A 57,671-nucleotide genomic window follows, 5' to 3' on the forward strand; every position below is an offset into this window, starting at 1 on the left:
CACCCCCACCGTCACCAGCGCCCCCACCGCGGGCGCACCGCCCAGCCACATCACGCCGACCACGCCCCAGCCGTCCGCGGCCCGCCCGCCGGCCAGCGCACCCAGCGCGATGGCCCCGTTGAACACCGCCACGAACAGGGCGGACGCCGCCTCCCGCGCGGCCGGCGCGGCCGCCATCAGCCAGCTCTGGGTACTGACCGAGACGCCCCCGTAGGCCAGCCCCCATACCGCGACCAGGGCCGCCGCGCCCGGCACCCCCGCGCCACGCCCCAGCAGCGGCAGCAGCAACACCGCCCCCGCGAGCACCCCGCAGAGCACCAGCAACGCCGCCCGCGGCGAGCGCGCCGCCCCGGCACCGGCCGCGAAGTTCCCGGCCAGGCCCGCGACGCCGAAGGCCAGCAGCAGCGTGCTGATCTGCCCCGCCCCCGCGCCGGCCACCTCCTCGAGCACCGGCCGCACATACGTGTACGCCGCGAAGTGCCCCGTGACCAGGAACGCCACCACCAGGAGCCCGGTCCGTACAGGCGCGTCGCCCAGCAGTCCCAGCACGCCCTTCAGCCGCACCACGGTGGCCTCCGGCAGCGGCGGCAGCAGTACGGCCAGCGCGATGGCCACCGCCCCGCAGACCGCGGCCATCGCCACGAACGGCGTGCGCCAGCCGCCCAGTTCACCCACGAGGGCACCGGCCGGCACCCCCAGCACCGAGGCCGCCGCCACCCCACTGAAGACCAGCGAAGTCGCCGCCGCCACCCTCCGCGCGGGCACCAGCCGTACCGCCAGCCCCGCCGCGATCGCCCACACCCCGCCCATCCCCAGCCCCACCAGCACCCGCGCCGCCAGCAGCACCCCGACATTCGGCGCATACGCCGCGAGGAGATTCGCCACCGCGAGCGCGCCCGTCAGAACGGCCAGCACCACCCGCCGGTCCCGCCTCCCCACCAGCAGCGTCACCAACGGCGCCGCCACCGCGGCGACCAGCCCGGTGACCGTCAGCGTCAGCCCCGCCGTCCCGTCCGAGACCCGCAGTTCCCGGCCGATCGGCGTCAACAGCCCCACCGGCAGCATCTCCGACGTCACCACCGTGAACGTCGCGGCCGCCAGCGCCCCCACCGCCGGCCAGCCCCCGCCCGTCCTCCGCCCCAACTCTCCTGTTCTCGCCGCCGCTTCGGCCGTCCGTGCCGCCGTGCCACCCTCGATGTCCGTCATGCCCCCAGCCAACGCCCGCGCCCCCGGGGGAACAACGGCCAACTCCTCACCCTTCTATGAGCAGGACTCATCGATCCACCACCGACGCCCCCGAAGGACACCCATGAGCGGCCCGCCCGCCACGACCGCCGGCCACCGCGCCCCCGGCCTCGAACTCCGCGAGCTGGAGTGCTTTCTCGTGCTCTCCGAGGAGCTGCACTTCGGCCGTACCGGTGAGCGTCTGTACGTCTCGCAGAGCCGCGTCAGCCAGCTCCTGCGCGCCCTCGAATCCCGGATCGGCGCCCGGCTCGTGGACCGCACCAGCCGCCGCGTCCGCCTCACCCCGCTCGGTGAGCAGTTCCGTACGTCCCTGCGCCCCGCCTACGAGGCACTGCGCGCCACCGTGGACAGCGCCCGCAGCGCCGCCCGCGGCATCGAGGGCCGCCTGACGATCGGCTTCCAGGGCACCGCGGACGACCGGATCATGCAGGCCATCGACCTCTTCCACCGTCGCCACCCGGGGTGCGCCACGGAGATCGTCGAGATCCCGCTCTGCGATCCCTTCGGCGCGCTGCGCAGCGGAGCGGTCGATGTCGCGGTCACGCTGCTGCCGGTGGCCGAGCCCGGTCTCGCCCTCGGCCCGGTCTTCTCCGCCCAGCAGCAGACCCTCGCCGTCTCCGTACGGCACCCGCTGGCGTCCCGCGCGGAGATCGACGCCGAGGAGCTCGCCACCGTCGCGCTGATCTCCCCGGACGCTCCCGCGCCCGCGTACTGGCGCGCGGCCCATGCCCCGGCCACCACCCCCCGGGGCCGCCCGATACCCGCCGGCCCCGGCGTCAGCACCCTTCAGGAGGGCCTGACCCTCGCCGCGGCCGGCCGCGGCGGCATGCTGCTGTGCCGGCCCACCGCCGACTACCACGGCCGCCGCGACCTCGCCTTCGTCCCCGTCACCGGCCTGCCGGACTCGGTCCTGGGCCTGGTCCACCACACCGCACGGGAGACGGCCCGGGTGCACGCCTTCCGTACCGCCGTGACGGAGGCCACGAAGGCGGTCGGCACCGCGGCGCGGGCGGCGGATGCCGCACATGTGACGTAGACCTCAAGTGGTCCCGGCCGAGCGGGCCGTCCCGCGCGGACGCCCCGCGCCCGTGACATACACAACAGCGTGACGAACCCAACGAAAGACCCCCGGTCTCCGGATTTCTCCGGAGACCGGGGGTCTCATCTGTGCGCGAGGGGGGAGTTGAACCCCCACGCCCTTTCGGGCACTGGAACCTGAATCCAGCGCGTCTGCCTATTCCGCCACCCGCGCATGGGTGCTGCCGGTTGATTCTCTCACCTGATCCGGGCCGTTTCGTCCGGGTCTTGTGCGAGCGCCTGCCGACATCCAGAACATTAGCACGCTGACGGGGGTGCCTTCACACGCCTTTTCGCCGGTCCCCGCCCCGCGGCAGCCCCGGGCGGCACCCCTCCGTGCCTCGGTCATTCGCCGAGCACTGCCCAAAGGGTTCACACTCGCGGTAGCCGCCACAGGAGCAGGGCCGCCCGGCCCGCCTTCGTGCCGGCCGCCCAGGTCCGGCACCGCGCGATGCCCGACTCCGGCCCCGCCCGGCGGGAGAGGTCGGCGGTTGCGGGACACTGTCTGCGGGGCACATCTACGATCGCAGTGCACGAGCAGTGGGCAAGGAGCAAGCAAGCACCGGGCAACCCTGTGAGGGGCGACACTCGTCCTCAAGGCGGGAAAGGGGAACCAGCCGATTTCCCTACGCGTGGATACGATCAGTAAGCAGTATCAGGACGACTCGATCAGGACGACCCCGTCGAAGACTGAGGAAGGAGGTGCCCCGTGGGAGTACTGAAGCGTTTCGAGCAGCGTCTCGAAGGTCTCGTCAACGGCACCTTCGCCAAGGTGTTCAAGTCCGAGGTGCAGCCCGTTGAGATCGCCGGCGCGCTACAGCGCGAGTGCGACAACAACGCCACCATCTGGAACCGCGACCGCACGGTCGTCCCCAACGACTTCATCGTCGAGCTGAGCACGCCCGACTACGAGCGGCTCAGCCCCTACAGCGGGCAGCTCGGCGACGAGCTCTCCAGCATGGTCCGCGACTACGCGAAGCAGCAGCGCTACACCTTCATGGGCTCCATCAAGGTCCATCTGGAGAAGGCCGACGATCTCGACACCGGCCTGTACCGCGTCCGCAGCCGCACGCTCGCTTCCAGCTCGTCCCAGGACGCCCCGGCGGCGGCCGACCGGAGCGCCGCGGCGCCCCGCGGCAGCCGTCCCGGCGGCGGCCACGTGAGCCCGCCCCCCATGCCTTCGTCCCCGCCTCCCGGCGGCGCGCAGCCCGTACCCCGTACGGCACCGCCCGGTGCAGGACCGCAGCCCGCCGCGCAGACCAGGCGCTGGATCGAGATCAACGGCAACCGCCACCAGATCTCGCGCCCGACGCTCGTGCTGGGCCGCAGCACCGACGCTGACGTACGGATCGACGACCCGGGTGTCTCCCGGCGTCATTGTGAGATCCGGGTCGGAACGCCCCCCACGATCCAGGATCTGGGTTCCACGAACGGCATCGTGGTAGACGGGCAGCACACCACTCGCGCTACTCTCCGCGACGGCTCGCGGATTGTCGTGGGCAGTACCACCATCGTTTACCGGCAAGCCGAAGGGTGAAGCGGGGGCAATGTCAGAGCTGACCCTCACGGTCATGCGGTTGGGTTTCCTCGCCGTACTGTGGCTGTTCGTCATCGTGGCCGTTCAGGTCATCCGCAGCGATCTGTTCGGCACGCGTGTCACACAACGCGGTGCCGCCCGGCGCGGCGGACAAGAAGCGCGTCCGCAGCGTCAGGCTGCGCCACCGCAGCAACAGCAGCAGCGCCGCCAGGAAGGCGGCCGCGGCAACAATCGTCAGCGGCGCGGAGCACCCACCAAGCTGGTGGTCTCCGAGGGCTCGCTGACCGGCACCACCGTCGCCCTCCAGGGCCAGACCATCTCTCTGGGCCGTGCGCACGACTCCACGATCGTGCTGGACGATGACTACGCGTCCAGCAGGCATGCCAGGATCTACCCGGACCGTGACGGCCAGTGGATCGTCGAGGATCTCGGTTCCACCAACGGCACGTATCTGGACCGGACCCGGCTGACGACCCCGACACCGATTCCGCTGGGTGCCCCGATCCGCATCGGCAAGACCGTCATCGAGCTGCGGAAGTAGTACGACAATGAGCGAGCGGAGCGAGCGAGCCGCGACGGTCCACTCGGCGGACCCGGGCGTGCTCCCGACCGGAGGGTGGGCAGTGTGGCTCGACGAGACCGGCTGTACCCCGAGCCGACGGGTGAGGTGCACATGAGCTTGTCACTGCGCTTCGCCGCCGGATCGCACAAGGGCATGATCCGCGAGGGCAACGAGGACTCCGGCTATGCCGGACCACGACTGCTCGCCATCGCCGACGGCATGGGCGGCCAGGCCGCCGGTGAGGTCGCCTCCTCCGAGGTGATCTCCACACTCGTCCAGCTCGACGACGACGTCCCCGGCTCCGACCTCCTCACCTCGCTGGGCACGGCCGTCACACGCGCCAACGACCAGCTGCGGGTGATGGTCGAGGAGGACCCCCAGCTGGAGGGCATGGGCACGACCCTGACCGCCCTGCTGTGGACCGGACAGCGGCTCGGCCTCGTCCACGTCGGCGACTCGCGTGCGTACCTGCTGCGGGACGGCGTGCTGACGCAGATCACCCAGGACCACACGTGGGTGCAGCGGCTGGTCGACGAGGGCCGGATCACCGAAGAGGAAGCCACCACCCATCCGCAGCGGTCGCTGCTGATGCGGGCGCTGGGCAGCGGCGATCATGTCGAGCCCGATCTGTCGATCCGTGAGGTGCGGGCCGGCGACCGGTATCTGATCTGCTCGGACGGACTGTCCGGGGTCGTCAGCCACCAGACGCTGGAAGAGACCCTCGCCAGCTACCTCGGGCCGCACGAGACGGTGCAGGAGCTGATCCAGCTCGCCCTGCGCGGTGGCGGACCCGACAACATCACCTGCATCGTCGCCGACGTCCTGGACGTGGACGGCAACGAAACGATGGCGGGACAGCTCAACGACACCCCGGTCATCGTCGGCGCCGTCGCGGAGAACCAGAACCAGCTCAGCGACCCCAGCACGATGCAGACTCCCGCCGCCCGGGCCGCCGAACTCGGCCGGGCGGGCGGGCCGCCGTCCGGTCCCGGTGGTGCCTTCGGGCCGCCCGGCAGCGGGGACCAGGACGTCGTCGGGCCGCCGCAGGGTTCGTTCGGCGCGTTCATCGACGAGGACTTCGTCAAGCCCCGCCGGCGCGGAAGGTGGATCAAGCGGTCGCTGTTCATCGCGCTGGCGCTGGCCGTCGTAGGCGGCGGGTGCTACGCGGGCTACAACTGGACGCAGACCCAGTACTTCGTCGGTGCCAAGGACAACCACATCGCGCTCTACCGGGGCATCAGCCAGGACCTCGCGTGGATAAAGCTCAACGGCGTGGACGAGGATCACCCCGAGATCGAACTCAAGTACCTGCCGCCGTACCAGCGCAACCAGGTCAAGGAGACGATCGCGGTCGACAGCCGCACGCAGGCGGGCGAAAAAGTCACCGAGTTGAGTCAACAGGCCAATGCCTGCCGTACTAAGGAGCAGCGGGAGGCCGCCGAGCGCGAGGCGGCGCGCCACCCGGGCAAGGGACAGGCGGGCACGCCGGCCAAGCCCGGTTCGCCGTCCAAGCCCGGTTCTCCGTCCGGTTCGCCGAGCGCCAGTTCCGGTTCCGGCGGCAAGGCGGGCAACGCGAGCGGTGCCGGCACGGCCGGCACGCTGGCGGCGACCGTGACTCCGAAACCCACACCGACCACCAGCCAGGCCCCCTCCGAGGAGCAGCAGAAGCTGGAAAGAAATTGCAGCACCCAGCAGTGAGGTCGTAGGGGGCCGTAGATCTTATGAGCAGCACCACCAACACCACCACCATCGGCACCATCGGAGCCCCGAGCCGCCGCAACACCGAACTGGCGATGCTCATCTTCGCGGTGCTGATCCCGGTGTTCGCGTACGTCAACGTCGGTCTGGCGAAGGACGGTTCGGTTCCGGCCGGCGTACTGGGCTACAGCCTGGGCCTCGGCCTGCTGGCCGGCGTCGCGCATCTCGTCGTCCGCAAGTGGGCGCCGTACGCCGACCCGCTGATGCTGCCCATCGGCACCCTGCTCAACGGTCTGGGTCTGATCTTCATCTGGCGGCTGGACCAGGAGCCCTCGCTCGGCAAGGCGATGGCGCCCAACCAGTTGATGTGGTCGACCCTCGGCGTCGCCTTCTTCCTCGCCATCCTGATCTTCCTCAAGGACCACCGCGTCCTCCAGCGCTACACCTACATCTCGATGGTGGTCGCGCTGGTGCTGCTGGTCGCGCCGGTGTTCTTCCCCGGTGTGAACGGCGCAAAGATCTGGATCACGATCCCGGGTCTCGGCTCGCTTCAGCCCGGTGAGTTCGCGAAGATCATCATCGCGATCTTCTTCGCCGGCTATCTGATGGTGAAGCGGGACGCGCTGGCGCTGGCCAGCCGCCGCTTCATGGGGCTCTACCTCCCGCGCGGCCGTGACCTCGGTCCGATCCTCGTCATCTGGGCGCTGAGCCTGATGATCCTGGTCTTCGAGACCGACCTGGGTACCTCGCTGCTGTTCTTCGGCCTGTTCGTCGTGATGCTGTACGTCGCGACCGAGCGGACCAGCTGGATCGTGTTCGGTCTGCTGCTCAGCGCCGGCGGCGCGGTCGCGGTGGCGACGTTCGAGTCGCACGTCCAGACGCGTGTCCACAACTGGCTCAACCCGCTGGAGCTGCTCAACGGCGGTGTCACCGAAACCGCCCAGGCGATGTACTCCTTCGGCTCCGGCGGCATCCTCGGCTCCGGTCTGGGGCAGGGCTACTCCCGGCTCATCCTCGGCATCGCGCCGAAGAGCGACTACATTCTCGCCACGGTGGGCGAGGAAGTCGGGCTCGCCGGGCTGATGGCGATCCTGCTGCTGTACGGCCTGCTGATCGAGCGCGGTATCCGTACGGCGCTGGCCGCCCGCGACCCGTTCGGCAAGCTGCTGGCGATCGGCCTGTCCGGCGCCTTTGCGCTCCAGGTCTTCGTCGTCGCCGGCGGTGTGACGGGCCTGATCCCGCTGACGGGTATGACGATGCCGTTCCTCGCCCAGGGTGGCTCGTCCGTGATCGCCAACTGGGCACTGGTCGCCATCCTGCTCCGGATCAGCGACACCGCGCGCCGCCCGGCGCCGGCTCCTGCCCCGTCCACCGACGCCGAGATGACCCAGGTGGTCCGCCCGTGAACAAGCCCCTGCGCCGGGTCGCGATCTTCTGCGGCCTGCTCGTCCTCGCTCTGCTGGTCCGCGTCAACTGGGTGCAGTTCGTCCAGGGTGACGCCCTCAAGAACGACCCGCACAACCGCCGGGTCGCCATCGAGCGCTACAGCACTCCGCGCGGCAACATCATCGTGGACGGCAAGGCCATCACCGGCTCCACGACCACCGACAGCGGCGACTTCAAGTACAAGCGCACGTACAAGAACGGCAAGATGTGGGCGCCGGTCACCGGCTACGCCTCGCAGGCCTTCGACGCCAACCAGCTCGAGAAGCTCAACGACGGCATCCTCAGCGGCACCGACGACAGGCTCTTCTTCAGCCGCACGGTCGACATGTTCACCGGCAGCAAGCAGAAGGGCGGCAACGTGGTGACCACCCTCGACGCCAAGGCCCAGAAGGCCGCCTTCGACGGCCTCGGCACGCAGAAGGGCGCGGTCGCCGCGATCAACCCGGAGACCGGCGCGATCCTGGCCCTGGCCAGCACCCCGTCGTACGACCCGTCCACCTTCGCCGGGATGAGCAACAAGGACGCCGAGGCGTACAGCGCGCTGCAGAAGAAGGCCGACCCCGATGAGCCGATGCTCAACCGGGCGCTGCGCCAGACCTACCCGCCCGGCTCCACGTTCAAGGTCGTCACGGCCTCGGCGGCGCTGGAGAACGGGCTCTACGACGGCGTCGACTCCAAGACCCGGTCGCCGCTGCCCTACACACTCCCCGACACCTCGGGTATCGAGCTGAAGAACGAGGGCAACATCCCCTGCGAGAACGCCACGTTGCGTGAGGCGCTGCGGGTGTCCTGCAACACGGTGTTCGGCAAGATCAGCGCGGACCTCGGCAACAAGAAGATGAAGGCCGAGGCCGAGAAGTTCGGCTTCAACGACCCGGGGATCAACACTCCGGTCCGCGCCTCGGAGAGCATCTTCCCCAAGGACAACCGGCCGCAGAACGCGATGGCGGGCATCGGGCAGGCCTCCAACCGCGCCACACCGCTCCAGATGGCCATGGTCGCCTCGGCGGTCGCCAACGGCGGCAAGCTGATGAAGCCGTACATGGTCGACAAGCTGGTGGCGCCGAACCTCAACGTCGTGCAGCAGCACACGCCGCAGGAGATGGACCAGCCGCTCAGCCCGGAGAACGCCCAGAAGGTCCAGAGCATCATGGAGACCGTGGTCAAGGAGGGCACGGGAACCAACGCCCAGATCCCCGGCGTCACCGTCGGCGGCAAGACCGGTACCGCGCAGCACGGCGAGAACAACAAGGACAACCCGTACGCCTGGTTCATCTCCTACGCGAAGACCGACAAGGGCACCCCCGTCGCGGTCGCCGTCGTCATTGAGGGATCCGACACGCTTCGCGACGACATCGCCGGCGGAAAGCTTGCCGCTCCGGTCGCAAAGCGCGTCATGCAGGCGGTACTCGAAGGCGAGAAGTGACTCGGGTCATGCCAATACCGGTCACGTATCAGGTTGCGGCTCCGGCCCGGTCCGGTACGGCGTGCCGGGTACGGTATGCCCGGACAGCACACCGCCGGACCACACACCGGTGCGGTCGGGACTGACGGAGAGGGCTGGAGAAGCTTATGGAAGAGCCGCGTCGCCTCGGCGGCCGGTACGAGCTGGGCTCGGTGCTCGGCCGCGGTGGCATGGCCGAGGTGTACCTCGCGCATGACACCCGCCTGGGCCGCACCGTAGCTGTGAAGACGCTGCGGGTGGACCTCGCCCGTGACCCGTCCTTCCAGGCCCGGTTCCGCCGTGAGGCCCAGTCGGCCGCCTCGCTGAACCATCCGTCGATCGTCGCGGTCTACGACACCGGCGAGGACTACGTCGACGGTGTCTCGATCCCGTACATCGTCATGGAGTACGTCGACGGCTCCACGCTGCGTGAGCTTCTGCACTCCGGAAGAAAGCTGCTGCCCGAGCGGTCGCTGGAGATGACCACCGGTGTCCTCCAGGCGCTGGAGTACTCCCACCGGGCCGGCATCGTCCACCGCGACATCAAGCCGGCCAACGTCATGCTGACGCGCACCGGCCAGGTCAAGGTCATGGACTTCGGCATCGCCCGCGCGATGGGCGACGCCGGTATGACGATGACGCAGACCGCGGCGGTCATCGGCACCGCGCAGTACCTCTCGCCCGAGCAGGCCAAGGGTGAGCAGGTCGACGCCCGCTCCGACCTGTACTCCACCGGCTGTCTGCTCTACGAGCTGCTCACCGTGCGGCCGCCGTTCGTCGGTGACTCACCGGTCGCGGTGGCCTATCAGCATGTCCGCGAGGAGCCGCAGAAGCCGAGCAACTTCGACCCCGAGATCACGCCGGAGATGGACGCCATCGTCCTCAAGGCGCTGGTCAAGGACCCGGACTACCGCTATCAGTCGGCCGACGAGATGCGGGCCGACATCGAGGCGGCGCTGGACGGCCAGCCGGTCGCGGCGACCTCCGCCATGGGCGCGGCGGGCTACGACCAGGACCAGCCGACCACCATGCTGCGGCCGCAGGACCCGGCCGGCCAGACCTCCATGCTCCCGCCGATGAACCCGGACGACGGGGGCTACGGCTACGACGATCGCGGCGACCGGCGCCGTGGTGGCGGCCAGAAGAAGAGCAACACCTCGACGATCCTGCTGGTGCTGGCCGCCGTCCTCGTCCTGGTCGGTGCGATCTTCATCGGCAAGGCGATGTTCAGCGGCAACAACAAGGGCGGCGGCACCACTCCGGTGCCCAACCTCGTCGGCAAGACCCTCAAGGAAGCCAAGGCCTACGGGCGGAACGGCACCTTCAAGGTCGCCGAGGGCGGCCGCAAGTCCTGCGACAACGTCAAGAAGGGCCAGGTCACCTCCCAGGAGCCGGCAGCCGGCAGAGAGATCGACAAGAACGAGACGGTGACCGTCACGCTGTGCTCGGGTGCCACCAAGGTCACGGTTCCGGACGTCAAGGGCCTCACGTTCCAGAAGGCGGCCGACGAGCTCGGCCGCAAGGGCTTCGACAAGGTCAAGCAGACCCAGAAGGTCTCCGACCGCACGCCGGGCACCGTGATCGACCAGGACCCCCCGGGCCAGAGCGAGGCGACCAAGAACACCGAGATCACGCTGACCATCGCCCAGGAGTCCCCCAAGCGGAACGTCCCGGACGTCAAGGGCCAGGACTTCGCGGCCGCCGAGAAGCAGCTGACCGACAACGGCTTCAAGGTCAGCAAGAGCGAGCAGGAAGTCCCCGACCCGAACCAGGTCGGCAAGGTGCTCGACCAGAGCCCCGTTGGCAACACCCAAGCCAAGATCGGCTCCACGGTGACTCTCACGGTCGGCAAGGCAGGGGCTCAGACACCGGTCCCGGGTGTGGTCGGCCAGACCCTGAAGGACGCGAAGCAGGCGCTCCAGCAGGCCGGGTTCACCAACATCCAGCTCGCCGGCGGCAGTTCGCAGGACGACAACGCCCGCGTGATCACCCAGGATCCACCGGCGAACACACCGTCGGACCCCAAGTCCACCACCGTGACGCTGACGACCGTTGATGGTGGCGGCAACGGGGGCAATGGCAACGGCGGCTTCATCGGCGGACCGTTCGGAGGCGACGGCTAGCGGTCCCCGTACGGAAGCGACGCGGAGCCCCGGCAGCCTTCAAGGCGGCCGGGGCTCTCGCCTTACCGTGCCCCTCGTGCGCCGAACGACCGCCGTGGCATCTCGCCGCTTCGGGGTTCCTTTCACCGGCAGCGGTCACCCCGCCATTACGCGGTGTGTTCAGTGCGACGGTCCACACCCCCGGCCGCCCCCGCCCGGCGCGCCAGAGCCCCTCAGGTCCTGGCCCTGAGGGGCTCTGGCGCGCGCCGGACCTGCGCTAGCGGAGTTCCTTCGGCGGCGTGCGGTCCGCGTCGACCTTCTCGGTGCGCTCCAGCTCGCCCCAGACGACGTAGCGGTAGTTCGAGGTGAAGACCGGGGTGCAGGTCGTCAGGGTGATGTAGCGGCCCGCCTTGTGCTTGCCGGATTCCTTCGGGATGTCGTCGAGGACGTCCACGTTGTACTTCGAGGTCTCGGGCAGCGTCGCGAAGACCTTGTAGACGTACCAGGTGTCCTTGGTCTCGAAGACGATCGGGTCGCCGTCCTTGAGCTTGTCGATGTGGTGGAATTTCGCGCCGTGGCCGTCACGGTGCGCGGCGAGGGTGAAGTTGCCCTTCTTGTCCTTGGGCAGCGCCGACTTGACCGGCTTGGTGTAGTAACCGGCCACCCCCTCGTTGAGGATCTCGGAGTCGGTGCCCTTCTCGACCAGTACCTCGCCGTTGTTCATCACCGGTACGTGCAGGAAGCCGATGCCGTCCTTGGTGTCCAGCTTCCCCGGCCCCTTGGGCCCGCTGTCCGCCCAGTGCTGACGCACCTGGTCGCCCTGCTTGTGCGCTTCGCGGTCGGCGAGGACGTTGGTCCACCAGAGCGAGTAGGCGACGAACAGGCCCAGGATCAGCCCGGCGGTGATCAGCAGCTCGCCGATGACGCTGATGACGGCGGCGATGGTCCTGCGCACACGGCGCGGCTTGGCTGGCGGCGCGGCCCGGTCGCACTCCTCGTCGGTTCCGGTTGCGGTCACCGCGTTGCACCCCTCTTATGTTGGCTCAGCCGGCGAGCGCATCCGGTTTGCCCTTGCTCCGCGGCCGCTCGTCGACCATTTTGCCCCAGACGATCATCCGGAAGGTACTGGTGAACTCCGGAGTACATGTCGTCAGGGTGATGTAGCGGCCGGGCCCGGTGAATCCCGAACCGGGCGGCACGGGGCCGATCACGCTGGTGTTGCTCGGAGACGTCTGCGGGAGGATGCTCTCCATCTCGTACGTGTAGTACGCGCTCTTGGTCTCAACAACGATCTTGTCGCCCTTGGTGAGGCGGTTGACGTAGCGGAACGGCTCACCGTGAGTGTTGCGATGGGCCGCCACCGCGAAGTTGCCCTTCTTGTCCCAGGGCATCGCCGTCTTGATCCCGCTGTTCTTGTCGTAGTGCCCGACCATGCCGTGGTCCAGCACTCTGTGCTTGTCGATCCCCTCGGCTATCGGCGCCTTCACATCCAGCTTGGGGATATACATGATCCCGAAGCGCTCACCGTCCGCGAGATTCTTCTTCTCGCCGCCGCCCTTGTCCCACTCGTGCTGAAGGGTGTTGGCGGCGCCGCCCGCCTCCTGCTCGGCCATCACATTCGTCCACCACAGCTGATAGGTGACGAACAGCAGCATCAGCACGCCGAGGGTGATGAACACTTCGCCCAGCGCGCGGCTGGCAATCAGGCTGGGGCTGTCCTTGGCGGCTCGCGCGGCCTGCCGGGCCTCCAGCCGGGACATGGGGGCGGACGCCGCTTCAGATGCGGTCGCAGCAGCCTCTGCGGTGGCGACCGCGCCACTGTGGCGACCGCGCCTGCCGCCCCGTTTGGCGGCCTCCTGAGCGGCCTTCCGCCGGGCCGCTCTCCCTCCGGAGGCCGGGTTCGCCGCATCCGACGTCTCGGTTTCACGTGAAACCGAGTCCTCGGTTTCACGTGAAACGGTCTCGCCGCCGGGCTCCTCGGCCTGACGCAGCGCCATGGTCTCGTTGTCGTCCAGCCACGGCGTGGGGACAGCTGCCGCGGCCGGAGCGGGACGCACGGACGGCGCGGGGGCAGGCGGTACCGGTGCCTCCGGCGCGGCATAGGTCTGGGGTATCGGCTCGGTCGACGCGGGGCGGGAGTCATGGCCCGAGCCATATCCCTGGCCGTAGGCGGCCGTCTCGGCGCCGTACGACGGGCGGTCCGGCCGGGACGGGCGTTCCGGCTCCAGATGCGGGCGGAACCACGGAGAGCCCTGTCCCCCGCCCTCCTGAGCCGCCTTGCCCCGCCGTCGCCCCCGGCCCGGCTGCCCGTACGGACCGGGCGCGGGCGCCGGTGACGCCTGACCCGGCAGCGGATCGTTCAACGGGTCGTCGAGCTGCTCCACTGCCGCCTCGAACGCATCGGGGTGCCCGTGCGGATCCTGTCCGTGCGGCTCCTGCGGCGCGTACGACTGCTGCGGGTCGTTCGGCTCGTAGGATCTCCCTTCGCGCTCGGGGCGTAGGTCGGTCACGTGCCGGCCTTGCCGACCACCGGGGCCAGCCCCGTAGAGCGCTCCACCGCCCCCTTGTCGCCGCACTCGACGAGCCAGTTGGCGAGCATCAGGTGCCCCCACTCCGTCAGGACCGATTCGGGGTGGAACTGCACGCCCTCGACCGGAAGTTCGCGGTGCCGCAGGCCCATGGCGATCCGTCCGCCGGGGGCATCCTCGGACACCGTCCAGGCGGTGACGACCAGCTCGTCGGGGACGGTGGCCGTTTCGACGGACAGGGAGTGATAGCGGGTGGCGGTGAAGGGGGACGGCAGACCGGAGAAGACGCCGGCGCCTTCGTGGGTGACGAACGAGGTCTTGCCGTGCAGCAGCTCCGGCGCACGGTCCACCACACCGCCGTACGCGACCGCCATCGACTGCATGCCCAGGCACACTCCGAAGACCGGGACGCCGGTCTCCGCGCAGTGCCGGACCATGTCGACGCAGACGCCGGCCTGCTCGGGAGTGCCGGGACCGGGCGACAGCAGCACTCCGTCGAAGCCGTCCTGAGCGTGCCGCGGCGCGACCTCGTCGTTGCGCAGCACCTCACATTCGGCACCCAGCTGGTAGAGGTACTGGACGAGGTTGAAGACGAAGCTGTCGTAGTTGTCGACGACGAGAATCCGTGCGGTCATCGGACGGCTGCCATCCCTTGGTCGACAGTGACGTCATTGAAGGGGAGCAAGGGCTCCGCCCACGGAAAGACGTACTGGAAGAGTACGAAGACGACCGCCAGCGCGAGCACCAGTGAAATCAGCGCCTTCACCCACGTGTTGCCCGGCAGATGCCGCCAGATCCAGCCGTACATGCTGTCGCTGTCCCCTTGCCGATGCCGATGACGATGTCGATTGCGACACCAGAGTAAGGGGCGAGGGCGGGCACAGGTGGGTCAGCCGGTCAAAGCCGATGGCCTTCCCTGCGCCGCGGGTTGGGTGGAATCCAGGTGTGCCCAGGCGATCAGCCGGTGGCTGTGGCCCCATTCCGGCTCGCAGGTGGTCAGCGTGAGATAGCGTCCGGGGCCGTTGAAGCCGGATTTCCGCGGTACGGGGTCGATCACCCCGATGTCGGTGGGCAGCGTCGTATAGGGCCGGTTGTCGATGCGGTAGGTGAACCAGGTCGTCCCGTCGGTCAGCACCACGGCGTCGCCGGGGCGCAGCCGCGGGAAGTCCTTGAAAGGGTCGCCGTAGGTGCGGCGGTGGCCGGCGACGGAGAAGTTGCCGGTCTGGCCCAGGCGCGCGGTGCGGTCGTAGTGGCCGAGGCCGCGCTTGAGGACATCGGTCGCGGTGCCTTCGAGCACGGGCTTGGCCCAGTCGGCGCCCAGGCGCGGGATGTACATGACGGCGAAGGAAGCGCCCGGTGTGTAGCGGCGGGGCGGCTCGGCCGGTGCGGACGTGCTGCCGGGGGCCGGCTTCCGGTCGGGGGGCTGCTTGCCGCCGGGGCCGGTGACGGAGCCCGTGGACCACTGGTCCTGGAGCTTGCCGATCTCGCCGTCCATGGCGTTGTCGGCCCGTACGCCGGTCCAGAAGAGGACATAGACCACGAACAGCACGATCAGTGCGCCGACGGTGACGCAGATTTCGCTGAGCGTCCGCACGATCCACCGCACCGTTCTCCGGCCCCGCAGCGTCATCCTGCCCCGCCCCTCCCGCCGCCCCGCGGCGTGCGGGCTACGGCTTCACAGGCTGTGCGTAGTGGAGATCCACTGTGCCGGAGTAGCCGGGAAGAGTCACCGCTTCGTGCTGGTCGACTTTCCAGCCCAGGCCGTAGGCGTTCACGTACTGGAGGTAGTTCTGGATGGCGGGGGAGGCTGTCAGCGCGTTGGTGAGGGCCTCGCGGTCGCCGACGGCGGTGACCTTGTACGGCGGGGAGTAGACCCGGCCCTGGAGGATCAGGGTGTTGCCGACACAGCGCACCGCGCTGGTGGAGATCAGCCGCTGGTCCATGACCTTGATGCCCTTGGCGCCGCCCTGCCACAGGGCGTTCACCACGGCCTGTAGGTCCTGCTGGTGGATGACCAGGTCGTTGGGCTGCGGCTCGGGCACGCCGGGGATTTTGGCGGCGGCGTTCGGCGGGGCGTCGGTGAGGGTGACCGTCACGCCCTGGCCCTTCACCGGCTTGGTGCCCGCACTCTTCTCCAGCCCCTTGACCTTGGCTTCCTCGGCCTTGGAGTGGCCGTTGTCGCGCCGCGCTAGGGCGTCGACATCCTGCCGCAGGGTGGCGTTGCGGTCGTCCTGGGAGCCGTTTTTGTGGCTGCGTTCCTGGATGAGGTCGGACAGCCGCAGCATCGAGTCGTCCGAGCGCAGATTCGTGCCCCGCGCGGTGTCGAAGCTCAGCCAGAACAGCAGTCCGGCGAGCGCGAACACAATGAGGGTGAGAAACCGCACGGGCCGCAGACGGGGACGAGTGGGGCGGTCGGGGGAGTCAGCGGAATTGCTCAACGTACCCTTACTCCTTACGGCGCCGCGGAAGCACTACGCTAACGGACGCCCGGGAAAAGGAATCCGCTCCCCACCGCGTCCGTGCCCCGGCACACATCTCGTACCTCCCCGCGGATGGGGGAACCGCCCGCTCGCGCTGGTCGGGGGCGGGGGAGCAGCGCATCGACAGGAGAGTTCCTCGTGCCGAAGTCACGGATCCGCAAGAAGGACGACTTCACGCCGCCGCCGGCGAAGACCACCAACCTGAAGATGAGCTCAGGCCGCGGGTGGGTGGCGCCGCTGATGCTGGCGATGTTCCTGATCGGGTTGGTGTGGATCGTGATGTTCTACGTGTCCGAGGGCGATCTGCCGATCGCGGCCATGGGCAACTGGAACATCGTGTGCGGCTTCGGCTTCATCGCGGTGGGCTTCGGCGTATCCACCCAGTGGAAGTAGCGCAAGCCCTGCCCAAGGCCATCCACACGGTTATCCACAGCCGGGGAAAACTTCAGAAGATCTGTGGATAACCTTCCGGCGGTTGACGCCGGTGTGATCGGCGGCACCCCCGCCCGGCCTGCGTCTGCCCGCATCCTTACTGGGGAAACGCAGGTCAGGGCGGTCCGCCACGGGCGTCCCGCACAGCATGCACAAGATCGGCCACGTACTGTGGACAACTTGACGCGACGGGCTCCTCAGCTCACCAGCCCAACGGTCCGTACCCACACCACCGCGCCGACCGCGAGCAGCGCGACCACACACGTCGCGGCCTGCACCAGGGTCCGGCGGTCACGCGGCGCGTGCACCATCCCGAACGCCACCGCGGCACCCACGACCAGGCCGCCGACATGGGCCTGCCAGGCGATGTTCGGCCACAGGAACGTGAAGACCAGGTTGAGGCCGAGCAGGATCAGCACGGGCTTCATGTCGTAATTCAGCCGCCGCAGCAGTATCGCCGTGGCGCCGAGCAGCCCGAAGATCGCGCCGGAGGCCCCCAGCGAGGGCTGGTTCTGCGCGGCGAGAAGATACGACAGCGCGCTGCCGCCCAGGCCGGAGAGCATATAGAGCGCGATGAACCGCAGCCGGCCGAGCGCCGCTTCCAGGGGCGGCCCCAGCCACCACAGCGACAGCATGTTGAAGGCGATGTGCGCGATCTGCTGGTGCAGGAACATCGCGGTCAGCAGGCGGTACCACTCGCCCTCGGCGACGCCGACGAGCTCGCCGCGGCCCGGGTCGAAGGCCAGCCCGAGCAGATCGAGCCGGTTGACCAGCTCGTCGCCGGTCGCCAGCACGGCGACGAAGACGGCGAGGTTCAGGCCCAGCAGGATCTTGGTGACCAGCCGCGGATCGGCCGCGATCGTGCCGCCCGCGATCGTGCGCGGCGCCGTCGCCTGCGGCGCATGGCCGGTGCCGCTGCCGCCGCGTACACAGTCCGGGCACTGGAAGCCGACCGAGGCGCTGACCATGCACTCGGGGCATATCGGCTTGTCACAGCGGGTACAGCAGATGCCGGTCGGGCGATCCGGGTGGCGGTAGCAGCCCGGCAGGCCGTTATTTCCCTGCGCGTCCTGCGGCTTCTGTGGGCTGCCTGGCACCTGGTCCATCCGTCCCCTCGTCCTCTTCTCCGTCCGGGCGCTTCCACGCTCCACCCGCCCGCCCGGCCCTGGACGAGCCTCGCGCCCCGCCTGATGTACGACCGGGCGGGGCGCAATGGTTCCCCGGACCTGGCCGGGGCGCAAGAGGCGGCTCAGCGGGTCTCGACGACCACCGACTCGATGACGACGTCCTGGACGGGACGGTCGGTGCGCGGGTTGGTCTGGGTGCCGGCGATGGCGTCGACGACCTTCTTGCTCGCCTCGTTGCTGACCTCACCGAAGATGGTGTGCTTGCCGGTCAGCCACGCGGTCGACCCGACGGTGACGAAGAACTGCGAGCCGTTCGTGCCCGGACCGGCGTTGGCCATGGCCAGCAGGTACGGCTTGTTGAAGGCCAGGTCGGGGTGGAACTCGTCCCCGAACTCGTAACCGGGGCCGCCGGTGCCGTTGCCCAGCGGGTCGCCGCCCTGGATCATGAAACCGCTGATCACCCGGTGGAAGACGGTGCCGTCGTACAGCCGGTCCGTGGACTTCTTGCCGGTCGCCGGGTGGGTCCACTCCCGCTCACCCTTGGCGAGCTCGACGAAGTTCTTGACCGTCTTGGGTGCATGGTTCGGCAGGAGCCGAATCTCGATGTCGCCCTGATTCGTCTTCAGGGTGGCGTAGAGCTGCTCAGCCACGATCTACCTTCCATAAGTCTTCGCTGACGGTTCCCGATCCTCGCACGGACCGGCCCTCCAGTTGTCCGACCACGGCCCCGCACAGACCTTCGCGCCGTTTTCACCCTCGCCCGGCCACGACCGCCCCCACGAGCCGCACACGGCCTCGTGCATGTCGGCCGGTCCCCGCTTCCTGACATCTTTCGTGCTGATTTCCTGCGCCCGGAGCGGCGAATCGTGGCATTGTCGTCAAGAAGGCTCCGGAAGGTCCGCAATGACCCGGATGCCCGCTCGCACATGCCGTACGGCGCATGAGCGGGCATGATCTTCAAACGGGTGGACAGGCGACACAGCAGACATGGGGGACCAGCCCCCCAAGCCCCGGACACGCCACCGAGGAGGAGGATCCCGTGACCCGCAAGGACAGCGTGCGCGCCGCGACCGGTACGGCCAAGGACAGCGTGCGGCACGCCGCGGAGGTGGTAGCTCCTTATGCCGGTACGGCCAAGGACGCCGCCGTGCATTTCGCTCACGAGGCCCGGACGCGAGCGGCTCCCAAGGTGGCCGAGGCCGCCCACCAGGCACGTGCGCAGTACGACACCCATCTGCACCCCCGTATCGAGCACGCCCGTGGCACGCTGCCGCCCAAGGTGGACGCGGCCGCGACCCGGGCGGCCTGCCGGACCCGTAAGGCGGCCCGCCAGGCGGCCGACTACACGGCACCGCGGCTGGAGCACGCCGTGACTCACGCACGTGCCGCGGCCGAACCCGTACGCGAGGAAGCGCTGGCCCGCGGTACCGCCGCGCTCGCCGCACTCCGCGGCCAGGTGACGGCCGCCGAGATCGCCAAGCTCCAGAAGAAGCACAGCCGGCGGGCCAAGTGCGGGAAGCTCGCCAAACGCCTCGCCGTGCTGGGCATCCTGGCCGGCGGTGCGGTCGCCGCCTGGAAGTGGTGGGACAAGCAGGCCAACCCGGACTGGCTGGTCGAGCCGCCGGCCCCCACCGAGGTCAGCGACCGCGGACGGCTGAGCGCGGTCGACGGCAGCGAGGGCGCCTCGCTCGACCCCGACATCCAGGCCAAGCAGGCCGAGGCGGAGGCCGACGAACGCGGCGGCGGCACCACCGCCTGACCGCGGACCGCCGCACCATCACCGGGCCGTGTCCCCACCCCGTACGAGGGGCGGCGGGCACGGCCCGGTCGCGTAGGACCGGCGCAGCTGCCACGGCGAGCGGGCCAACACCTCGTCAGGAAACACAAAAGCCCTCCTGACCAGCGACGACGCCGATCGGAAGGGCTTTGGGAGTGGAGCCTAGGGGAGTCGAACCCCTGACATCTGCCATGCAAAGACAGCGCTCTACCAACTGAGCTAAGGCCCCTTCGCCGACCAGGGTACCCGGTGTCCGGCCGCTTTCCCGACCGGGTATCGCCGCACACCGTCGCTCTCCGTAGGATGCTTCGCGAGATTCGCGGCAGCGAAGCGACCGGGGAGACAGGGGAGACGGTATGGACGCAGCACAGCAGGAAGCCACCGCACGGGCCCGGGAACTTCAGCGCAGTTGGTACGGAGAGCCTCTGGGTGCGCTGTTCCGCCGTCTCATCGACGATCTCGGTCTCAACCAGGCCCGGCTCGCCGCTGTGCTCGGTCTGTCGGCCCCGATGCTGTCGCAGCTGATGAGTGGCCAGCGCGCGAAGATAGGCAACCCGGCCGTGGTGCAGCGGGTGCAGGCGCTGCAAGATCTGGCCGGCCAGGTCGCCGACGGCAGCGTGAGCGCCGGCGAGGCCACCGACCGCATGGAGGAGATCAAGAAGACGGCGGGGGGATCGGTGCTCAACAACACCGCACAGCAGACGTCGTCGACGGGGGCGACCACGGTGCGGCGCGTGGTGCGGGAGATCCAGTCGCTGCTGCGGTCGGTCTCCGACGCCGGGGACATCATCGATGCGGCGAACACCCTCGCCCCCGCTCACCCCGAACTGGCAGAGTTCCTCCGGGTCTACGGTGCCGGTCGCACCGCGGACGCGGTCGCCCACTACGAGGCGCACCAGAGTTAGCCACAGGGGACGTTGCGAGTTCAGAAGGCGGACGGGGCGCAATGGGTGAGATCTTCGCCGGTCGGTATGAACTGATCGACCCGATCGGACGGGGTGGGGTGGGCGCTGTCTGGCGCGCCTGGGACGCCCGGCGCCGCCGCTACGTTGCCGCCAAGGTGCTGCAACAGAGCGACGCGCACACACTGCTGCGCTTCGTCCGTGAACAGGCCCTGCGGATCGACCATCCGCATGTGCTGGCCCCGGCGAGCTGGGCCGCGGACGACGACAAGGTGCTGTTCACCATGGATCTGGTGAACGGCGGCTCGCTGGCGCATCTGATCGGGGATTACGGCCCGCTGCCGCCGCGGTTCGTGTGCCTCCTCCTGGACCAGCTGCTGGCCGGGCTGACCGCGGTGCATGCGGAGGGCGTGGTGCACCGGGACATCAAGCCGGCGAACATCCTGCTGGAGGCCACCGGTACCGGCCGGCCGCATCTGCGGCTGTCGGACTTCGGCATCGCGATGCGCAAGGGTGAGCCGCGGCTGACCGAGACCAACCTCGTGGTGGGCACGCCCGGTTACTTCGCACCGGAGCAGCTGCTGGGTGCCGAACCGGACTTCCCCGCGGACCTGTTCGCGGTCGGCCTGGTCGCGCTCTATCTGATCACCGGCACCAAACCGGACGCCGACGGCCTGATCCAGCACTTCTCCCGGCACGGCATCCCGAACGCGCCCGAGGGGGTGCCGGAGCCGCTGTGGCAGGTGCTGGCGTCCTTGGTGCACCCCGACCCGGAAGCCCGGTTCAGGACGGCCACGGGGGCGCGTAAGGCCGTCATCGCGACGGTGGAGTTGCTGCCGGACGCGACGATCGAGGAAGAGATCGTCGAAGTCTTCGACCACATAGGCCCGCTGCCGGCCGGCTTCGGGCCCGACGGCCCGCTGCGTACCAAGGATGCCGACGGTCCCGCGACGGCCGGTGCCACCGCAGGCACGGCGGCCACCGGGCACCTCTCCATGTCGGACACCGGCAGCTTCCAGCTCGCGCCCCCGGAGCCGAGCATCGCCTCGGGGCCGGGCACCTCGTCGGGGCCGGGCACCTCGGCGACGGCCCCGCCGATGCCGGTGCCGGACAGTTCGGCTGCCGGCCAGGCCGGTTCGCTCACGGGATACGGCGATACGCCCACGGGTCACGGCGGTTCGCCCACCGGACACGGCACCCCGGGCGGACCCGACACCACGTCCGGCCGGCGCCCGATGCCTCCCCCGCCTCCGGCGCCCTCGTACGAGCCCACGGCCGCCGTCCACCCGGAGTCCGCAACCCGTCCCTATACGGCGGGCCCGCTCCCGGTCCCCGGACCGGCCCTGGGCGGCACCCCTGCCGTCGCCCAGGCCGCGGCGCGGCCCGTCCCGTACAGGAAGCCGGGACCGCCCGCGAAGGTCGCCATCCCGGTGCTGATCGTGGCGTTGCTGTGCATCGCGGTCGGGATCTGGGCACTGGTGACCGCCTGAGAGGGCGCCTGAGGGCGCGCCATGGGGCGCACCACCAGACGGGCCCACCCGAACCCTCGGACGCCCGCTACCAGCCCTGTGGCCGCTCGAACTGCCCGTTGGGCTGAGCCTGTTGGGCCGTCTGTGTCGACTGTCCCGGCAGGGTGGGCTGACCGCCCGGTCCGCCCACCGCGGCCGGCCCGGCCGGCGCACCCGCCGCAACGGCCGGGGACCGCCGCGCCATCAGCGTCCACGCTCCCAGCCCCGCCAGCAGCACCACCCCCGTGCCGATGCCGGCGTAGGCCACCGTCAGCAGGGTGCCGCTCTTCGCCGCCTCCTGCGCGGTCCGGCCCTCGTGCGCCGTCTCCCGGTCCTCGGGTGTGACGGAGAAGGTGTCGGTCGGCGCGGCGTAGCCGGGCCCCTCCTCGGCGGCGCCACGGACATCCACCCGGAGAGTGAGCTCCGCGCCCTTGGGGAAGTACTTGGCGGCATCGGGGTGCAGGCTGACCTCGAGGTAGTACCAGCCCGCGAACCGCATCGCCCCGACCGAGTCGGTCGCGTTGAAGCGGTTACCGTAGTCGACGGGCGCGGTGAACTGCTTCGCCGCGGCCGGCTTCCCCGTGTACGGGACGAAGCTGACGTGGCCGACCGCACCGCGCGCCGGATTGTAGACACCCAGCCCGAGCACCCTGGTGACGAACCCGGACGCTCCGGAGGACGCGTTCGGCAGCTCCGCGCTCAGGTTGAGCCGCTGTCCCCAGTCCACCGGTACGCGGTAGAACCGGGTCTCGCCCGGCGTGATCCGGTCCTTCCACACCCCGGTGTCGACCGACCCCGCGTCGTTGAAACCGGTGCCGCCCTTGGCGCTGCGCTTGGTGGCGTCCGTGCGTGGGGCCGGCGTGGTGGTGCTCCAGCTGCCCTGGCCCGGCGGCGCGGGGGTGTTGCCCTTGAGCGGGGGCTCGTCGAGGTAGTTCAGTTCGAGCGGCCAGGCGTCGGGGCCGGAGGTCGCCGAACCCTCGCGAGTGATCACCAGGTAGTACGGGCCGGCCTTCTGGCACTCCGTCCGGTCCGCGCCGATGCGACGGGTGGCGTAGTCGGCCAGCGGATACGCCATGCCGCCGCCATTGAAGGACGGGCTGGCTCCCGTGCCGCAGGTCGTACCGTCGCTGTCCTGGACGCTGATGGTCAGCTTGTCGCCGTAGTCCTCGACCTTGGTGCCGGGCTTGGGCGCCGCGACGGCCGAGAAGTACGCGCTGGTCCTGTCGTCCAGGGTGACGGCGTAGTACTTCTGCTCGCCGCGCTTGATGGAGTCGGTGTGCAGTCCGGGTTTGAGCTGCGGCGCATCCGCGGCACTGGAGGTGCCCTTGGCCGCCGTGGCGCCGTCCCCCGTCCGGTAGCCGGGTATGGACTCTGCCGAGGCCACGCCCACCGTCCCCGGCAGAATCGCCACCACGGCGAGCGCCGCCAGTACGGCCATGCCCCTGTTCGTCGTGCGCCCCGTCACCACGAGCCACCCCTCATCGGATCGGAATTCCCGGCGCCGGCCTGCGGCTTCCTGCGAGCCCGCCCGTAGGCCACCGCGAGACCGGCCAGCAGCAGTACGCCCACTCCACCGATGGCGACGGCCACCACACGTCCTGTGGACCATCCTCCACCGCCGCCGGGCGTGCCGTCCGCCGAGCGCCCGGAATCGCCGGGGGAGACCTCGGCCCGGACCGCGGACGCCCCGGCCTGCGGGCCGCTCTTCTCCTGGCCCAGCACCGCGATCCGCAGCACCACACCGATCTGCGGGTGCTGCGCGATCTCGGCGGCCTTGGCCCCCAGCGTCACCGCGAGGTAGAAGTCGCCGTTGCGGTGCACGGGGACGACGTCGGGGTGCGTCTCGTAGCGATTGGTCCAGGCGACCGGGACCGTCCCCATGCTGAGCGACGCCGGCCGCCCGCTGTAGGACACCTGGGGACTGAACTGGCCGGTACCGCTGCCGACCGGCGCGCGGAACGGTGTGTAGACCTGGGTGCCGCCGTAGGACGTATGCGCGCTGTAGCCCTTGACCGTCGGCTCGTTGGCGAACTCCACGTCGTAGCGCAGTTGCTGGCCCCAGCCGACCGGCACCTTGTACCAAAGGGTCTGCGCCGGCAGGACCTTGTCCCGCCAGACGCCCTGGTGCAGCGTACGGGCGTCATTGAAGCCGGTGCCGCCGGTGACGTCCTGGGGGGCGGTGGTGGGCAGCGAGGCGTCCTTGCCGCCCGCGCCGTACTCCGGCTCCGACTGTGCGGGCGTGACGCCCTTCTTCAGCGGATGTTCCACGTGAAACGTCAGCTCCACCGGCCACCGGGCGGCGTCCGTCCCCTTGGCGGCCTTGCGCTCGACGACCAGCCAGTACCGCCCGGCCTTGTCACATCCGCCGTTGCCACCCTGCGTGGGGATACGGCTGACGCCCGAGGTCAGCGGTGTCGCACCCTCGTGCTGCCCGAACCTCTCGGAGGTGGAATCACAGGAGCCGGCGGTGCCGTACGCGATCCGGGTGCGCAGCATGTCGAGGGAGTCGACGGCCGCGCCGGGCTGGGGCACCACGGTCGCCGAGAAGTCGGCCGTCGAGACGGCATCCAGGCCGGCGGCGTAGTACCGCTCTTCGTTGGGCCCGATGGTGTCCAGGTACTGCCCGGGGACGATGCCGGGTGCACCGCTGGGGGTCGTCGTCCCGCGGATCTGCTTGCCCTTGAAGCGGTAGCCGTCCGCGGAGAGTTGGCCGGCCCGCTGAAGCTGGCGGGCGAGCGCCCTGGCGTCCGGGGCGTCGTAGTACCGCCCCTTGCCGGCCTTCGCGATGCACTCCAGCTGTGCGCGGGCCTCGCCCGCCACCTGGAAGCCGATGGCATCGATGTGCAGATCGACGCCGGACGCGGCGAGTTGGGCGGCCACCTTGCAGGGCGGCGGTGCCTGGCAGTTGTCCTCGCCATCGGAGATCAGCAGGATCGTGCGCTTGCCGGTCGCTCCGCCGACGGGCCGGGGAAGGTCACCGGCCGCCTTGCGCAGGGAGAGCCCGATGGGGGTGTCGCCCTTGGGCCGGACGCCCGCGACGGCCCGCTTGAGGCCCGCCCGGTCGAGGGCGGCGACCGGCTGGGCGAGCCGGGTGTCGTCACAGCCCTTGGCCTTGTCGGCACCGTAGACCCGCAGGCCGGTGGGGTAGCCGTCGGGCAGGGCGTCGGCGACCGTGCCGACGGCCTTACGGGCGGAAGCGATCCGGGTGCTGCCGGAGCCGTCGTCCCCGGCCATCGAGCCGGACGAGTCGAGCACCATCACCATCCCGGTGCCCTCGGCGGCCTGGGCCCCGGCCGGTGTGGTCGCGGTGGCCTGAAGTGGCCCGACGGTCAGGGCCAGAAACAGCCCCCCGAGCAACGCCACCACCCCTCTGCACGGTCGTTGTGCCATGTCCTGGTCCCCCCTGTGCCCTGCCGGTCACCTCAGAATTTGCTACCGCAATCTACTGATGTGCTATAGCAAACTCAAGAGGGCTGCCGTCACGGTCCTGCAACGAGATCCAGCCACCCTGACACGACCTGCGGCACCCCGGAACCGGACCGCCCCGCCCGCCCCCGGACGCACGAAACCCCGATCACCCAGGGGCAATCGGGGTCCGTGCGAACGAACTGTGGGGGGTATCAGACACCCGAACCTGCGGGCACGGAGTCGGTCGCCTCCGTCCACAGATCCTGCTCGGCGCGATCCGCCTGGATCTGGCGGTACACGAGGAGCCCGCCGATGGCGGCCAGTGCGACCAGGAGAAGCTTCTTCACCGCGCGACCTCGTCTTTCGTTGACGTAGGGGACCTATGTCGGCCGATGATACACACCGGCCGATACCGATCGGTTACCTAGCTCGCAGTCGGCAACACCTCGTCCGAGGCGGGGCCCGCGAGCCAACTTCCGCCTCCGAACAACGAATCGGCCCGGCCGGGGAGTTCCCCGGCCGGGCCGATGGTGCGGTGCGGCTACCAGGACTTGAACCTGGGGCCTCTTCCTTATCAGGGAAGCGCTCTAACCGTCTGAGCTATAGCCGCGCGTTCGCTGCACCGAAAGATTAGCGCACTTCAGAGGCGTTCCCAAAATCGGTTCCGGGGGCCTCCCGAACGCCCTCCCGTGAGGGGGTCACTCGTCCTCGGCGAGGGTGAGCTCCACACCTCCGACGAAGCCCGCCGAAAGGTTGTAGATGAAGGCGCCGAGCGTGGCCAGCGCGGTCGCCAGCACCACGTCGATCACCGCGATGATCGAGGTGAACAGCAGTACCCGCGGCAGCGAGAGGAACGACTGGAGATCGAAGCCGGCACCGTCACTGGAGCCGGTGGCCTCGCTGATCGTCCCGCCGACCGTGGAGAAGACGCCCATCGCGTTCATGACCATCCACAGCACTGCCGCGGCCACGACCGTGCAGATGCCCAGGGCGATGGAGAGCAGAAAGCTGACCTTCATGACCGACCACGGATCGGCACGTGCCACCCGCAGCCGGGCCTTGCGGGTCCGCGGGGCCGTACTGGCGCCCGTACGCGGCCGGCGCACCGCCTGCCCGCCGCTCTGCCCACCGCCGGCGGGATACGCCTGAGGCGGCTGATACGGCTGCTGAGAGCCGCTCTCGGCCTCCCCCTGGGGCTGTTGCCGGGGCTGCGGCTGCGGCTGACGGGTATCGGTCACGGGTCCCCCCTGGTGCGAGCCCTCGTCTCGGGGGCCGGTGTCAGAAACAGCGGAGCCACGGGCGCTGTCATCCGTCACGGTTGCGGGTCCGGACGGGGAATCCTTCCCGGCTCCCGGTCCACCCGCTGTAGCGCCCGTGGCTCCACTCACGACCTACTCCTCGTGCTACTCCGCCGCGGGCTGCTCGCCCTCGGTCTCCGTGGGCACGGTCCCCTCGGCCGCTTCGGTCTCGTCGGGCGTCTCGCCCCCGTCGACCTCTTCGGCTTCACGACCGGCCTCGGCGTTCCATGCGATGCCGACGACGGCATCACGCTTGCCCAGGTTGATCAGTTGGACGCCCATGGTGTCACGGCCGGTCTCCCGCACCTCGTTGACCCGCGTACGGATCACGCCACCGCCGAGCGTCACCGCGAGGATCTCGTCGGTCTCCTCGACGACCAGCGCGCCGACCAGCGAACCCCGGTCCTCCACGATCTTGGCGGCCTTGATGCCCAGACCGCCGCGGCCCTGGACGCGGTACTCGTCGACCGCGGTGCGCTTGGCGTAGCCGCCGTCCGTGGCGGTGAAGACGTAGGTGTCGGCGCGAACCACGTTCATCGAGAGCAGCTCATCGCCCTCGCGGAAGCTCATGCCCTTCACACCGGAGGTGGCCCGGCCCATCGGGCGCAGCGCCTCGTCGGTCGCCGTGAAGCGGATCGACTGGGCCTTCTTGCTGATCAGCAGCAGGTCGTCGGTCTCCGACACCAGCTCGGCGCCGATCAGCTCGTCGTCCGTGCCGTCCTCCTGCTCGCGCAGGTTGATCGCGATGACACCACCGGAGCGCGGCGAGTCGTAGTCCTTGAGCGGCGTCTTCTTCACCAGGCCGGCCTTGGTGGCGAGCACCAGGTACGGCATGGCCTCGTAGTCGCGGATCGCCAGGATCTGCGCGATCTGCTCGTCCGGCTGGAAGGCGAGGAGATTGGCCACATGCTGACCCCGCGCGTCCCGCCCCGCGTCGGGGAGTTCGTACGCCTTGGCGCGGTAGACCCGGCCCTTGTTCGTGAAGAACAGCAGCCAGTGGTGGGTCGTGGAGACGAAGAAGTGGTCGACGATGTCGTCTTCCTTGAGCTTCGTGCCCCGTACGCCCTTGCCGCCGCGCTTCTGCGAGCGGTAGTCGTCGGTCTTCGTCCGCTTCACATAGCCGCCACGGGAGATCGTGACGACGATGTCCTCCTCGGCGATCAGGTCCTCGATGGACATGTCGCCCTCGAAGGGCACCAGCTTGCTGCGCCGGTCGTCGCCGAACTTCTCGACGATCGCGGCGAGTTCCTCGCTGATGATCTGGCGCTGCCGCTCCGGGGAGGCCAGGATCGCGTTGTACTCGCTGATCTTGCGCTGAAGCTCGTCGTGCTCGGCCGTGATCTTCTGGCGCTCCAGGGCGGCCAGCCGGCGCAGCTGCATCTCCAGGATCGCGTTCGCCTGGATCTCGTCGATCGTCAGCAGGCCCATCAGGCCCTCGCGCGCCACGTCGACCGTCTCACTGCGCCGGATCAGCGCGATGACCTCGTCGATGGCGTCCAGCGCCTTGAGCAGACCGCGCAGGATGTGCGCCCGCTCCTCGGCCTTGCGCAGCCGGAACTTCGTCCGGCGGACGATGACCTCGATCTGGTGCGTCACCCAGTTGCGGATGAACGCGTCCAGGGAGAGCGTGCGCGGCACACCGTCGACCAGCGCCAGCATGTTCGCGCCGAAGTTGGTCTGGAGATCGGTGTGCTTGTAGAGGTTGTTGAGGACGACCTTGGCGACCGCGTCCCGCTTGAGGACGATCACCAGGCGCTGGCCCGTACGCGAGGAGGTCTCGTCGCGGACGTCGGCGATGCCGCCGATCTTGCCGTCCTTGACCAGGTCAGCAATCTTCTGTGCGAGGTTGTCCGGGTTGGTCTGGTACGGCAGCTCCGTGACCACCAGGCACTGGCGGTTCTGGATCTCCTCGACGGCGACCACGGCACGCATCGTGATGGAGCCACGGCCGGTGCGGTACGCCTCCTCGATGCCCCGGCGGCCCACGACCAGCGCGCCGGTGGGGAAGTCGGGGCCCTTGATGCGCTCGATGAGCGCCTCCAGCAGCTCCTCGTTGGAGGCCTCGGGGTGCTCCAGCGCCCACTGGGCACCGGCCGCGACCTCGCGCAGGTTGTGCGGCGGGATGTTCGTCGCCATACCGACCGCGATACCGGCCGAGCCGTTGATCAGCAGGTTCGGGAAGCGCGCCGGCAGGACCGTCGGCTCCTGGTTACGGCCGTCGTAGTTGTCCTGGAAGTCGACGGTCTCCTCGTCGATGTCCCGCAGCATCTCCATGGAGAGCTGCTTCATCTTGCACTCGGTGTACCGCATGGCCGCGGCCGGGTCGTTGCCCGGGGAGCCGAAGTTGCCGTTGGAGTCCACCAGCGGCATCCGCATCGACCACGGCTGCGCCAGACGCACCAGGGCGTCGTAGATCGAGGAGTCGCCGTGCGGGTGGTACGTACCCATGACGTCGCCGACGACGCGGGCACACTTGTAGAAGCCCTTCTCGGGGCGGTAGCCGCCGTCGTACATCGCGTACAGCACGCGGCGGTGCACCGGCTTGAGGCCGTCCCGCACATCGGGCAGCGCACGCGAGACGATGACGGACATCGCGTAGTCGAGGTAGGAGCGCTGCATCTCCGTCTCGAGCCCGACGGGCTCGACACGCATCCCCACGCCTTCGATGGCGGCGGGCGCGCCCTCGGCGGTCACGCCGTCCGGGGTCACAGGGGGGTTCTCGTCGGCCATGGTGGTTCAAAGTCCTTTCGAGCTGCGGCTGGTGTACGGGCCGACAGGGCTCAGATGTCGAGGAAGCGGACGTCCTTGGCGTTGCGCTGGATGAACGAGCGGCGCGCCTCGACGTCCTCGCCCATCAGCACGGAGAACAGGTCGTCCGCACGGGCCGCGTCGTCCAGCGAGACCTGACCGAGGACCCGGTGGTCGGTGTCCATGGTCGTGATGCGCAGCTCCTCGGCGTTCATCTCACCGAGACCCTTGAACCGCTGGATCGAGTCCTCGCGGATCCGCTTGCCGTTCTGCTTGCCGATCTCGATCAGCGCGTCCCGCTCCGGGTCGGAGTAGGCGTACTCGAAGTCGTCCCGGCCCCACTTGATCTTGTACAGCGGCGGGCGGGAGAGGTAGACGTGCCCGGCCTCGACCAGCGGTCGCATGAAGCGGAAGAGGAAGGTGAGCAGCAGGGTGTTGATGTGCTGACCGTCGACGTCGGCGTCCGCCATCAGAATGATCTTGTGATAGCGGAGCTTCTCGATGTCGAAGTCCTCGTGCACGCCCGTGCCGAACGCAGAGATCAGCGCCTGGACCTCGTTGTTCTGGAGGATCTTGTCGAGCCTGGCCTTCTCGACGTTGAGGATCTTGCCTCGGATCGGGAGGATCGCCTGGTACTCCGGGTTCCGGCCGGACTTGGCCGAGCCGCCGGCGGAGTCACCCTCGACGATGAAGATCTCGCACTTGGTCGGGTCGTTGGACTGGCAGTCGCTCAGCTTGCCCGGCAGCGACGCCGTCTCCAGCAGGCCCTTGCGGCGGGTCAGATCGCGCGCCTTGCGGGCCGCCACGCGCGCGGTCGCGGCCTGGATGCCCTTGCGGATGATGTCCGCGGCCTCGTTGGGGTTGCGGTCCAGCCAGTCCGTGAGGTGCTCGTAGACCACCTTCTGGACGAAGGTCTTCACCTCGGTGTTGCCCAGCTTGGTCTTGGTCTGGCCCTCGAACTGCGGCTCGGCGAGCTTGACCGAGATGATCGCCGTCAGACCCTCGCGGATGTCCTCACCCGTGAGGTTGTCGTCCTTCTCGCGCAGCAGCTTCTTGTCGCGCGCATAGCGGTTGATCAGGCCCGTCAGCGCGGCGCGGAAGCCCTCTTCGTGGGTACCGCCCTCGTGGGTGTGGATGATGTTCGCGAAGCTGTAGACACCCTCGCTGTACTGGGTGTTCCACTGCATCGCGAACTCGACCGAGAGCTGGCGCTCCTTGTCCTCGGCCTCCACCGCGATCACCGTCGGGTGCACCAGCTCGCCCTTGCGCGAGTTGAGGTACGTCACGAAGTCGACGATGCCGCCCTCGTAGTGGTACCGCACCGAGAGCGGCTTGCCCTCCTCGTCCACATGGTCCGGGCGCTCGTCGGTCAGCGCGATCGTCAGACCCTTGTTGAGGAACGCCATCTCCTGGAAGCGCCGCGACAGCGTCTCGAAGCTGTACGTGGTGGTCTCGAAGATGTCGGGGTCGGCCCAGAACGTCACGGTCGTGCCGGAGTCGTCCGTCGCCTCGTGCTGGGCGAGCGGCGCGGTCGGCACACCGAGCTTGTACTCCTGCGTCCAGCGGTAGCCGTCCGTGCGGACCTCGACCGCCACCCGCTGCGACAGCGCGTTCACGACGGAGACACCCACGCCGTGCAGACCACCGGAGACCGCGTAGCCGCCGCCGCCGAACTTGCCGCCGGCGTGCAGCACCGTCATCACGACCTCGACGGCCGGCTTGTTCTCCGACGACACGATGCCGACCGGGATACCGCGGCCGTTGTCGACGACGCGGACGCCGCCGTCCGCCAGGAGCGTCACCGTGATGGTGTCCGCGTGGCCCGCCAGCGCCTCGTCGACGGAGTTGTCGACGACCTCTTGCACGAGGTGGTGCAGACCACGCTCGCCCGTCGAGCCGATGTACATGCCAGGGCGCTTGCGGACCGCGTCCAGGCCTTCGAGGACGGTGATCGCACTGGCGTCATACGACTTCTCCACCGCGGAGTCGCCCATGGCGCCGGCAGGAACCCCCTCTTCAGTAGAAGCCGTGTTGTTCTCGTTGAGGTCGCCGGAGTCGGCCACGAAGCGCCCTTTCTGGCACAGCACGAGCCCTTCCGCGCCTGTGGGATTCACCCCTGGGAAGACAGGCGGGAGCGGCTGCGTCGTTCGACATGTTCCGCGAGTGGGCGGGATTGGCACCAGTCTACCGGTAGCGCTGACACTCATGGGGGTTTGCAGGCACCTGAGTCGTCATGTGCCGCCCTGAACTGCCGTCCGCCGACTCCCCATATTCGAGAAGGGGCCTCAGGGCGCTCAAGCGGGCACTCAGCGCTTCCGGCTGTCAACCGGCGGCTACCGTGAGCGGGGTCTCACCCGCCTCACCCGTAGAGGGGGTGCGCGGGGCTCAGCCGTAGGTGTCGCCGGGGCCCTTGCTTCCCGGTGCCCGCAGCGATCCGTACCGGCGTGCGGGGCCTCCCGGACCGAGCACCTTGAGCATCTTCACGGTGCCGTGGCCCAGGTCCTCGTTGAGGCGGGCCACCAGCGTCGGGGCCAGCAGCCGCAGCTGCGTCGCCCAGGCCGTCGAATCGCACTGGACGGTCAGCACCCGTGCGTCCTCGTCGTACTTCTGCGGCTCACAGTGCTGGGCCACCTCGGGCCCGACCAGCTGCGGCCAGCGCCCCATCACCCCGCCGACCGCGGCCGGGGTCTCCCAGCCGCGCTCCGTGATCAGCCGGTTGATCGCCGCTCCGAGCGGCAGCGGATCGCGGCCGTCGGCCCGTGCGCCCGAGCGCAACCCGCCGCGCCTCGCCTGCTTCTTCTGCTGGGCTGCCGCGCCCCGCGCCCGCGCCTGCTCCTTCGCGGCCACGAGCGCCTGCCGGGCCAGATCCACGCCGGAGAGCTCCGGAGGCTTGGGCCGGTCGGGCTGCTCCTCGCTCACGGATTCACCTTCTCCGCGGCGCCGTCGGACACCGCATAGCGCGCCCCGGCCAGGACGCCCGGCACATCGTCGTCCACCGCGGCGGTCACCAGCACCTGCTCGCCCGGAGCCACCAGCTCCGCCAGCCGCTCGCGGCGCCGGGCGTCCAGCTCGGCGAAGACGTCGTCGAGCACGAGCACCGGCTCGTTGCCCTCGGCGCGCAGCAGGTCGTACGAGGCCAGCCGCAGCGCCAGCGCATAGGACCAGGACTCGCCATGGCTGGCGTAGCCCTTCGCCGGGAGCTGCCCCAGCTTGAGCACCAGATCGTCGCGGTGCGGGCCGACCAGCGTCACCCCGCGCTCGATCTCTCCCTTACGGGCCTCGCCGAGCGCCGCCAGCAGCACGCCGTACAGCTCCTCGCGGGTCGTGGCGTCGGCCATCGCCTCGCCCGCCGAACCGCGGTACTCCAGCGCCAGCGGCCCGCCGCCCGGCGCCAGCTGCTCGTAGGCCTTGTCCGCGAGCGGCTGAAGCGTGGCGATCAGATCGAGCCGCTGGGCCAGCAGCTCGGCACCCGCGCGGGCCAGATGCTGGTCCCAGACGTCCAGCGTCGACAGATCCATCTGCCGCCCGCCGTGCCTGCGCGCCAACGCGGCGGTTTTCAACAGGGTGTTGCGCTGCTTGAGGACGCGGTCGTAGTCCGAGCGCACCCCGGCCATCCGCGGCGAACGTGCGGTGATCAGCTCGTCCAGGAACCGCCGGCGCTCCCCCGGATCGCCCTTGACCAGTGCCAGATCCTCCGGCGCGAACAGCACCGTCCGGACGATCCCCAGCACATCCCGCGGCCTGACCTGGGAGGAGCGGTTGATCCTGGCACGGTTGGCCTTGCCCGGATTGAGCTCCAGCTCGACCAGCTGCTGCCGCTCGCCCTGGACGACCGCGGCCCGGATGATCGCCCGCTCGGTGCCCATCCGCACCAGCGGGGCGTCCGAGGAGACCCGGTGGCTGCCGAGCGTGGCGAGATAGCCGACCGCCTCGACGAGATTGGTCTTGCCCTGGCCGTTGGGGCCCACGAAAGCCGTGACGCCCGGATCGAGCGGAACCTCGACCCGGGCGTACGAGCGGAAGTCGGCGAGAGACAGATGCGATACGTGCATTGCTGGGCGCCGACCTCTCCGGCTGCTGTGTGCTGGTGCTGCCTGTTGCTTGTGGTTGCTGTGGTGCTGCTGGCTACTTCTTGCCCTCGACCGCGTGGCCACCGAACTGGTTGCGCAGCGCGGCGATCATCTTCATCTGCGGGGAGTCGTCCTGACGGGAGGCGAAGCGCGCGAAGAGCGAGGCCGTGATCGCGGGCAGCGGCACGGCGTTGTCGATCGCGGCCTCGACCGTCCAGCGGCCCTCACCGGAGTCTGCGGCGTAGCCGCGCAGCGCGTCGAGGTGCTCGTCGTCGTCGAGGGCGTTGACGGCCAGGTCGAGCAGCCAGGAACGGATGACCGTGCCCTCCTGCCAGGAGCGGAAGACCTCGCGCACGTCGGTGACGGAGTCGACCTTCTCCAGCAGCTCCCAGCCCTCGGCATAGGCCTGCATCATCGCGTACTCGATGCCGTTGTGGACCATCTTCGCGAAGTGGCCGGCGCCGACCTTGCCGGCGTGCACCGAGCCGAACTTCCCCTCGGGCTTGAGGGCGTCGAAGACCGGCTGCACCTTGGCGACATCGTCCTTGTCGCCGCCGTACATCAGCGCATAGCCGTTCTCCAGGCCCCAGACGCCTCCGGAGACACCGCAGTCGACGAAGCCGATGCCCTTGGCCTTCAGCTCCTCGGCGTGCTTCTCGTCGTCGGTCCAGCGGGAGTTGCCGCCGTCCACGACGATGTCGCCCGGCGAGAGCAGCTCGGCCAGTTCGTCGATCGTGGACTGGGTGGCGGCACCGGCCGGCACCATGACCCAGACCACCCGCGGACCCTTGAGCTTGTCCACCAGCCCCTGGAGGCTGTTGACATCCGCCACGTCGGGGTTGCGGTCGTATCCGATGACGGTGTGGCCGGCGCGGCGAATGCGCTCGCGCATATTGCCGCCCATCTTGCCGAGACCGACGAGACCGAGCTCCATCAGAGACCCTCTTTGCACGTAGTCGTTGCTGTTCGTACCCGAGTCCGAGCCTACGCCCGCAGGTCCGTGCACACCTGTGGGCTCAGCCGCTCATCAGGGGCTCTTCAGCCGGTCGCCGCAAGGCCCGCGGCCAGGGCGCCGGCCGGTGTCTGCCGGGCAGCGCTCCCTTGGCCGTACGGCCGTCAGCCCGAGAGCCGCACGGGCATGATCAGGTACTTGTACGCGTCGTCGGCCTCGGCGTCCTTGGCCGGCCGGCCGCTCAGCAGCGCGGGCTTGGTCGAGGTCGTGAAGGACAGCTGCGCCACCGGGGAGTCGATGGCCGACAGGCCCTCCAGGAGGAAGCCGGGGTTGAAGGCGATCGAGATGTCGTCGCCGTCCAGGTCGGCGTCGACCCTCTCCACAGCCTGTGCGTCGTCGCTGGAGCCGGCCTCCAGGATCAGCACACCCTGCTCGAAGCTCAGCCGGACCGGAGTGTTCCGCTCAGCCACCAGTGCCACACGCTTGACGGCCTCGACGAACGGGGCGGTCTCGATCACGGCGACCGAATTGAACTCGGTCGGGAAGAGCGTGCGGTACTTCGGCAGGTCGCCTTCCAGCAGACGTGTCGTCGTCCGCCGCCCGGCGCCCTCGAAGCCGATCAGGCCCTCGCCCTGGCCGGAGCCGGACAGCGCGAGCGTGACGGTGTCGCCGCTGCTCAGGGACTTGGCGGTGTCCAGCAGCGTCTTGGCGGGCACCAGCGCGACCGCGGAGGCGTCCGGGCTCTCCGGCTTCCACAGGAACTCGCGCACCGCGAAGCGGTAACGGTCGGTGGAGGCCAGGGTGACGGTGTCGCCCTCGATCTCGATCCGGACGCCGGTGAGCACCGGGAGGGTGTCGTCACGGCCGGCGGCGATGGCGACCTGGGCGGCAGCGGCGGCGAAGACCTCACCGGGGACGGTGCCGGTGGCGGTGGGCATCGTCGGCAGGGACGGGTACTCCTCCACAGGAAGGGTGTGGAGGGTGAAGCGCGAGGAGCCGCAGACGACGGTGACCCGTACACCGTCGGTGGAAATCTCCACCGGGCGGTTGGGGAGCGCACGGCAGATGTCGGCGAGCAGCCGGCCGGAGACGAGGACGGTGCCTTCCTCTTCGACCTCGGCGTCCACCGAAACCCGCGCGGAGACCTCGTAGTCGAAGCCGGAGAGGCTCAGCGTGCCGTCCTCCGTCTTCAGCAGCAGGCCCGCGAGGACGGGCACCGGCGGACGGGCCGGGAGGCTCTTGGCCGCCCAGGCCACTGCCTCCGCGAGTACATCGCGCTCCACCCGGATCTTCACCGGAAACCGCCTCCTGCTGTTGCTGGCTCTTCGCCCTGCTGGCCTTCGTCGTCGGCTGGGTTGCCGGAGACCAGTCTGACGCACGCCACCGACAGTCGGTGCGGCTCGGGGTCAAGTCGGCTCGACCGATGGCGGACGCTCGGCGGCCAACTTGTGCACAGGCCCCGTTTCCGAACGAGTTCCCCGGTAGATATCCGTGGTCGTAGTAGTAGGGGCTGTGGAAACCGTGGACAACTGCTTTTGCGCAGGTCAACCCGGATTTTTTGTCCACTGCCCCTGTGGGTGGCGGTCGTGGATAAGCCGGTGGTTCTGTGGACCGCCAGAAGTTCTGCACACCCGATGCACAGGGGACAGGTACTTCTCCCCAGTGCCGTCCCCAGCTTTACCCACGTTCCCCACAGCCCAATCAATCACCTTGGTGTGACCGCTTTCACTCGGCCCGGTGAGAGCGGGTGTTGCGTTGCCGAACAGTGGACAGCGGTGTGGAGAAGCCGGGGATTGCTGGGGACAACAGCGGCTTGCCTGTGGGCGGGCGGTGGACAAGCCGCGACCCCTCCTGTGGACGAATCTTCTGTCCACACCCTGTGGAGGAAGGTTGGCCACAAATCCACACGCGGTTGACCTCCTCCGATGCCCCGTCAGAACACCGGCCTGTGGATCCCACAGGGATAACTTTCCCCTCCCCAGGATGTGGACGGAAGATTCTTGCCCAATCTGTGGAGAGAAGCCGTGACCGGCCGCGGAATCGAACACGGGCGGCGCGCTCCACAGGTTTGGGACGGCGTCGGGGCGGATCGGACCGGGGCGTAGAGGGCGCGGGAGAGCCTCGGAACGGGCGCGGGAGACGTACGTGGATGCGTGCAGAGGCGCCCCGGGAGGGCTTGAGGGGCGGTGCGGGAGGAGACGGGGAGGCATGAGGAACGTGTGGGAGGCACGGGAGGCACGGGAGGCCCAAGGGGCGAGGGCGCTTCCCCCGACGACCGCTCCCCGTACGACGAAGGGCGCTCCGGGAGCGGATCCGGAGCGCCCTGGGACGTCCTGCGGTGGCGACGGGCCGACGGAGGCCGGCCTCAGCCGTTCTTGATGCGGTTGGTCAGCTCGGTGACCTGGTTGTAGATCGAGCGTCGCTCGGCCATCAGCGCGCGGATCTTGCGGTCGGCGTGCATCACGGTCGTATGGTCCCGGCCGCCGAACTGCGCGCCGATCTTCGGCAGCGAGAGATCGGTCAGCTCGCGGCACAGATACATGGCGATCTGGCGGGCGGTCACCAGCACCCGGCTGCGCGACGAGCCGCACAGGTCGTCGATGGTCAGCCCGAAGTAGTCGGCGGTGGAGGCCATGATCGCGGTCGCGGTGATTTCCGGCGCGGCATCCTCACCACCGGGGATCAGGTCCTTCAGCACGATCTCGGTCAGCCCGAGGTCCACCGGCTGCCGGTTGAGCGAGGCGAACGCGGTGACCCGGATCAGCGCGCCCTCCAGCTCACGGATGTTGCGCGAGATCCGGGACGCGATGAACTCCAGCACCTCCGGCGGCGCGTTCAGCTGCTCCTGCACCGCCTTCTTGCGCAGGATCGCGATCCGGGTCTCCAGCTCGGGCGGCTGGACGTCGGTGATCAGGCCCCACTCGAAGCGGTTGCGCAGCCGGTCCTCCAGGGTGACCAGCTGCTTGGGCGGCCGGTCACTGGAGAGCACGATCTGCTTGTTCGCGTTGTGCAGCGTATTGAAGGTGTGGAAGAACTCCTCCTGCGTCGACTCCTTGCTCGCCAGGAACTGGATGTCGTCGACCAGCAGGATGTCCATGTCGCGGTAGCGCTTGCGGAACGCGTCCGCCTTGCCGTCGCGGATGGAGTTGATGAACTCGTTGGTGAACTCCTCCGAGCTCACGTACCGCACCCGGGTGCCCGGATACAGGCTCCGCGCATAGTGCCCGATCGCATGCAGCAGATGGGTCTTGCCCAGCCCCGATTCCCCGTAGATGAACAGCGGGTTGTACGCCTTGGCCGGGGCCTCGGCGACGGCGACCGCGGCAGCGTGCGCAAAGCGGTTCGAGGCACCGATGACGAAGGTGTCGAAGAGGTACTTCGGGTTCAGCCGCGCGGTCGGCTCACCGGGGCCGGTCGCCGGCGCGGGCTGCGCGGCGAGCGGGCTGGGCGCTCCGCTGGGCGCGGGAAGCATGCTGCCGGGACCGCCCGTGCGGCCGTTGTGCCCGCCGGGCTGGTGCTCGGAGAGGTCGCGCCGCGGCTGGTCATAGGGGGAGCGCGGACCGTCGGAGTGCTGCGGCGGCCCACTGCGGTCGGGCGCCTGCCCGCGGTAGTCGTTCTGCCGCTGCTGATGCTGCGATACATGGGACGACGGCGAGGCGTACGGGTCGCGCTCGGGGAAGCCGCCGAGGTGTTGCTGCTGCCAGCCGTAGTCGTCGCGCGGTCCGGGGCCGCCGGCCATGTGGGAGGAGTGCTGCGGCCAGCCGCCGGGCTCGTGCCGGGGCTGCTGGTAGTCCGGGTAGGCGGGCCGGACGCCGGGCAGATCGTCGCCCTGGTGCCCGTAGCCCTGCCGGTTGTCGCGCCGGTTGTCGTGCCGGGCTTCGTAGCCGTCGTAGGCATCGTGCTGCTGTGGTGACTGATGCGACGGCTGATGGCGCGGGGCGTGCTGCTGGGGCGACTGGTGCTGCGGAGACTCATGCTGAGGCGCGGGCGGTGCGGACTGCGCCGGGGGCTCCTCAGCGGAGTCGTCGACGGTGATCGCGATCCGGATCGGGCGGCCGCACTCATGGCTGAGGGCCTCTCCGATCAGCGGCGCCAGCCGGCCTTCGAGCACGCCCTTGGCGAATTCATTGGGAACGGCGAGCAGTGCGGTGTCGGCGACCAGCGCCAGCGGCTGGGTGCGCTTGAGCCAGTCCTGGTCCTTGGGCTTGAGGCCGTCGGCCTCCGCACGAAGGAGATGGTCGAGCACGCGCGGCCACACTGCGGCAAGATCGGCAGGTACATCAGCCACGGGGCACGCTCTCTCAGCAGTCCCACGAATGTGTGATTCTCAGGACGGGCGGGAAGGAATCGGAGTTCAGCCACGGTAGTCAGGGCGGGCCTGGTGATTCAAGTTGTTGTCCACAGGCTGTGCATAGTGTGTCCTGACAAGCGGCTCGTCGGCGCCGCCGAGAAGCCGGTTTGACCGGATGGCGTAGCCGCGCGTACCGTGACCAGGTCGAGTTGTCGATGGCTGCTGCCGCCTGCCTCCGATGGGCAAAGATCACGCTCGAGTGATCGTGTAGCGGTGCACTTAGGCGTTGCGAGCTACTCGTGGGCGCACGGTGACAGCCAGTCGACGCCCCACATCTGTCTCTGCTGAGGCAACAAGCATTCCTGGAGCCCCCGAGTGAGCAAGCGCACCTTCCAGCCGAACAACCGCCGCCGCGCGAAGACCCACGGCTTCCGTCTGCGCATGCGGACCCGCGCCGGCCGCGCGATCCTGGCGACCCGCCGTGGCAAGGGTCGCTCCCGCCTGTCGGCCTGAGCAGCCTGAACCCAGGTCCATGACGTGCTGCCTACCGAGAATCGGCTGAGGCGGCGCGAGGACTTTGCGACCGCGGTACGCCGGGGACGCAGGGCCGGGCGCCCGCTCCTTGTCGTTCATTTCCGCAGTGGTGCAACGGACCCGCACGGGTCGGGGGAAAGTGTTCCCTCGGCACGTGCGGGTTTCGTCGTGAGCAAGGCAGTGGGCAACGCTGTCGTGCGCAACAAGGTCAAGCGCCGGCTTCGGCATCTCGTGCGCGACCGGCTGGACCGGCTGCCCGCCGGTAGCCTGGTTGTCGTACGGGCCCTGCCCTGCGCGGGTGATGCAGATCACGACCAGCTGGCCCGCGACCTGGATGCCGCCCTCGAGCGGCTGCTGGGAGGGGTGCCGAGAGGCTGCAATCCCCCGGGGGCTGCGACCGACGGCGGATGCGCCGCGGGCCCCCGGAACCCCGGACGGGACCCGGGAGGGAGCGCACAGTGAAGTACCCGCTGCTGCTTTTGATCAAGATCTATCAGTGGACCATCAGCCCCCTGCTGGGACCGGTCTGCAAGTACTACCCGTCGTGCTCGCACTATGGCTACACGGCCATCGACCGGCACGGCGCGGTGAAAGGGACTGCGCTGACAGCTTGGCGCATCCTGCGATGCAATCCGTGGTCGCTCGGTGGCGTCGACCACGTCCCTCCCCGGAAGCGTCCGGTTTGGCATCAGCGGCTGAGGAGCCGCCTGGGCGGGCCCACCGTCCCTGAGCCTGTCGCCCAGCCCGAGACTCAGCCCAACGCCCAAGGAGCCTGATTCGTGGACACGATCCTCGGTCCCCTCTATATCGCTGTTTCCTGGATCATCGTCCAGTTCCACTCGTTCTACAGCCTCATCTTTGACAGGGACAGTGGCGCGGCGTGGGGTCTGTCCATCGTCTCGCTGGTGGTGCTGATCCGTATCTGCTTGATCCCGCTGTTTGTGAAGCAGATCAAGTCGACGCGGAACATGCAGGCGCTCCAGCCGAAGATGAAGGCGATCCAGGAGCGCTACAAGAGCGACAAGCAGCGCCAGTCCGAAGAGATGATGAAGCTCTACAAGGAGACGGGCACCAACCCGCTCTCGAGCTGTCTCCCGATTCTGGCCCAGTCGCCGTTCTTCATCTCGCTGTATCAGGTGCTGAACCACATCGCCCAGAACAAGGTGGTCGGTGTCATCGACCAGCCGCTTCTGGAGAGCGCGCAGAAGGCCCACATCTTCGGTGCGCCGCTGGCGGCGAAGTTCATGGACAGCGCGGAGAAGATCCAGAGCCTGGGTGCTTCCGTGGTCGACGTCCGCGTGGTCACGATCATCATGATCGTCCTGATGTCGGCGTCGCAGTTCTACACGCAGCGCCAGCTGATGACTAAGAACGTCGACCTCACGGTGAAGACGCCGTTCATGCAGCAGCAGAAGATGCTGATGTACGTCTTCCCCATCATGTTCGCCGTCTTCGGCATCAACTTCCCCGTCGGTGTGCTCGTCTACTGGCTGACCACCAACGTGTGGACCATGGGCCAGCAGATGTTCGTCATCCGTCGTAACCCGACTCCGGGCAGCAAGGCCTTCGCGGAGCGCCAGGAGCGGCTGCGGGCCGCGGGCAAGGTCGTCGAGGACCCGGCCGAGATCGCCGCGAAGCAGGCCGTCGAAGAGGCGCGCCAGAACCGTCAGCAGCCCAAGCGCCAGACGAAGTCCAAGCGGCAGACCGGCGGCGCTCCGGTCGGCGGTGCGCAGAACCGTACGCGTGCCGGATCGGCGTCGGGTGGCACGGACGCAGGTCAGGGTGCTGCGAAGAAGCAGTCGCTGGAGAAGAAGGACGCGCAGGACGGCAAGGAGAAGGGCGGCGCCTCCGGGTCCCGCACCACCAAGTCCGGACAGCGCAAGGGCCAGCAGCGCCCCAAGCACCCGACGAAGAAGTAAGAAGGAGTCCTTTCGTGACGGACACGACCCCTGCCACCAAGGGCACCGACACCCTGACCCGCCTGGAGCAGGAAGGCGAGATCGCGGCCGACTACCTCGAGGGTCTGCTGGACATCGCCGACCTCGACGGCGACATCGACATGGATGTCGAGGCCGACCGTGCCGCTGTGTCGATCATCAGTGACTCGACCAGCCGTGACCTCCAGAAGCTGGTGGGCCGCGACGGCGAGGTGCTGGAGGCCCTTCAGGAGCTGACCCGGCTTGCCGTTCACCGTGAGACCGGTGACCGCAGCCGTCTGATGCTGGACATCGCCGGCTTCCGGGCGCGTAAGCGTGAGGAGCTTGCGGAGATCGGTGCGAAGGCGGCCGAGGAGGTCAAGGGCACCGGCGAGCCGCTGAAGCTCGACCCCATGACGCCGTTCGAGCGCAAGGTCGTCCACGACGCGGTGGCGGCGGCCGGGCTCCGGAGCGAGTCCGAGGGCGAGGAGCCGCAGCGCCGAGTGGTTGTCCTCCCGGCCTGACCGCTCAGCGCTCCCGTTTTCTTTGGCCCCGTCTGCTCGCAGGCGGGGCCAAAAGTTGTCAGCGTTCTGTGTTATCCCGGGGGCGTAACCCGGGTTCCCGGCAGGAAAAGCAGTCCAGAGGAAGGGCGGTTCCCGTGACGGAGGAAGCAGCGGAGCTCCCTCCTGCGCCGCAGGCGGCGGAGGAGGTTTTCGGCGAGCGCTTTCCGGAGGCTGTGCGGTACGGCGAACTGCTCGCCGACGCCGGGGTGAAGCGTGGGCTCATCGGCCCGCGTGAGGTGCCACGGCTGTGGGAGCGGCATCTGTTGAACTGCGCGGTGCTCTCCGAGGTGGTGCCCGAGGGAGTCTCGGTCTGCGATGTGGGCTCGGGGGCCGGGCTGCCCGGTATCCCGCTGGCTCTGGTGCGGCCGGACCTGAAGATCATGCTGCTGGAGCCGCTGCTGCGACGGACGAACTTCCTCCAGGAGGTCGTCGAGCTGCTCGGGCTGGACCATGTGACGGTGGTGCGCGGGCGGGCCGAAGAGGTCATGGGGAAGCTTCCCCAGGTGCATGTGGTGACGGCGCGTGCCGTTGCCCCGCTCGACCGGCTGGCCGGCTGGGGCGTTCCGCTGCTGCGTCCTTACGGCGAGATGCTGGCGCTCAAGGGCGATGCCGCGGAGGAGGAGCTCAAGGGAGCCCGGGCCGCGCTGAGCAAGCTCGGCGTGGTGGAGACCTCGGTGGTGCACGTGGGCGAGGGCATCGTGGATCCGCCCTCGACCGTCGTGCGGGTCGAGGTGGGCGAGAGCCCCGGCGGTGTGCGCTTTGCGGCCAAGCGGGCGAAGGCGGCTCGGGTGGGCCGTGCATCGAGGGGGCGCCGGCGCTGACGTCCTGGTGCCGGAGCCTTACAGGCCGGCATGGAGGCACTGGCTTTCCGTTCCGCGAGGGAGCGGAACGTGCGAATTTCGTAAATGCCATCAAAACGACACAAGACGGAGTGTCGCGGCTAATTCAGGCGCGACGCTGGCATCGTGTTTCACGTGAAACGTCGTTCTCTGCTGCAAGGGATCATCGGTCGCGGTCGTGCGGCCGCCGCGCCGCGCGACCGTAGACCCACAAGGGTCAGCGAAGTATCCACAGAAGTGGATTCGTCCACAGGAGAACGGACCTCACTGGTTCACGACACCGAAAGCATGGCAGGCTCTGAACACTGTGAGCCTGATGTCGAGGAGAGTGAATCCGTGCGGTCCGACGCCAACATCGCGGGACCGATGACCGATCCGGTCCCCGGTCCCCGTAGCGAGTCGTTCGGGGACGACGTTTCACGTGAAACGCCGCCCCCGATGGACGACACCCCGATCGGTCGTGCAGCTCAGCTGGCGGTGGAGGCACTTGGCCGCGCGGGTGAGGGGCTGCCCCGGCCTGAACAGACACGGGTCATGGTGGTTGCCAACCAGAAGGGCGGGGTCGGGAAGACCACGACCACGGTGAACCTGGCAGCCTCATTGGCCCTGCACGGTGCCCGGGTTCTGGTGATTGACCTCGACCCCCAGGGCAATGCGTCGACGGCGCTGGGGATCGACCATCACTCCGAAGTGCCCTCCATCTATGACGTGCTGGTGGAGAGCAAGCCACTCTCCGACGTGGTGCAGCCGGTCGCGGATGTGGAGGGTCTGTTCTGTGCGCCCGCCACGATCGATCTGGCCGGTGCGGAGATCGAGCTGGTTTCGCTGGTGGCGCGTGAGAGCCGCCTGGACCGGGCCATCAAGGCGTATGAACAGCCGCTGGACTACATCTTCATCGACTGTCCGCCCTCGCTCGGCCTGCTGACGGTCAACGCTCTGGTGGCCGGCGCCGAGGTACTGATCCCGATTCAGTGCGAGTACTACGCGCTTGAGGGACTGGGGCAGCTGCTGCGGAACGTTGATCTGGTGCGGGGGCATCTCAACCCCGAGCTCCATGTGTCGACGATCTTGCTGACCATGTACGACGGGCGGACCCGGCTGGCCTCCCAGGTCGCCGACGAGGTGCGCAGTCACTTCGGCCACGAGGTGCTCCGTACGAGCATCCCCCGCTCGGTGCGTATCTCCGAGGCACCCAGCTATGGGCAGACAGTGCTCACCTATGACCCGGGATCCAGTGGCTCGCTTTCCTACCTCGAAGCGGCCCGAGAGATCGCGTTGCGTGGGGCCCCGCAAACCGGAGGCCAGGGCCTCAACGTCAACTATGAAGCACAGCACAGCATCTCGGAGGGGACTCAGTGAGTGAACGACGTAGAGGCCTGGGCCGTGGGCTCGGTGCGCTGATCCCCGCGGCACCGCAGAGCACGGACAATGCAGGGTCGGCGGGACAGGGAGCGGCGTCACCGTCGTCCGCACCGGTCTTGGCTCCGGAGCGAGGAGTGGCGGCCGCCAAGGTGACGTCGCTGCCGGCGCACGGTGTTTCACGTGAAACGGAAGCACCGAACGGGACGGAGCCATCGTCGGCGGGCGTCTCAGCGGTGGCAGGAGCGCACTTCGCCGAAGTGCCGCTGGATGCGATCAAGCCGAACCCGCGACAGCCGCGTGAGGTCTTCGACGAGGACGCCCTTGCTGAGCTGGTCACCTCCATCAAGGAGGTGGGCCTGCTCCAGCCGGTGGTGGTCCGGCAGACGGGGCCGGGGCGGTATGAGCTCATCATGGGCGAGCGCCGCTGGCGGGCGTGCCGTGAGGCCGGCCTGGAGAAGATTCCCGCGATCGTGCGGGCCACGGACGACGAGAAGTTGTTGCTCGATGCGCTTCTGGAGAACCTTCACCGGGCACAGCTCAACCCGCTGGAAGAGGCAGCCGCCTACGACCAGTTGCTGAAGGACTTCAAGTGCACGCATGACGAGTTGGCCGACCGGATCGGGCGTTCGCGTCCGCAGGTCTCCAACACGCTGCGGCTGCTGAAGCTCTCGCCGTCCGTGCAGAAGCGGCTTGCCGCCGGTGTGCTCTCCGCAGGACATGCCCGCGCGCTGCTCTCCGTGGAGAACTCGGAAGAGCAGGACCACCTTGCGCGCCGCATCGTCGCGGAGGGACTGTCGGTCCGTTCCGTCGAGGAGATCGTGACCCTGATGGGTTCGACCCCCACGAGCGCGACCAAGGCCAAGGGGCCCCGTGCGGGTACTCGGGTGTCCCCCGCGCTCACGGGCTTGGCCTCCCGGCTGTCCGACCGTTTTGAGACCCGGGTGAAGGTCGACCTGGGGCAGAAAAAGGGAAAGATCGTCGTCGAGTTCGCCTCGATAGACGATCTGGAGCGGATCCTCGGCAGGCTTGCCCCTGGTGAGGGGCGCGTCCTGAGCCAGTCGCTGGCCGAGGAGGAAAGCAACGAAGAAGAGTGAGCTGATGCTCTCGGCTCCTGGGCGAGCCGTGTTCCGGAGCCCATACCGGAACACGGCCCGCCCTTTGCTCTCTTGCGGTACCCGTGCCCGTAAAGGGTGGATACGATGCGTTCGGGTATGGCACGCATCCATCTGGAGACACCTCACACCGAGGAGAGAGCCATGCAATCGGTGAGCCGCACCGGACTGTTGGCAGCGGGGTTCGGTCTCGCAGCCGTCGGAGGGTTCGTTGGTGGTCTGCTCAGAGAGCAGGCGGCGGTGACGGCGCTTCGTGGTGTGGCAGGCGCGGGAAGTGAGGACCTGGTTCCATGGGCCGTCGGCTCGTACCGCTCACGTTGGACAACCTTCCGGACCTCCCCAAGCGCTGCCGCTCCTGTGTCTTCTGGGAGCTCGACCCCGTCAGCGGCGAGGCCGCGGTAAAGGCGGGTCGCCCCGAGCTCGAGAAGGAAGCCTGGATCTCGGCAGTACTGCTGGAGTGGGGGTCCTGCGGACGGGTCGTCTATGTCGACGAGGTGCCCGTCGGGTTCGTGATGTACGCCCCGCCGGCGTATGTGCCGCGCTCCACGGCTTTCCCCACCAGCCCGGTCTCGCCGGACGCGGTGCAGCTGCTGACGGCGTGGCTGATCCCCGGCTACCAAGGTCAGGGGCTGGGGCGGGTGATGGTCCAGACGGTCGCCAAGGACCTCATCCAGCGCGGCTTCAAAGCCATTGAGGCCTTCGGCGATGCCCGCTGGAGCGAGCCGGCGTGTGTGCTGCCCGCCGATCATCTCCTCGCGGTCGGCTTCAAGACCGTACGGCCTCACCCCCGCTTTCCGCGGCTGCGCCTTGAGCTACGGACCACGATTTCGTGGAAGGAAGATGTCGAGCTGGCGCTCGACCGCTTGCTGGGAGCAGTCCAGAAGGAACCCGCCCTGCGGCCGCTGTGAAGCACGCGGTTTCACGTGAAACAGAGAACGGGCCCGTCCCCTTGGTGGGGCGGGCCCGTTTCCCGTGAAACGTCGTAGCGCGACTCAGGCGAGGTAGTCCGCCAGGTCGCGCTCGATCGCGGCCTTCGGCTTGGCACCGACGATGGTCTTCACGACCTCGCCGCCCTGGTAGACGTTCATGGTCGGGATCGACATGACGCCGTACTTGGCGGTGGTTGCCGGGTTCTCGTCGGTGTTCAGCTTGGCGATGACGATCTCGTCGTGCTCGGCGGCAATCGCCTCCAGGGACGGGGCGACCTGGCGGCAGGGACCGCACCAGGTGGCCCAGAAGTCCACGAGGACGGGCTTGTCGCTCTTGAGGACGACCTCTTCGAAGTTGTCGTCCGTGACGGTCACCGTGGCGCCGGCCATGGCAGTCTCCTTACTGGGGTGGGTGGTGGGAAAGCTGGGTGCGGATCAGACGGTCGCGGTCTTGTCCGGCTCGGAGGCCTCGCTGTCCGACAGCGCAGCGAGGAACCGCTCGGCGTCGAGGGCGGCGGAGCAGCCCGTGCCGGCTGCGGTGATCGCCTGGCGGTAGGTGTGGTCGACAACATCGCCGGCGGCGAAAACGCCCTGGAGGTTGGTCCGCGTGCTGGGCGCATCGACCTTGAGGTAGCCCTCGTCGTCGAGCTTCAGCTGACCCTTGAAGAGCTCGGTCCGCGGGTCGTGACCGATCGCGATGAAGAGGCCGGTGACGGGGAGCTCGGAGGTCTCGCCCGTCTTGCGGTTGCGCAGCGTCAGACCCGACAGCTTGCTCTCGCCGTGGATCTCGGCGACATCGCTGTCCCACACAAACTTGATCTTCGGGTCGGCGAAGGCGCGCTCCTGCATTGCCTTGCTGGCCCGCAGAGTGTCACGGCGGTGGACGACCGTGACCGACTTGGCGAAGCGGGAGAGGAAGGTGGCCTCCTCCATCGCGGTGTCGCCTCCACCGATGACGGCGATGTCCTGGTCCTTGAAGAAGAACCCGTCACAGGTGGCGCACCAGGAGACGCCACGGCCGGACAGCTCGTCCTCACGGGGCAGCCCGAGCTTGCGGTGCTGGGAGCCGGTGCTGACGATCACGGTCTTCGCCCGGTGCACATTTCCAGCGGTGTCCGTGACGGTCTTGATCTCCTCGGAGAGGTCGACCGAGACAATGTCGTCCGGCACAAGCTCGGCGCCGAAGCGCTCCGCCTGGGCGCGCATGTTGTCCATGAGGTCCGGCCCCATGATGCCGTCGCGGAAACCGGGGAAGTTCTCCACGTCGGTGGTGTTCATCAGCGCGCCCCCAGCGGTGACGGCACCTTCGAAGACCAGCGGCTTCAGGGACGCGCGGGCGGTGTAGAGCGCTGCGGTATAGCCCGCGGGCCCGGAGCCAATGATGATCACGTTGCGGACGTCGCTCACGGGTGTCTTCCTTGTCTCTGCCGACTGCTTGCTGGGGCTCTCGGAACTCTCACCCCACCCAACGGATCCTACGGGCCGAGCATTCCCGGAGTGTCACAGCGCACTTCTCGTCGCTCAGTCTCGCTGGTACGAGTGAGACAGCAGGACCTTTCCGGGAGCCGGCGGCGTGGCGGAGACGCAAGAGGAACTGACGACATACGCGGAGACGCGCTTCGGATCGGACGGATTCGGCAGAACCACGAGGTAGGCGTCCTTGCCCTGGTATTGAGTGTGGCTGGACGCGAGCGGAGTCTCCGTACGCTTGATCCCGAGGCGGACACACGAGGGGATGGTGTCGGCACCGCCGCGCATCGTCGACTCCGGGGAGGTTCGCGTGCCGATCTCCGGGGACTTGTGCGAGCCCTTTGACGCCAGTAGATCGTGGACACGCGATCCCAGGCTGGCGGCGGTCAGGCCGGCCGCGCGATCCGTGGTCGCTTTGGGGGTGACGGTGGCCCGGTCAGGACCTTTTGCCTGGGTGCCGTCGACGGTTGCGTTCTGGATGAGCAGGCCGCCGAAGCTGAAGACCGCCGCGGCCGCAGCGCTACCGAGCAGAATCCGGGGCCAGCGCCGTGCACGGGACGAGCGCTCGCCGGGTGACTGGCGACCCGGCCCGGACGAGCCCCGGGGCCGCCCGGACGGCCGGGCGGGCGGCGTGGCACGGCGGGGCAGCTCATCGGTTTCACGTGAAATAGCGACGGGGATGGTGGCTGTTTCACGTGAAACATGAGCCACGACGCCGCCGGGGGCGGTGGCATCCAGCAGCGCCTCGGCGGCAAGGGCGGCATCGATGCGACCGGCCACGTCGGCTGGCATCCGGACCGGGCCGGGGAGAGTGCCGAGCAGCGCCCGAATCTCTTCCAGGGAGGCATAGACGTCATCGCACAGCGGGCAGCCGGCGAGATGCTCACGTACATCCGCGCTGCGGGAGGGAGAAAGCAGCCCGTCCGTGAGGTCGGAAATCTCGGAGACTTCCGGGTGCTCCCCTGTGGGGTGCTCACCCGTGCCGGTCGTCGACGTCACGCTCGCCCACCTCCGCCCTTCACGGCACCTGTGTCCTTCGGCCCTGCCGTCGGTGGGACGGATGTCCCCTGCGCCCGGTTCCTTCCCCCGCTCGCGGGTTTGCTATCCCCGTTGTCGGCGCGCAGATGGGTGACCAAGGGGAGGAGCCGAGCGCGGCCCCGTGCGCACCGGCTTTTCACCGTGCCGGTGGGGATATCGAGGATCGCCGCGGCTTCCGCGACGGGGTAGCCCTGCATATCGACGAGGACGAGCGCGGCACGCTGCTCCTCGGGAAGGGTGCGCAGGGCGCTGAGCAGCTCCCGGTGCAGATCCTGGCGCTCGGCAGGGGCCGCGGCGGATTCCTCGGGCTCGAGAAGCTGCTCCAGCCGCTCGGTCTCGGCAACGGGCGAGGTGCGCCGAGAGGCGGCCTTACGGGCCCGGTCCAGGCAGGCATTGACCGTGATGCGGTGCAGCCAGGTCGTCACGGCGGACTGCCCGCGGAAGGTGTGGGCGGCGCGATAGGCGGAGACCAGGGCGTCCTGGACTGCGTCAGCGGCCTCTTCGCGGTCGCTGAGAGTGCGCAACGCCACTGCCCAGAGCCGGTCGCGATGGCGCCGGACAATCTCCCCGAACGCGTCGGGGTCGCCCTTTACGTGCAGGGCAAGGAGATCGGCGTCGGTTGGTATCGAAGCCTTGTCGCTGTCGGTGGACACGGGCCCCCCGGCCGTAGCTGCCTGATCTCGGTCCAATTGAAGCCCGCCAGGTCATGAATGTAAATGCTGTCGGAAGGCGGCGGTGAGCAGGCAGGTGGCCGATATACGCCGTTCTCACGTGGGCGTTCCGCACAGCAGCAGCGCCCAAGGGTGTGGGGCTCCGGCCCGCATACCGGACCGGAGCCCCACCACTGTCCTGGACGGTCGTGCCGCCTCGCCACCTGCTCAGCTGGTGAAGGACACCTCTGTCACACCCTGCCGGTACCCGGCGCCGGTGTACCCGTCACCCGGCGCATACGGCATCGCGGTGAGCCATACGACGACGTAGCGTGCCTTTTCCGGCTGCTTCAGCTTGACCTTGGCAGTCGAGTCCGCGGTCCTGCCCGTTCCGAGCTGCCGCATGGAGCTGAGCGGCTCGGACGGGGAGAGCGAATTGGCTGCATAGAGCGTCACGGTGGTGTGATCGCCGGTGTAGTGCAGACCGATCGACGCGCCGCTTATCTGCTGCTTCGAGCCGAGGTCGTAGACGAGGCCCACGCCCTTCTTGAAGGCCGGGTTCAGATCAGGGCCCTCGTGATAGCCCTTGCTGCCCCAGTAGGTGCTGGGGTTCCCGTCATAGGTGTCCTGCGCCTGATTCGCGTGCTGCGGCTGGCCGTCGGGGTAGTACTCACTACCGTCCACGATCTTGATCGGCTTGCCCTGGGGCTTCTTGGCCCCGCCGCCGCTTGGCTGCGAGTTGCTCGGGTCGTCCTGGTCCTTCTCCCGCTTGAGCAGGGTGTCTGCCAGCTGCCAGCTGCCCAGCCCCAGCGCCGCGATGAGCAGCGCGGAGACGGACCACTTGAGCGCCCGGCCGGTGCGGCTCTGCAACGGGGGCGGCGGAGTGGCGACAGGCTGCGTCGCCCGGGTCGGCTGCGTCGCCTGCCCCGGGGACTGCCGGTAGCTGCCCTGCTGGAATCCCGTGCGCTGGTACGGCGGAGGTGTGGTGAAGGAGGTCTCCGGAGGCCGGATACGCGGTACGGCCGCGACGGCCTTGGCCAGCTCCTCCGGGGTGGTGCACGGCTGCTCCTGGCGGGAAGCCGTGGCGCCATCGTTGATCAAGGCACGCATGGCGAGCTCGGACAGCCCGCGGTGAACGCCGGCCCGCACCTGGTCGGGTGCGATGAGCCCGACACCCTTGGGCAGGCCGGTGAGGCCATGGGCATCGTTCTCGTACGGCCAGCGCTGCGTCAGCGCGGCATAGAGCAGCGCACCGATCGCCTCCGTGTCCGTGCGCTGCGGGTGCTCGCAGGTGATGCCGCGCAGCGCCGCCATGACGGCCAGTCCGCGGATGCGGTACTGCCCGGACTCCGTACGCAGCACCGAGCCGGGCGTGATCCGCAGATGGGAAAGGCCCTCGCGGTGCGCGGCGGCCATGGCCTGGGAGACCTGGCTGACGAGCTGGTAGGCGTCGTGCGGCTCCAGGGGGCCGTTCGCGAGCACCGTGGTGAGCTCGGTGGCATCCGGCAGCCACTCATGGACCACGTAGACGAGGTCGTTCTCTTCGACGGCGTCCAGGACCTGGACGAACCGGGGGTCACCCAGCAGTGCCGAGGAACGGGCGGCGGACAGCACCGGCCGCGCCCGCGGGTGGTCGGCGGGCAGGATATGCACGCCGACGGCGCGGCGCAGCTTTTCGTCGACCGCGCGCCAACTACTGAATCCGTCCAGACGGGTGACGCACTCCTCGAGGCGGTAGCGTCTGGCAAGCTTGTGGCCGCTGTGCAGCTCCGGTGGCTCGGCTTCGATCGCCGCGGCACGCTCCTCGTCGGTGCCTGCGGCGTCCTTTTCCCCGCCGGATACCTTCTCGGCCTTAGCACCGTCGTCCGTGGCCTTACCCGCCTTGGCGGTCAGCGGTTCCTCACCGCTCGTGTCAGCCACGTCGACGGCAGCCGTGCTCCGTTCCGCCACCGTCGTTCCTGCCTCCCCATCCGTTGCAGGCTCAATGAGCCAAGACAATTGTGCCCACAGTCCGCCACTATGCACGACACACGGTGGCAGTCGATGGTTGTGCTCAATCAACGCCCAAGCTTCGACCGGACCATGCCGACCAGGGCGTTCAGTTCCTCGATGCGCATTTTGCGTGCAGCTACGTAGAACACGGCCAGAAGTGCGGCCGAGCCGGCGACCAGAGCGGCCAGCGACCCGAGGAACCCGCTGCCGAGCGTCTGCATGATCCCGTACACCGCGGCGCCCGAGATGATCGTGGCCGGGATGCTGGCGCCCGCCAGCCGTGCGTAGGTCCGGACGACATGAGCGGTGTCGAGGTCGCCGTCCATGCGCTTGCTCAGACGGCGCCAGGCCACGCCCACGCCGATGATGTACGCCAGGCCGTAGGAGGCCGCCATGCCGACCACGGCCCACTGGGCGGGCAGCACCAGGAAGCAGAGACCGGAGGCCGCGGCGTTGACGGCGGCGACGATCACCGTGTTGTAGAAGGGGGTGCGGGTGTCCTCGTACGCGTAGAAGGCGCGCAGGACGACGTACTGCACCGAGAACGGGATCAGCCCCACACCGAAGCCCATCAGCATGTAGCCCATCGGGATGCCGGCGCCGGACGAGCCGTAGACCAGCGTGCACAGCGGGATGCCGAGGGAGAGGAAGCCGAACGAGATCGGGACGATGGCGACGGCGGAGGTGCGCAGGCCCTGCGACATGTCGTCGCGGACGGCTCCGGTGTCACCGTCGTGCGCGGACCGTGCCAGCCGCGGCAGCAGCGCGGCCATGACGGAGACGGTGATGATCGCCTGCGGCATGTTCCAGATCAGCTGTGCGCTGGCGTAGGAGATGAAGCCGGTGCCCGGGTGTCCCTGGTCGTTGGCGGTGTTGCCGGCCCACGTGGAGAGCTGGGTGACGACGAGGACGCCCGCCTGGTTGGCGAGCACGAACAGCACGGTCCACTTGGCGAGCTTGGCGGCCTTGCCCAGGCCGTGGCCACGCCAGTCGAAGCGCAGCCGGAGCTTGAAGTCGGCGTCGCGCAGGTACGGGATCATCGCCAGCGCCTGGACGACGAGACCGAGGAGGGTGCCGATGCCCAGGAGCCGGATGCCCTCGTCGGGGATGGTGGTGACGCCGATGTGCGAGGTGTTCGCCGTGCCGTAGACCCAGATGAACAGGCCGAAGGTGGCGATCATGACGATGTTGTTGAGGACCGGGGTCCACATCATCGCGCCGAAGCGGCCGCGGGCATTGAGGATCTGTCCCATCACGACATGCAGACCCATGAAGAAGATCGTGGGTACGCAGTAGCGGGTGAACGCGACGGCGACCTCGTTGGCCGCCGGGTCACGGGAGATGTCGAAGGAGACCAGTTTCACCAGGAGTGGCGCCGCCACGACCGCCAGCACCGTCAGCGCGCCGAGAATCACGATGACCAGCGTCAGGAGCCGGTTGGCGTAGGCCTCGCCGCCGTCGTCGTCCTCCTTCATCGCGCGCACCAGCTGCGGGACGAAGACGGAGTTCAGACCGCCGCCGATGGTCAGGATGAAGATCATCGTCGGAAGCTGGTAGGCGACCTGCCAGGAGTCACCGAGCACGGCGCCACCGAGGGCCGCGACGATCAGCGCCGAGCGGACGAAGCCGGTGAGACGCGACACCATCGTGCCGGCCGCCATGACCGCGCTGGACTTCAGCAGGCCGGAGGCGCGGCCGCCGGAGGGCTTGCCGGCCGCCGCCACGGGGGCGGGCTCCGGCTCCGGCGCGGGCTGGTGGGGCACGGCCTCCGGTCCGGGCGTCGTACCGGCCACCGGGGGGCCCATCGGCGCAGGAGCGGGGTGCCGGCCCTCGTAGGACTGCTGGTCCCGGTAGAGATGCGCGAAGGCATCGGGCTCCGGACGCTCGTCGGCGGCCTGGGTGATCAGGTCGTCGACACCCACGAACTGTGTCGTCGCGGCGGCATCGCCGTACGGGAGATTGCGGGTCGGGCCCTGCGGCTCGGGCGGCGGGGGCGAGGCCCACAGCTGCGGGTCGGGCGTGTGGCGGCCCGCGGCAGGCTGCTGGTAGAGCGGATGCGCGGGCTGTCCCGGGGGCGGCGGGGGGTGCGCGGCGCGGTCGTAGAGCGCCTCGGTCACCGGATCCTGGGCCGTCGGGTCCTGTGCGCGGTGCGGGTCATTGCGGTAGGCGTCCTCGACGTAAGGGTCCTGGACGTAGGGATCCTGGTCCGCGGGCGGCGGGGGCGTCGGAGGGACCGGCCCCGTGGGGTCGCCATTGGCGCCCCGGCCCCGGTCACCGTCGTACGGCGCATTCATCGCTGCCCCACCTCATCCGTCGCCGGCCATCCGGCCCCGCCATCTATCAACGGTCCACTTTCTCACCTGAGCCGGACGGGTCGGAGCTTTCCGATCCGGTGTCCGGCGTGGGGTCACTCGGCTGCTCCGGCTCGTCGCCGTCCGTGCCGCCGTTGTCGCCATCCGTGCCTGAACCGTCATCGGGCTCGTCGCCGTCGGACCCGTTCTCGGTCCGCCGGGTGGCCGCCCGCTTGCGCTGAAGATAGATCCGTACACCGGCGAGCACGAGCAGCAGCACGCCGCCTGCGATGACGAGCATCACCGTGGCGGTGATCTCCGTGACGTTCACTTGGAACATCATCGGCTCACCGTACGGCTTTCCGTCCGCCGTGTAGAGCTGGGCGGTCACCCATGCCCGGCCATTGGCGTTCGCGGTGGTGTCGAACTTGAACGACTGGCTGTGCCCGCCGTCCACCGTGATCTGCTGCGACTTGCCCGCGTCCAGACGGTTGGGCTGGGACGAGGTCAGCTTCAGCGTCATGTCCTTGACGCCTTGGACCAGGTTGTTCTGCACCGTCACCGGAATCGTGGCGCTGCGCCCGGAGAGCGTTGCCCCCGACTTCTGGATCAGGCGAACCTTCTTGGTCAGACCGTCGAGGTAGTTGCGTACGGAGTGCCGGAACGTCTTGGCGCCGGCGGTGTTGCCCCGCCACTCCGTCGACATCTCCCGCATTATGGCGTTGCCGAACGGGGTCACCACGCGCTCCGGCTGGGCCAGGATCACCTGGAAGTCGTCCAGCGCGGACTGGGTGCCCTGGATCTGCCGGAAGGCGCTGACGGGGAGTTCCTGCCTGCGCAGTGAGGACGGGTAGGCGGCGCCGCTCGGCACATGACGGGTGGCGGCACGGTCGGGCTTGGCTTTGGCCGCGCCGGCGAGGTTCAGCGATTGGGTCCAGCTCCCGGAGTCGTCCAGACTCCGCAGGGCGGTGGCCATGGCGTGGGCCTGGCTGACCGAGGGCATGCGCTGCGGCGCGACGACGATGCTGCGCTGCCGACCGGGGTCCTCAAGGTTGATCATCTGGGTCTGGGCGAGGAACTCCTGGACCGCATGGGTGGAGTCTCCGGCCTTCGACATATCGCCTTCGAAGGCCCGCGAGAGCTGCGCGTCCGCGACGACTGCGGTGTTGCCGCCGCCGATGGGGCGGGCCGCCGTCGGGGTATAGGGCAGCCTGTCGGCATCCCGCAGGCTGTCACTGCGGGTGATCACGTTGTGTGCACCGGCCGAGGTCGCGACATCCACGATGGACGAGTCGACCGCGCCGTCGACGGGCCAGGCGAAGTCCGTGCGGGGCTTGACTCCGAGGATCGTGTCCACGGTCTTGTCGGCGAGGTCGGTGGCCGGGCCGAGGTGGCTGAGCGCGCTGGGCACGCCCTTGCCGTGGTGGGCGAGCGAGGCCAAGTCGGGGTCGGCGAAGGGCAGCGCGACGACCTCGTGCGTCTTGACCGCTTCTTCGAGGTCGTGCAGCCACTGCTTGGCGACTGCCTGGTTCTTGCCCATGGGCCCGTCCGGGCCGTCCACCCGGTACGACTTGGTCATCGCGTCGACGGTCGCGAGCAGGTCGGGATCGATGACGAAGGTCACCGGCAGGTTCTTGCCGAGTGCGACCATCTGCTGGAGCCGGCCTCCGGGCGCGAGCTCGGCAGCGAGGTCATCGTTGCGGAAGACCGGCGTCTGCTGAGCGTCGGCATCCGTCTCGGCGGTGAGGTGAGTGGGGGAGATCAGCGGCCACATGTACGTGAGCTGGGTCTTCTTGTCGGCATTGGCCGTCTGCCAGGGCAGGAACGTCCGGTCGAAGCCGAGGACCTGCCCGTACGGCGCGGCCTGAGAGCGCCCTGACAGAGAGATGCCGATCGGGTACACACCGCTATCGGTGAGCTCGAGGTCCTTGACCGGCACGCTGAGGCTGAAGGGGCGGCTGACGCCGGGCTCCAGTTTGCCGATCTTGTCGCTGTGGCCCTTGATCTCCTCACCGTCCGTACCCGGCTGATAACCGGTACGACGGGACGCATTCTCGATGGAGCTACGGCCGCCGAGCGCGGATCCATGGTGCATTCCGACATGCGCGTCCGTGATCGTGCTGCGGCCGTCGTTGGTGAGCGTGCCGGAGACGGTGACCGTGTCGTTCTTGGAGGGAGCGGACGGGGACATGGAATCGATGGTGACGTCGACCGTGCGGGAGCCCGTCGGGGCCGCCTGGGCGGACGCGGCATGCGGAACCTGGAGCAGCCCCATGAGAAGGAGCACTCCAGTGAGCAGTGTCACGGTCCTTCGCAGCCATCGACCACGCGGCCGTTCAGTCCCCTGGAACCCTGCCGCCTCGGCCACGCGCTCGCCCGTCCCTCGTCGTCGTCAGTGGTCGTTCGGAATGTGCGTCCACGAATGGTAACGAGACCCGCTGCGACGAAGTGCCAGGGACTGCTCCACATGATCGCGGCTCCGGAGGGGCCCGCGCCCAGCCTGTCCCCTTTATTACGTGACGCCTTGCGCTGCGCGGCCACGTACCCTGTTTTGTTGTGCCGAACGCCAACAATGACCTCCCCGCCCCGATCGCCGAGCGGACCCCGCAGTCGACGAACGCGCTGAACCATGTCCAGCGACGTGCCGTGAGCGAGCTGCTGAGGGTGTCCCCCGTCGCGGATGACCTGGCCCGTCGATTCCAGGAGGCCGGGTTCACACTTGCCCTGGTCGGCGGTTCGGTCCGGGATGCGCTGCTGGGCCGGCTCGGCAATGACCTGGACTTCACCACCGATGCCCGCCCCGAGGACGTTCTGAAGATCGTCCGGCCGTGGGCGGACGCGGTCTGGGAGGTCGGCATCGCCTTCGGGACGGTTGGCTGCAAGAAAGAGTCGTTCGACATCGAGGTCACGACCTACCGCTCCGAGGCGTACGACCGCACCTCTCGCAAGCCCGAGGTGTCGTACGGCGACACCATCGAGGACGACCTGGTGCGTCGGGACTTCACGGTGAACGCCATGGCGGTGCTGCTGCCGCAGAAGGAGTTCGTCGACCCGCACGACGGCCTGGAGGACCTGGCCGCGCGCGTGCTGCGCACGCCGGGGACGCCGGAGGAGTCGTTCTCCGACGATCCGCTGCGGATGATGCGCGCGGCCCGCTTCGCCGCCCAGCTGGATTTCGAGGTGGCCCCCGAGGTCGTCGCCGCGATGAAGGCGATGTCGGACCGCATCGAGATCGTCTCCGCGGAGCGTGTGCGGGACGAGCTGAACAAGCTGATCCTGTCCGCGCACCCGCGTGAGGGGCTGCGGCTGCTCGTCGAATCGGGCCTGGCCGACAAGGTCCTGCCTGAGCTGCCCGCGCTGCGGCTGGAAAGTGATGAGCATCACCGCCACAAGGACGTCTATGAGCACTCGCTGACGGTCCTGGAGCAGGCGATCGACCTCGAAGAGAACGGGCCCGATCTCGTGCTGCGGCTGGCTGCCCTTCTGCACGACATCGGCAAGCCCCGGACGCGGCGCTTCGAGAAGGACGGCCGGGTCTCCTTCCACCATCACGAGGTGGTGGGCGCGAAGATGACCAAGAAGCGGATGACCGCTCTGAAGTACTCCAACGACATGGTCAAGGACGTCTCGCGTCTGGTGGAGCTGCATCTGCGCTTCCACGGTTACGGGACGGGTGAGTGGACGGATTCCGCGGTCCGTCGGTATGTGCGAGACGCCGGCCCGCAGCTGGAGCGGCTGCACAAGCTGACGCGTTCGGACTGCACCACTCGCAACAAGCGCAAGGCCAGTGCCCTGTCGCGTGCCTACGACGGGCTCGAGGAACGCATCGCGCGGCTGGAGGAACAGGAAGAGCTGGAGTCGATCCGCCCAGACCTGGACGGCAACGACATCATGCAGGTCCTGGGCATCCGTCCGGGGCCCGAGGTCGGCAAGGCGTACAAGCAGATGCTGGAGCTCCGGCTGGAGCACGGACCCATGGAGCGGGAGGCAGCGGTCGCCGCTCTGAAGGAGTGGTGGGCCACGCAGGGCTGATGTTTCACGTGAAACAGGCGGTTGGCGAGCTGCCATGTTTCACGTGAAACGTGGGGCGGTGTTTCACGTGAAACACCGCCCCACGGCTTGTCCAGCGCTTTCGCGGCGCGCTACTTCGCCGAGGTCAGACAGAGCACCATGTGCGTGTCGGCCCGCCTGCGACGGTGCACGCTCTTGGTGTACGCCGATTCGTTTGCGGCGCACACGGACGGGTCCGAGGTGTCCTCGTGCACCGCGGACACCTTGTACTGGGCGTCCGAGGTGCCGCAATCAACCACCTCGAGGCCGTCGTCGAGTGCACTGCTGGACTT

Annotated in this window: 48 protein-coding genes, 3 tRNA genes and 1 pseudogene (1 of these 52 running past the window's edge); 21 read left to right on the top strand and 31 right to left on the bottom strand. The window is 68.9% G+C overall.

The annotated features are described in order from the left end of the window. Positions 1 to 1,206: MFS transporter (locus IF67_RS0128680; protein WP_063754401.1), on the bottom strand; the 1,206-nt coding region annotated here is incomplete at its 3' end. Between the two features lie 103 nt (positions 1,207 to 1,309). Between IF67_RS0128680 and IF67_RS0128685 the strand changes: the two genes are divergently transcribed. Then, positions 1,310 to 2,281 (top strand): LysR family transcriptional regulator, encoded by a 972-nt coding sequence (locus IF67_RS0128685; RefSeq protein ID WP_030990535.1) that lies wholly within the window; start codon positions 1,310 to 1,312, stop codon positions 2,279 to 2,281. Between the two features lie 132 nt (positions 2,282 to 2,413). On the opposite strand, the gene IF67_RS0128690 is transcribed toward IF67_RS0128685, so the two are convergent. After that, positions 2,414 to 2,497: transfer RNA gene (locus tag IF67_RS0128690), tRNA-Leu, on the bottom strand. A 534-nt stretch (positions 2,498 to 3,031) separates the two neighbouring features. Between IF67_RS0128690 and IF67_RS0128695 the strand changes: the two genes are divergently transcribed. From IF67_RS0128695 to pknB, 6 genes are all read left to right on the top strand, one after another. Further along, positions 3,032 to 3,859, top strand: coding sequence for an FhaA domain-containing protein (locus tag IF67_RS0128695; protein ID WP_030990537.1), 828 nt, complete (start codon positions 3,032 to 3,034; stop codon positions 3,857 to 3,859). Between the two features lie 10 nt (positions 3,860 to 3,869). Further along, complete coding sequence (locus IF67_RS0128700) at positions 3,870 to 4,400, top strand: FHA domain-containing protein FhaB/FipA (protein WP_030990539.1); 531 nt, start codon at positions 3,870 to 3,872, stop codon at positions 4,398 to 4,400. A 132-nt stretch (positions 4,401 to 4,532) separates the two neighbouring features. Continuing rightward, positions 4,533 to 6,119 carry a PP2C family protein-serine/threonine phosphatase gene (locus IF67_RS0128705; protein ID WP_030990541.1) on the top strand — a complete coding sequence of 529 codons (1,587 nt, stop codon included), beginning with the start codon at positions 4,533 to 4,535 and terminating at the stop codon, positions 6,117 to 6,119. Between the two features lie 23 nt (positions 6,120 to 6,142). Beyond that, positions 6,143 to 7,525 carry an FtsW/RodA/SpoVE family cell cycle protein gene (locus IF67_RS0128710; protein WP_030075665.1) on the top strand — a complete coding sequence of 461 codons (1,383 nt, stop codon included), beginning with the start codon at positions 6,143 to 6,145 and terminating at the stop codon, positions 7,523 to 7,525. Beyond that, positions 7,522 to 8,991, top strand: a complete 1,470-nt coding sequence (locus IF67_RS0128715; protein ID WP_030990543.1) for a peptidoglycan D,D-transpeptidase FtsI family protein — start codon at positions 7,522 to 7,524, stop codon at positions 8,989 to 8,991. Before IF67_RS0128710 ends, IF67_RS0128715 begins: the two co-directional genes overlap by 4 nt. A gap of 146 nt (positions 8,992 to 9,137) precedes the next feature. Then, positions 9,138 to 11,132 (top strand): Stk1 family PASTA domain-containing Ser/Thr kinase, encoded by a 1,995-nt coding sequence (gene pknB / locus IF67_RS0128720; protein ID WP_030990545.1) that lies wholly within the window; start codon positions 9,138 to 9,140, stop codon positions 11,130 to 11,132. Between the two features lie 256 nt (positions 11,133 to 11,388). Here pknB and IF67_RS0128725 read toward each other — a convergent pair whose 3' ends face one another. From IF67_RS0128725 to IF67_RS0128750, 6 genes are all read right to left on the bottom strand, one after another. Continuing rightward, a complete protein-coding gene (locus IF67_RS0128725) occupies positions 11,389 to 12,129 on the bottom strand; it encodes a class E sortase (RefSeq protein ID WP_030990547.1) in 741 nt (246 codons plus the stop codon). 25 nt (positions 12,130 to 12,154) lie between these two features. Continuing rightward, the gene (locus IF67_RS0128730) at positions 12,155 to 13,621 is read right to left on the bottom strand and encodes a class E sortase (RefSeq protein WP_030990549.1); all 1,467 of its coding nucleotides are present in this window, start codon (positions 13,619 to 13,621) and stop codon (positions 12,155 to 12,157) included. Continuing rightward, entirely contained in the window at positions 13,618 to 14,274 is a 657-nt protein-coding gene (locus IF67_RS0128735) for an aminodeoxychorismate/anthranilate synthase component II (RefSeq protein ID WP_030990550.1), read from the bottom strand. The genes IF67_RS0128730 and IF67_RS0128735 overlap by 4 nt, the downstream gene beginning before the upstream one ends. Further along, complete coding sequence (locus IF67_RS44400) at positions 14,271 to 14,447, bottom strand: hypothetical protein (RefSeq protein WP_006604449.1); 177 nt, start codon at positions 14,445 to 14,447, stop codon at positions 14,271 to 14,273. Before IF67_RS44400 ends, IF67_RS0128735 begins: the two co-directional genes overlap by 4 nt. Positions 14,448 to 14,528: 81 nt before the next feature. Continuing rightward, complete coding sequence (locus IF67_RS0128745; protein WP_030990552.1) at positions 14,529 to 15,269, bottom strand: class E sortase; 741 nt, start codon at positions 15,267 to 15,269, stop codon at positions 14,529 to 14,531. 37 nt (positions 15,270 to 15,306) lie between these two features. Next, positions 15,307 to 16,077, bottom strand: a complete 771-nt coding sequence (locus IF67_RS0128750; RefSeq protein ID WP_030990554.1) for a DUF881 domain-containing protein — start codon at positions 16,075 to 16,077, stop codon at positions 15,307 to 15,309. Positions 16,078 to 16,257: 180 nt separating this feature from the next. Here IF67_RS0128750 and crgA point away from each other — a divergent pair, with 180 nt between their 5' ends. Then, positions 16,258 to 16,512, top strand: coding sequence for a cell division protein CrgA (gene crgA / locus IF67_RS0128755; RefSeq protein ID WP_018092078.1), 255 nt, complete (start codon positions 16,258 to 16,260; stop codon positions 16,510 to 16,512). A gap of 236 nt (positions 16,513 to 16,748) precedes the next feature. Here the strand turns inward: crgA and IF67_RS0128760 are convergent, their stop codons facing one another. Together IF67_RS0128760 and IF67_RS0128765 are read right to left on the bottom strand one after the other, a co-directional pair. Further along, on the bottom strand, positions 16,749 to 17,657 hold the full coding sequence (locus tag IF67_RS0128760) for a rhomboid family intramembrane serine protease (RefSeq protein WP_030990556.1): 909 nt from the start codon (positions 17,655 to 17,657) through the stop codon (positions 16,749 to 16,751). Between the two features lie 143 nt (positions 17,658 to 17,800). Next, positions 17,801 to 18,328 carry a peptidylprolyl isomerase gene (locus IF67_RS0128765; RefSeq protein ID WP_030990558.1) on the bottom strand — a complete coding sequence of 176 codons (528 nt, stop codon included), beginning with the start codon at positions 18,326 to 18,328 and terminating at the stop codon, positions 17,801 to 17,803. A gap of 389 nt (positions 18,329 to 18,717) precedes the next feature. On the opposite strand from IF67_RS0128765, the gene IF67_RS0128770 reads away from it, so the two are divergent. Continuing rightward, entirely contained in the window at positions 18,718 to 19,437 is a 720-nt protein-coding gene (locus tag IF67_RS0128770) for a DUF5324 family protein (protein ID WP_030990559.1), read from the top strand. 174 nt (positions 19,438 to 19,611) lie between these two features. On the opposite strand, the gene IF67_RS0128775 is transcribed toward IF67_RS0128770, so the two are convergent. Continuing rightward, positions 19,612 to 19,684: transfer RNA gene (locus IF67_RS0128775), tRNA-Ala, on the bottom strand. A 127-nt stretch (positions 19,685 to 19,811) separates the two neighbouring features. On the opposite strand from IF67_RS0128775, the gene IF67_RS0128780 reads away from it, so the two are divergent. Further along, the gene (locus tag IF67_RS0128780) at positions 19,812 to 20,360 is read left to right on the top strand and encodes a helix-turn-helix domain-containing protein (RefSeq protein ID WP_030075693.1); all 549 of its coding nucleotides are present in this window, start codon (positions 19,812 to 19,814) and stop codon (positions 20,358 to 20,360) included. 41 nt (positions 20,361 to 20,401) lie between these two features. Next, positions 20,402 to 21,847: a serine/threonine-protein kinase gene (locus tag IF67_RS0128785; RefSeq protein WP_030990561.1), complete on the top strand. Its 1,446-nt coding sequence runs from the start codon at positions 20,402 to 20,404 to the stop codon at positions 21,845 to 21,847. Positions 21,848 to 21,914: 67 nt separating this feature from the next. Here IF67_RS0128785 and IF67_RS0128790 read toward each other — a convergent pair whose 3' ends face one another. From IF67_RS0128790 to dnaA, 12 genes are all read right to left on the bottom strand, one after another. Continuing rightward, positions 21,915 to 23,303 (bottom strand): hypothetical protein, encoded by a 1,389-nt coding sequence (locus tag IF67_RS0128790; protein ID WP_234341387.1) that lies wholly within the window; start codon positions 23,301 to 23,303, stop codon positions 21,915 to 21,917. Positions 23,304 to 23,326: 23 nt separating this feature from the next. Beyond that, positions 23,327 to 25,255: a VWA domain-containing protein gene (locus IF67_RS0128795; RefSeq protein WP_051818694.1), complete on the bottom strand. Its 1,929-nt coding sequence runs from the start codon at positions 25,253 to 25,255 to the stop codon at positions 23,327 to 23,329. A 230-nt stretch (positions 25,256 to 25,485) separates the two neighbouring features. Beyond that, complete coding sequence (locus IF67_RS45260; protein ID WP_003958712.1) at positions 25,486 to 25,620, bottom strand: DLW-39 family protein; 135 nt, start codon at positions 25,618 to 25,620, stop codon at positions 25,486 to 25,488. 189 nt (positions 25,621 to 25,809) lie between these two features. Beyond that, a tRNA-Ile gene (locus IF67_RS0128805) sits at positions 25,810 to 25,883 on the bottom strand. An 88-nt stretch (positions 25,884 to 25,971) separates the two neighbouring features. Next, complete coding sequence (locus tag IF67_RS0128810) at positions 25,972 to 26,661, bottom strand: DUF3566 domain-containing protein (RefSeq protein ID WP_078889683.1); 690 nt, start codon at positions 26,659 to 26,661, stop codon at positions 25,972 to 25,974. Between the two features lie 15 nt (positions 26,662 to 26,676). Continuing rightward, on the bottom strand, positions 26,677 to 29,301 hold the full coding sequence (gyrA, locus tag IF67_RS0128815) for a DNA gyrase subunit A (protein ID WP_030990568.1): 2,625 nt from the start codon (positions 29,299 to 29,301) through the stop codon (positions 26,677 to 26,679). Between the two features lie 50 nt (positions 29,302 to 29,351). After that, entirely contained in the window at positions 29,352 to 31,406 is a 2,055-nt protein-coding gene (gene gyrB, locus IF67_RS0128820) for a DNA topoisomerase (ATP-hydrolyzing) subunit B (RefSeq protein WP_030990570.1), read from the bottom strand. Between the two features lie 298 nt (positions 31,407 to 31,704). Further along, entirely contained in the window at positions 31,705 to 32,238 is a 534-nt protein-coding gene (locus IF67_RS0128825; RefSeq protein WP_030990571.1) for a DUF721 domain-containing protein, read from the bottom strand. Continuing rightward, positions 32,235 to 33,371 carry a DNA replication/repair protein RecF gene (recF, locus tag IF67_RS0128830; RefSeq protein ID WP_030990574.1) on the bottom strand — a complete coding sequence of 379 codons (1,137 nt, stop codon included), beginning with the start codon at positions 33,369 to 33,371 and terminating at the stop codon, positions 32,235 to 32,237. The genes IF67_RS0128825 and recF overlap by 4 nt, the downstream gene beginning before the upstream one ends. Positions 33,372 to 33,444: 73 nt before the next feature. Further along, positions 33,445 to 34,323 carry a phosphogluconate dehydrogenase (NAD(+)-dependent, decarboxylating) gene (gnd, locus tag IF67_RS0128835; protein ID WP_030990576.1) on the bottom strand — a complete coding sequence of 293 codons (879 nt, stop codon included), beginning with the start codon at positions 34,321 to 34,323 and terminating at the stop codon, positions 33,445 to 33,447. A 182-nt stretch (positions 34,324 to 34,505) separates the two neighbouring features. Next, entirely contained in the window at positions 34,506 to 35,636 is a 1,131-nt protein-coding gene (gene dnaN, locus IF67_RS0128840; protein WP_018092092.1) for a DNA polymerase III subunit beta, read from the bottom strand. 1,070 nt (positions 35,637 to 36,706) lie between these two features. Further along, positions 36,707 to 38,629, bottom strand: coding sequence for a chromosomal replication initiator protein DnaA (dnaA, locus tag IF67_RS0128845; RefSeq protein WP_078889684.1), 1,923 nt, complete (start codon positions 38,627 to 38,629; stop codon positions 36,707 to 36,709). A gap of 378 nt (positions 38,630 to 39,007) precedes the next feature. On the opposite strand from dnaA, the gene rpmH reads away from it, so the two are divergent. The 9 genes and pseudogenes from rpmH (at position 39,008) to IF67_RS0128890 (ending at position 45,866) form a co-directional block, all read left to right on the top strand. Beyond that, complete coding sequence (gene rpmH, locus IF67_RS0128850; RefSeq protein ID WP_030990579.1) at positions 39,008 to 39,145, top strand: 50S ribosomal protein L34; 138 nt, start codon at positions 39,008 to 39,010, stop codon at positions 39,143 to 39,145. Positions 39,146 to 39,169: 24 nt separating this feature from the next. Further along, positions 39,170 to 39,538: pseudogene (gene rnpA, locus IF67_RS0128855) on the top strand (ribonuclease P protein component); the annotation flags it as partial. A gap of 86 nt (positions 39,539 to 39,624) precedes the next feature. Continuing rightward, complete coding sequence (yidD, locus tag IF67_RS0128860; protein ID WP_006604423.1) at positions 39,625 to 39,942, top strand: membrane protein insertion efficiency factor YidD; 318 nt, start codon at positions 39,625 to 39,627, stop codon at positions 39,940 to 39,942. Between the two features lie 3 nt (positions 39,943 to 39,945). Continuing rightward, a complete protein-coding gene (gene yidC / locus IF67_RS0128865; RefSeq protein ID WP_030990583.1) occupies positions 39,946 to 41,085 on the top strand; it encodes a membrane protein insertase YidC in 1,140 nt (379 codons plus the stop codon). A gap of 14 nt (positions 41,086 to 41,099) precedes the next feature. Then, the gene (locus IF67_RS0128870) at positions 41,100 to 41,606 is read left to right on the top strand and encodes a protein jag (RefSeq protein WP_030075718.1); all 507 of its coding nucleotides are present in this window, start codon (positions 41,100 to 41,102) and stop codon (positions 41,604 to 41,606) included. 134 nt (positions 41,607 to 41,740) lie between these two features. Then, positions 41,741 to 42,466, top strand: a complete 726-nt coding sequence (rsmG, locus tag IF67_RS0128875) for a 16S rRNA (guanine(527)-N(7))-methyltransferase RsmG (protein WP_030990584.1) — start codon at positions 41,741 to 41,743, stop codon at positions 42,464 to 42,466. A gap of 306 nt (positions 42,467 to 42,772) precedes the next feature. Continuing rightward, positions 42,773 to 43,843, top strand: a complete 1,071-nt coding sequence (locus IF67_RS0128880; protein ID WP_078889685.1) for an AAA family ATPase — start codon at positions 42,773 to 42,775, stop codon at positions 43,841 to 43,843. Further along, positions 43,840 to 44,940, top strand: a complete 1,101-nt coding sequence (locus IF67_RS0128885) for a ParB/RepB/Spo0J family partition protein (protein WP_078889686.1) — start codon at positions 43,840 to 43,842, stop codon at positions 44,938 to 44,940. The genes IF67_RS0128880 and IF67_RS0128885 overlap by 4 nt, the downstream gene beginning before the upstream one ends. A 308-nt stretch (positions 44,941 to 45,248) precedes the next feature. Next, positions 45,249 to 45,866: a GNAT family N-acetyltransferase gene (locus IF67_RS0128890; RefSeq protein ID WP_030075726.1), complete on the top strand. Its 618-nt coding sequence runs from the start codon at positions 45,249 to 45,251 to the stop codon at positions 45,864 to 45,866. Positions 45,867 to 45,950: 84 nt separating this feature from the next. On the opposite strand, the gene trxA is transcribed toward IF67_RS0128890, so the two are convergent. The 7 genes from trxA to IF67_RS0128925 all read right to left on the bottom strand — a co-directional run bounded on the left by trxA (position 45,951) and on the right by IF67_RS0128925 (position 55,633). Continuing rightward, positions 45,951 to 46,277, bottom strand: coding sequence for a thioredoxin (gene trxA, locus IF67_RS0128895; protein WP_030615259.1), 327 nt, complete (start codon positions 46,275 to 46,277; stop codon positions 45,951 to 45,953). A gap of 45 nt (positions 46,278 to 46,322) precedes the next feature. Next, complete coding sequence (trxB, locus tag IF67_RS0128900; protein WP_030990590.1) at positions 46,323 to 47,294, bottom strand: thioredoxin-disulfide reductase; 972 nt, start codon at positions 47,292 to 47,294, stop codon at positions 46,323 to 46,325. Between the two features lie 114 nt (positions 47,295 to 47,408). Then, positions 47,409 to 48,356 (bottom strand): anti-sigma factor family protein, encoded by a 948-nt coding sequence (locus IF67_RS0128905; protein ID WP_030990592.1) that lies wholly within the window; start codon positions 48,354 to 48,356, stop codon positions 47,409 to 47,411. Continuing rightward, the gene (gene sigM / locus IF67_RS0128910) at positions 48,353 to 49,048 is read right to left on the bottom strand and encodes an RNA polymerase sigma factor SigM (protein WP_030990594.1); all 696 of its coding nucleotides are present in this window, start codon (positions 49,046 to 49,048) and stop codon (positions 48,353 to 48,355) included. Before sigM ends, IF67_RS0128905 begins: the two co-directional genes overlap by 4 nt. A gap of 225 nt (positions 49,049 to 49,273) precedes the next feature. After that, on the bottom strand, positions 49,274 to 50,995 hold the full coding sequence (locus IF67_RS0128915; protein WP_030990597.1) for a protein kinase family protein: 1,722 nt from the start codon (positions 50,993 to 50,995) through the stop codon (positions 49,274 to 49,276). Between the two features lie 107 nt (positions 50,996 to 51,102). Then, positions 51,103 to 53,331, bottom strand: coding sequence for a murein biosynthesis integral membrane protein MurJ (murJ, locus tag IF67_RS0128920; protein WP_030990599.1), 2,229 nt, complete (start codon positions 53,329 to 53,331; stop codon positions 51,103 to 51,105). A gap of 46 nt (positions 53,332 to 53,377) precedes the next feature. Continuing rightward, entirely contained in the window at positions 53,378 to 55,633 is a 2,256-nt protein-coding gene (locus IF67_RS0128925) for a DUF6049 family protein (RefSeq protein ID WP_037839989.1), read from the bottom strand. A gap of 251 nt (positions 55,634 to 55,884) precedes the next feature. Here IF67_RS0128925 and IF67_RS0128930 point away from each other — a divergent pair, with 251 nt between their 5' ends. Beyond that, positions 55,885 to 57,360, top strand: coding sequence for a CCA tRNA nucleotidyltransferase (locus tag IF67_RS0128930; protein WP_051818696.1), 1,476 nt, complete (start codon positions 55,885 to 55,887; stop codon positions 57,358 to 57,360). A 110-nt stretch (positions 57,361 to 57,470) separates the two neighbouring features. Here IF67_RS0128930 and IF67_RS45265 read toward each other — a convergent pair whose 3' ends face one another. Continuing rightward, positions 57,471 to 57,671, bottom strand: partial view of an LppU/SCO3897 family protein gene (locus tag IF67_RS45265; RefSeq protein ID WP_037839991.1) — the end only. The gene runs 384 nt beyond the window's last position; the window shows 201 of its 585 coding nt (coding positions 385–585); its start codon lies beyond the right edge, outside the window; it ends in the stop codon at positions 57,471 to 57,473.

Origin of the sequence: Streptomyces sp. NRRL S-1813 (assembly GCF_000719605.1) — a bacterium.
In the GTDB taxonomy this organism is placed as follows: domain Bacteria; phylum Actinomycetota; class Actinomycetes; order Streptomycetales; family Streptomycetaceae; genus Streptomyces; species Streptomyces decoyicus.

Excerpts from the sequence above, each read along its gene's own strand:
- IF67_RS0128685 (WP_030990535.1), top strand. The coding sequence starts at position 1,310 with ATGAGCGGCCCGCCCGCCACGACCGCCGGCCACCGCGCCCCCGGCCTC.
- IF67_RS0128700 (WP_030990539.1), top strand. The coding sequence starts at position 3,870 with ATGTCAGAGCTGACCCTCACGGTCATGCGGTTGGGTTTCCTCGCCGTA.
- IF67_RS0128705 (WP_030990541.1), top strand. The coding sequence starts at position 4,533 with ATGAGCTTGTCACTGCGCTTCGCCGCCGGATCGCACAAGGGCATGATC.
- IF67_RS0128710 (WP_030075665.1), top strand. The coding sequence starts at position 6,143 with ATGAGCAGCACCACCAACACCACCACCATCGGCACCATCGGAGCCCCG.
- pknB (WP_030990545.1), top strand. The coding sequence starts at position 9,138 with ATGGAAGAGCCGCGTCGCCTCGGCGGCCGGTACGAGCTGGGCTCGGTG.
- IF67_RS0128735 (WP_030990550.1), bottom strand. The coding sequence starts at position 14,274 with ATGACCGCACGGATTCTCGTCGTCGACAACTACGACAGCTTCGTCTTC.
- IF67_RS44400 (WP_006604449.1), bottom strand. The coding sequence starts at position 14,447 with ATGTACGGCTGGATCTGGCGGCATCTGCCGGGCAACACGTGGGTGAAG.
- IF67_RS0128745 (WP_030990552.1), bottom strand. The coding sequence starts at position 15,269 with ATGACGCTGCGGGGCCGGAGAACGGTGCGGTGGATCGTGCGGACGCTC.
- IF67_RS0128760 (WP_030990556.1), bottom strand. The coding sequence starts at position 17,657 with ATGGACCAGGTGCCAGGCAGCCCACAGAAGCCGCAGGACGCGCAGGGA.
- IF67_RS0128780 (WP_030075693.1), top strand. The coding sequence starts at position 19,812 with ATGGACGCAGCACAGCAGGAAGCCACCGCACGGGCCCGGGAACTTCAG.
- IF67_RS0128785 (WP_030990561.1), top strand. The coding sequence starts at position 20,402 with ATGGGTGAGATCTTCGCCGGTCGGTATGAACTGATCGACCCGATCGGA.
- IF67_RS0128790 (WP_234341387.1), bottom strand. The coding sequence starts at position 23,303 with ATGGCCGTACTGGCGGCGCTCGCCGTGGTGGCGATTCTGCCGGGGACG.
- IF67_RS0128795 (WP_051818694.1), bottom strand. The coding sequence starts at position 25,255 with ATGGCACAACGACCGTGCAGAGGGGTGGTGGCGTTGCTCGGGGGGCTG.
- gyrA (WP_030990568.1), bottom strand. The coding sequence starts at position 29,301 with ATGGCCGACGAGAACCCCCCTGTGACCCCGGACGGCGTGACCGCCGAG.
- recF (WP_030990574.1), bottom strand. The coding sequence starts at position 33,371 with ATGCACGTATCGCATCTGTCTCTCGCCGACTTCCGCTCGTACGCCCGG.
- gnd (WP_030990576.1), bottom strand. The coding sequence starts at position 34,323 with ATGGAGCTCGGTCTCGTCGGTCTCGGCAAGATGGGCGGCAATATGCGC.
- IF67_RS0128880 (WP_078889685.1), top strand. The coding sequence starts at position 42,773 with ATGGCAGGCTCTGAACACTGTGAGCCTGATGTCGAGGAGAGTGAATCC.
- IF67_RS0128890 (WP_030075726.1), top strand. The coding sequence starts at position 45,249 with ATGGGCCGTCGGCTCGTACCGCTCACGTTGGACAACCTTCCGGACCTC.
- trxA (WP_030615259.1), bottom strand. The coding sequence starts at position 46,277 with ATGGCCGGCGCCACGGTGACCGTCACGGACGACAACTTCGAAGAGGTC.
- murJ (WP_030990599.1), bottom strand. The coding sequence starts at position 53,331 with ATGAATGCGCCGTACGACGGTGACCGGGGCCGGGGCGCCAATGGCGAC.